At 45.4% G+C, this 57,671-nt stretch carries 52 protein-coding genes, 1 other RNA gene and 1 other annotated feature (2 of these 54 cut by a window edge); of the genes, 21 read left to right on the plus strand and 32 right to left on the minus strand.

Going from position 1 to position 57,671, the window contains the following annotated elements; genetic code table 11:
* The 4 genes from mtnN to APB76_RS21315 all read left to right on the plus strand — a co-directional run.
* On the plus strand, nucleotides 1–72 hold the final stretch of the coding sequence (gene mtnN, locus APB76_RS21300; RefSeq protein WP_054962031.1) for a 5'-methylthioadenosine/S-adenosylhomocysteine nucleosidase. The gene continues 624 nt to the left of window position 1, outside the view; 72 of the gene's 696 nt are visible here — the last part of the coding sequence; its start codon lies beyond the left edge, outside the window; it ends in the stop codon at nucleotides 70–72.
* Between the two features lie 14 nt (nucleotides 73–86).
* The gene (locus APB76_RS21305; RefSeq protein ID WP_054962032.1) at nucleotides 87–1,040 is read left to right on the plus strand and encodes a cobalamin biosynthesis family protein; all 954 of its coding nucleotides are present in this window, start codon (nucleotides 87–89) and stop codon (nucleotides 1,038–1,040) included.
* Nucleotides 1,041–1,862, plus strand: coding sequence for a vitamin B12 ABC transporter substrate-binding protein BtuF (gene btuF / locus APB76_RS21310; RefSeq protein ID WP_054962033.1), 822 nt, complete (start codon nucleotides 1,041–1,043; stop codon nucleotides 1,860–1,862).
* 74 nt (nucleotides 1,863–1,936) lie between these two features.
* Nucleotides 1,937–2,557: a TRIC cation channel family protein gene (locus tag APB76_RS21315; RefSeq protein WP_049845348.1), complete on the plus strand. Its 621-nt coding sequence runs from the start codon at nucleotides 1,937–1,939 to the stop codon at nucleotides 2,555–2,557.
* A 236-nt stretch (nucleotides 2,558–2,793) separates the two neighbouring features.
* On the opposite strand, the gene thrC is transcribed toward APB76_RS21315, so the two are convergent.
* Genes thrC through thrA form a run of 3 tightly spaced genes read right to left on the minus strand, consistent with a single transcriptional unit; the run spans nucleotide 2,794 to nucleotide 7,505 of the window.
* The gene (gene thrC, locus APB76_RS21320; protein WP_054962034.1) at nucleotides 2,794–4,077 is read right to left on the minus strand and encodes a threonine synthase; all 1,284 of its coding nucleotides are present in this window, start codon (nucleotides 4,075–4,077) and stop codon (nucleotides 2,794–2,796) included.
* Nucleotides 4,074–5,030: a homoserine kinase gene (gene thrB / locus APB76_RS21325; protein ID WP_049845402.1), complete on the minus strand. Its 957-nt coding sequence runs from the start codon at nucleotides 5,028–5,030 to the stop codon at nucleotides 4,074–4,076. Before thrB ends, thrC begins: the two co-directional genes overlap by 4 nt.
* Nucleotides 5,031–5,045: 15 nt before the next feature.
* On the minus strand, nucleotides 5,046–7,505 hold the full coding sequence (gene thrA / locus APB76_RS21330) for a bifunctional aspartate kinase/homoserine dehydrogenase I (protein WP_054962035.1): 2,460 nt from the start codon (nucleotides 7,503–7,505) through the stop codon (nucleotides 5,046–5,048).
* A 30-nt stretch (nucleotides 7,506–7,535) separates the two neighbouring features.
* Nucleotides 7,536–7,654, minus strand: a sequence feature (Thr leader region).
* A gap of 284 nt (nucleotides 7,655–7,938) precedes the next feature.
* Between thrA and APB76_RS21335 the strand changes: the two genes are divergently transcribed.
* Entirely contained in the window at nucleotides 7,939–8,400 is a 462-nt protein-coding gene (locus tag APB76_RS21335) for a porin family protein (RefSeq protein ID WP_049845351.1), read from the plus strand.
* Here APB76_RS21335 and APB76_RS21340 read toward each other — a convergent pair.
* Together APB76_RS21340 and APB76_RS21345 are read right to left on the minus strand one after the other, a co-directional pair.
* Nucleotides 8,397–8,882 (minus strand): putative 4-hydroxy-4-methyl-2-oxoglutarate aldolase, encoded by a 486-nt coding sequence (locus tag APB76_RS21340; protein WP_049845352.1) that lies wholly within the window; start codon nucleotides 8,880–8,882, stop codon nucleotides 8,397–8,399. The genes APB76_RS21335 and APB76_RS21340 overlap by 4 nt on opposite strands.
* A gap of 36 nt (nucleotides 8,883–8,918) precedes the next feature.
* The gene (locus APB76_RS21345; RefSeq protein ID WP_049845353.1) at nucleotides 8,919–9,308 is read right to left on the minus strand and encodes a DUF3293 domain-containing protein; all 390 of its coding nucleotides are present in this window, start codon (nucleotides 9,306–9,308) and stop codon (nucleotides 8,919–8,921) included.
* A gap of 327 nt (nucleotides 9,309–9,635) precedes the next feature.
* Here APB76_RS21345 and arcA point away from each other — a divergent pair, with 327 nt between their 5' ends.
* A complete protein-coding gene (gene arcA / locus APB76_RS21350) occupies nucleotides 9,636–10,352 on the plus strand; it encodes a two-component system response regulator ArcA (protein ID WP_038202903.1) in 717 nt (238 codons plus the stop codon).
* A gap of 137 nt (nucleotides 10,353–10,489) precedes the next feature.
* On the opposite strand, the gene hldE is transcribed toward arcA, so the two are convergent.
* From hldE to APB76_RS21365, 3 genes are all read right to left on the minus strand, one after another.
* Nucleotides 10,490–11,920, minus strand: a complete 1,431-nt coding sequence (hldE, locus tag APB76_RS21355) for a bifunctional D-glycero-beta-D-manno-heptose-7-phosphate kinase/D-glycero-beta-D-manno-heptose 1-phosphate adenylyltransferase HldE (RefSeq protein ID WP_049845354.1) — start codon at nucleotides 11,918–11,920, stop codon at nucleotides 10,490–10,492.
* A gap of 52 nt (nucleotides 11,921–11,972) precedes the next feature.
* Nucleotides 11,973–14,813 carry a bifunctional [glutamate--ammonia ligase]-adenylyl-L-tyrosine phosphorylase/[glutamate--ammonia-ligase] adenylyltransferase gene (gene glnE, locus APB76_RS21360; protein WP_054962036.1) on the minus strand — a complete coding sequence of 947 codons (2,841 nt, stop codon included), beginning with the start codon at nucleotides 14,811–14,813 and terminating at the stop codon, nucleotides 11,973–11,975.
* Between the two features lie 110 nt (nucleotides 14,814–14,923).
* Nucleotides 14,924–16,180, minus strand: a complete 1,257-nt coding sequence (locus APB76_RS21365) for a methyl-accepting chemotaxis protein (RefSeq protein ID WP_054962037.1) — start codon at nucleotides 16,178–16,180, stop codon at nucleotides 14,924–14,926.
* 111 nt (nucleotides 16,181–16,291) lie between these two features.
* Between APB76_RS21365 and APB76_RS21370 the strand changes: the two genes are divergently transcribed.
* The gene (locus APB76_RS21370) at nucleotides 16,292–17,059 is read left to right on the plus strand and encodes a potassium channel family protein (protein ID WP_054962038.1); all 768 of its coding nucleotides are present in this window, start codon (nucleotides 16,292–16,294) and stop codon (nucleotides 17,057–17,059) included.
* A gap of 28 nt (nucleotides 17,060–17,087) precedes the next feature.
* On the opposite strand, the gene APB76_RS21375 is transcribed toward APB76_RS21370, so the two are convergent.
* Nucleotides 17,088–18,605, minus strand: a complete 1,518-nt coding sequence (locus APB76_RS21375) for a CYTH and CHAD domain-containing protein (RefSeq protein WP_054962039.1) — start codon at nucleotides 18,603–18,605, stop codon at nucleotides 17,088–17,090.
* A gap of 206 nt (nucleotides 18,606–18,811) precedes the next feature.
* On the opposite strand from APB76_RS21375, the gene APB76_RS21380 reads away from it, so the two are divergent.
* The 3 genes from APB76_RS21380 to APB76_RS21390 all read left to right on the plus strand — a co-directional run bounded on the left by APB76_RS21380 (nucleotide 18,812) and on the right by APB76_RS21390 (nucleotide 21,670).
* Nucleotides 18,812–19,492 carry a TIGR00153 family protein gene (locus APB76_RS21380; protein WP_049845403.1) on the plus strand — a complete coding sequence of 227 codons (681 nt, stop codon included), beginning with the start codon at nucleotides 18,812–18,814 and terminating at the stop codon, nucleotides 19,490–19,492.
* 132 nt (nucleotides 19,493–19,624) lie between these two features.
* Nucleotides 19,625–20,884 carry an inorganic phosphate transporter gene (locus APB76_RS21385; RefSeq protein WP_054962040.1) on the plus strand — a complete coding sequence of 420 codons (1,260 nt, stop codon included), beginning with the start codon at nucleotides 19,625–19,627 and terminating at the stop codon, nucleotides 20,882–20,884.
* A gap of 174 nt (nucleotides 20,885–21,058) precedes the next feature.
* The gene (locus APB76_RS21390) at nucleotides 21,059–21,670 is read left to right on the plus strand and encodes a TIGR04211 family SH3 domain-containing protein (RefSeq protein WP_049845360.1); all 612 of its coding nucleotides are present in this window, start codon (nucleotides 21,059–21,061) and stop codon (nucleotides 21,668–21,670) included.
* Between the two features lie 74 nt (nucleotides 21,671–21,744).
* Here the strand turns inward: APB76_RS21390 and APB76_RS21395 are convergent, their stop codons facing one another.
* Both APB76_RS21395 and APB76_RS21400 read right to left on the minus strand, forming a co-directional pair.
* Nucleotides 21,745–22,524, minus strand: a complete 780-nt coding sequence (locus APB76_RS21395; RefSeq protein ID WP_054962041.1) for a general secretion pathway protein GspB — start codon at nucleotides 22,522–22,524, stop codon at nucleotides 21,745–21,747.
* Nucleotides 22,517–24,139, minus strand: coding sequence for an ExeA family protein (locus APB76_RS21400; RefSeq protein WP_054962042.1), 1,623 nt, complete (start codon nucleotides 24,137–24,139; stop codon nucleotides 22,517–22,519). The genes APB76_RS21395 and APB76_RS21400 overlap by 8 nt, the downstream gene beginning before the upstream one ends.
* Before the next feature lie 88 nt (nucleotides 24,140–24,227).
* Here APB76_RS21400 and APB76_RS21405 point away from each other — a divergent pair, with 88 nt between their 5' ends.
* Nucleotides 24,228–25,439 (plus strand): multifunctional CCA addition/repair protein, encoded by a 1,212-nt coding sequence (locus APB76_RS21405; protein ID WP_054962043.1) that lies wholly within the window; start codon nucleotides 24,228–24,230, stop codon nucleotides 25,437–25,439.
* Nucleotides 25,440–25,654: 215 nt separating this feature from the next.
* Here APB76_RS21405 and eno read toward each other — a convergent pair whose 3' ends face one another.
* The 5 genes from eno to rlmD form a co-directional block, all read right to left on the minus strand.
* Nucleotides 25,655–26,953, minus strand: a complete 1,299-nt coding sequence (eno, locus tag APB76_RS21410) for a phosphopyruvate hydratase (protein ID WP_054962044.1) — start codon at nucleotides 26,951–26,953, stop codon at nucleotides 25,655–25,657.
* Nucleotides 26,954–27,030: 77 nt separating this feature from the next.
* The gene (locus APB76_RS21415) at nucleotides 27,031–28,671 is read right to left on the minus strand and encodes a CTP synthase (RefSeq protein ID WP_049845365.1); all 1,641 of its coding nucleotides are present in this window, start codon (nucleotides 28,669–28,671) and stop codon (nucleotides 27,031–27,033) included.
* 161 nt (nucleotides 28,672–28,832) lie between these two features.
* Complete coding sequence (gene mazG, locus APB76_RS21420) at nucleotides 28,833–29,630, minus strand: nucleoside triphosphate pyrophosphohydrolase (RefSeq protein ID WP_054962045.1); 798 nt, start codon at nucleotides 29,628–29,630, stop codon at nucleotides 28,833–28,835.
* Between the two features lie 299 nt (nucleotides 29,631–29,929).
* Nucleotides 29,930–32,149: a GTP diphosphokinase gene (relA, locus tag APB76_RS21425; RefSeq protein WP_054962046.1), complete on the minus strand. Its 2,220-nt coding sequence runs from the start codon at nucleotides 32,147–32,149 to the stop codon at nucleotides 29,930–29,932.
* A 72-nt stretch (nucleotides 32,150–32,221) separates the two neighbouring features.
* A complete protein-coding gene (gene rlmD, locus APB76_RS21430) occupies nucleotides 32,222–33,541 on the minus strand; it encodes a 23S rRNA (uracil(1939)-C(5))-methyltransferase RlmD (protein WP_054962047.1) in 1,320 nt (439 codons plus the stop codon).
* Nucleotides 33,542–33,724: 183 nt separating this feature from the next.
* On the opposite strand from rlmD, the gene barA reads away from it, so the two are divergent.
* Entirely contained in the window at nucleotides 33,725–36,514 is a 2,790-nt protein-coding gene (gene barA / locus APB76_RS21435) for a two-component sensor histidine kinase BarA (RefSeq protein WP_054962048.1), read from the plus strand.
* A gap of 21 nt (nucleotides 36,515–36,535) precedes the next feature.
* Here the strand turns inward: barA and acpS are convergent, their stop codons facing one another.
* From acpS to rpoE, 11 genes are all read right to left on the minus strand, one after another.
* Nucleotides 36,536–36,916 carry a holo-ACP synthase gene (gene acpS / locus APB76_RS21440; RefSeq protein ID WP_054962049.1) on the minus strand — a complete coding sequence of 127 codons (381 nt, stop codon included), beginning with the start codon at nucleotides 36,914–36,916 and terminating at the stop codon, nucleotides 36,536–36,538.
* Nucleotides 36,917–36,918: 2 nt separating this feature from the next.
* On the minus strand, nucleotides 36,919–37,650 hold the full coding sequence (pdxJ, locus tag APB76_RS21445) for a pyridoxine 5'-phosphate synthase (protein ID WP_054962050.1): 732 nt from the start codon (nucleotides 37,648–37,650) through the stop codon (nucleotides 36,919–36,921).
* Nucleotides 37,647–38,369, minus strand: coding sequence for a DNA repair protein RecO (gene recO / locus APB76_RS21450; RefSeq protein ID WP_054962051.1), 723 nt, complete (start codon nucleotides 38,367–38,369; stop codon nucleotides 37,647–37,649). Before recO ends, pdxJ begins: the two co-directional genes overlap by 4 nt.
* A 102-nt stretch (nucleotides 38,370–38,471) precedes the next feature.
* A complete protein-coding gene (era, locus tag APB76_RS21455) occupies nucleotides 38,472–39,449 on the minus strand; it encodes a GTPase Era (protein ID WP_054962052.1) in 978 nt (325 codons plus the stop codon).
* Nucleotides 39,442–40,119, minus strand: coding sequence for a ribonuclease III (gene rnc, locus APB76_RS21460; RefSeq protein ID WP_049845374.1), 678 nt, complete (start codon nucleotides 40,117–40,119; stop codon nucleotides 39,442–39,444). The genes era and rnc overlap by 8 nt, the downstream gene beginning before the upstream one ends.
* A 148-nt stretch (nucleotides 40,120–40,267) precedes the next feature.
* The gene (gene lepB / locus APB76_RS21465; RefSeq protein WP_049845375.1) at nucleotides 40,268–41,164 is read right to left on the minus strand and encodes a signal peptidase I; all 897 of its coding nucleotides are present in this window, start codon (nucleotides 41,162–41,164) and stop codon (nucleotides 40,268–40,270) included.
* A 132-nt stretch (nucleotides 41,165–41,296) separates the two neighbouring features.
* Nucleotides 41,297–43,090: a translation elongation factor 4 gene (lepA, locus tag APB76_RS21470; protein WP_049845376.1), complete on the minus strand. Its 1,794-nt coding sequence runs from the start codon at nucleotides 43,088–43,090 to the stop codon at nucleotides 41,297–41,299.
* Between the two features lie 127 nt (nucleotides 43,091–43,217).
* The gene (locus tag APB76_RS21475) at nucleotides 43,218–43,688 is read right to left on the minus strand and encodes a SoxR reducing system RseC family protein (protein ID WP_054962053.1); all 471 of its coding nucleotides are present in this window, start codon (nucleotides 43,686–43,688) and stop codon (nucleotides 43,218–43,220) included.
* Complete coding sequence (rseB, locus tag APB76_RS21480; RefSeq protein WP_054962054.1) at nucleotides 43,685–44,650, minus strand: sigma-E factor regulatory protein RseB; 966 nt, start codon at nucleotides 44,648–44,650, stop codon at nucleotides 43,685–43,687. The genes APB76_RS21475 and rseB overlap by 4 nt, the downstream gene beginning before the upstream one ends.
* Nucleotides 44,647–45,261, minus strand: coding sequence for an RseA family anti-sigma factor (locus APB76_RS21485; RefSeq protein WP_054962055.1), 615 nt, complete (start codon nucleotides 45,259–45,261; stop codon nucleotides 44,647–44,649). Before APB76_RS21485 ends, rseB begins: the two co-directional genes overlap by 4 nt.
* Before the next feature lie 25 nt (nucleotides 45,262–45,286).
* The gene (rpoE, locus tag APB76_RS21490) at nucleotides 45,287–45,865 is read right to left on the minus strand and encodes an RNA polymerase sigma factor RpoE (protein WP_004415624.1); all 579 of its coding nucleotides are present in this window, start codon (nucleotides 45,863–45,865) and stop codon (nucleotides 45,287–45,289) included.
* A gap of 414 nt (nucleotides 45,866–46,279) precedes the next feature.
* Between rpoE and nadB the strand changes: the two genes are divergently transcribed.
* Nucleotides 46,280–47,893 carry an L-aspartate oxidase gene (gene nadB, locus APB76_RS21495; RefSeq protein ID WP_049845380.1) on the plus strand — a complete coding sequence of 538 codons (1,614 nt, stop codon included), beginning with the start codon at nucleotides 46,280–46,282 and terminating at the stop codon, nucleotides 47,891–47,893.
* A 10-nt stretch (nucleotides 47,894–47,903) separates the two neighbouring features.
* Here the strand turns inward: nadB and APB76_RS21500 are convergent, their stop codons facing one another.
* Nucleotides 47,904–48,227 (minus strand): hypothetical protein, encoded by a 324-nt coding sequence (locus tag APB76_RS21500; RefSeq protein WP_235431342.1) that lies wholly within the window; start codon nucleotides 48,225–48,227, stop codon nucleotides 47,904–47,906.
* Between the two features lie 43 nt (nucleotides 48,228–48,270).
* Nucleotides 48,271–48,531, minus strand: a complete 261-nt coding sequence (locus APB76_RS21505; protein WP_049845381.1) for an FAD assembly factor SdhE — start codon at nucleotides 48,529–48,531, stop codon at nucleotides 48,271–48,273.
* Nucleotides 48,532–48,731: 200 nt separating this feature from the next.
* Between APB76_RS21505 and ygfZ the strand changes: the two genes are divergently transcribed.
* The 3 genes from ygfZ to APB76_RS21520 all read left to right on the plus strand — a co-directional run bounded on the left by ygfZ (nucleotide 48,732) and on the right by APB76_RS21520 (nucleotide 51,019).
* Entirely contained in the window at nucleotides 48,732–49,700 is a 969-nt protein-coding gene (gene ygfZ, locus APB76_RS21510) for a tRNA-modifying protein YgfZ (protein WP_054962056.1), read from the plus strand.
* Nucleotides 49,693–50,190, plus strand: a complete 498-nt coding sequence (locus APB76_RS21515) for an aminoacyl-tRNA deacylase (RefSeq protein WP_049845383.1) — start codon at nucleotides 49,693–49,695, stop codon at nucleotides 50,188–50,190. The genes ygfZ and APB76_RS21515 overlap by 8 nt, the downstream gene beginning before the upstream one ends.
* A gap of 622 nt (nucleotides 50,191–50,812) precedes the next feature.
* Complete coding sequence (locus APB76_RS21520; RefSeq protein ID WP_049845384.1) at nucleotides 50,813–51,019, plus strand: DUF1107 domain-containing protein; 207 nt, start codon at nucleotides 50,813–50,815, stop codon at nucleotides 51,017–51,019.
* 42 nt (nucleotides 51,020–51,061) lie between these two features.
* On the opposite strand, the gene APB76_RS21525 is transcribed toward APB76_RS21520, so the two are convergent.
* The 3 genes from APB76_RS21525 to APB76_RS21535 are packed head-to-tail and all read right to left on the minus strand — an operon-like array spanning nucleotide 51,062 to nucleotide 54,084.
* Entirely contained in the window at nucleotides 51,062–52,294 is a 1,233-nt protein-coding gene (locus APB76_RS21525; protein WP_054962057.1) for an FAD-dependent 2-octaprenylphenol hydroxylase, read from the minus strand.
* A 24-nt stretch (nucleotides 52,295–52,318) separates the two neighbouring features.
* Entirely contained in the window at nucleotides 52,319–53,494 is a 1,176-nt protein-coding gene (ubiH, locus tag APB76_RS21530; RefSeq protein ID WP_054962058.1) for a 2-octaprenyl-6-methoxyphenyl hydroxylase, read from the minus strand.
* Nucleotides 53,495–53,505: 11 nt separating this feature from the next.
* Nucleotides 53,506–54,084, minus strand: coding sequence for a YecA/YgfB family protein (locus APB76_RS21535; protein ID WP_054962059.1), 579 nt, complete (start codon nucleotides 54,082–54,084; stop codon nucleotides 53,506–53,508).
* 236 nt (nucleotides 54,085–54,320) lie between these two features.
* Between APB76_RS21535 and zapA the strand changes: the two genes are divergently transcribed.
* The 5 genes from zapA to serA all read left to right on the plus strand — a co-directional run.
* Nucleotides 54,321–54,629, plus strand: a complete 309-nt coding sequence (gene zapA, locus APB76_RS21545) for a cell division protein ZapA (RefSeq protein WP_049845388.1) — start codon at nucleotides 54,321–54,323, stop codon at nucleotides 54,627–54,629.
* A 19-nt stretch (nucleotides 54,630–54,648) separates the two neighbouring features.
* Nucleotides 54,649–54,831: non-coding RNA, 6S RNA (gene ssrS, locus APB76_RS21550), on the plus strand.
* Between the two features lie 32 nt (nucleotides 54,832–54,863).
* Entirely contained in the window at nucleotides 54,864–55,451 is a 588-nt protein-coding gene (locus APB76_RS21555; protein ID WP_054962061.1) for a 5-formyltetrahydrofolate cyclo-ligase, read from the plus strand.
* Between the two features lie 99 nt (nucleotides 55,452–55,550).
* Nucleotides 55,551–56,207 carry a ribose-5-phosphate isomerase RpiA gene (rpiA, locus tag APB76_RS21560; RefSeq protein ID WP_049845390.1) on the plus strand — a complete coding sequence of 219 codons (657 nt, stop codon included), beginning with the start codon at nucleotides 55,551–55,553 and terminating at the stop codon, nucleotides 56,205–56,207.
* 251 nt (nucleotides 56,208–56,458) lie between these two features.
* Nucleotides 56,459–57,671, plus strand: partial view of a phosphoglycerate dehydrogenase gene (gene serA, locus APB76_RS21565; protein ID WP_054962062.1) — the 5' portion only. 17 nt of this gene lie beyond the right edge of the window; only the first 1,213 of its 1,230 coding nucleotides appear in the window; it begins with the start codon at nucleotides 56,459–56,461; its stop codon lies beyond the right edge, outside the window.

Consider the following 57,671-nt stretch of genomic DNA (forward strand, 5'->3'; position numbering starts at 1 on the left):
GATGAATTCCTGCCATTAGCCGCAAAGAGTTCTTCAGAAATGGTGGTTAAAATGGTTGAACTGCTGAAATAAGAATAAGCGGAATCATGGAAGATAGTTTCAATCAATTTTACTCGAATGGCGCGCTCCTAGTCTTATGGGGCGCGTTACTAATTCACCTAATTCTCCCTTTTCCACGCGAAGCCCACCCAGCGATTCTGTGGCATAAATTTGCTGAGCAGTTGGCTGACAAAGTCAACGTCAACAGTAACTACTCACAGAGTATTATCTCTGGCACTCTTGCTTGGCTGTTGATGCTGTTCCCCATGTTTGCGGTATTAATTGCACTAAAGCCTTTAGTTTGGCAACCAGAGTTGTTTGAGTTAGCGCTATTACTGCTCGCTATCGACTGGCGTAATACTGATAAGTTCACGGCTCAGTTTGTTGCCGCGATAGCACGTGAAGACAAAGAGCAGGCAAAAATGCTCATCAAACCGATCATAAACCGCTCTACCGCACCATTGTCATTGTTAGGTTTAGGTAAAGCGGGAGCCGAAACTCTGATTATGTCTTACGGTCGTAACGTCATAGGTGTGCTGTTTTGGTATGCGCTTGGTGGTGGCATTGCAGCCTTTATGTATCGTATGAGCGTAGAACTGGCAAGAGCCTGGTCACCTAGTCGGCAGCGCTTTTCACCATTTGGCATTCCCGCGATTCGCGCGGTAGCAGTACTGGACTTTATCCCGCTAAGAGTGTTTGCCATTTTTATCACTATTGGTCATCGGGCCCAAGCCACGGCTCAACTACTTAGACAGCAAACCCAGTCATGGCCTTTACCCGGCCCTGCATGGTTATTGGTTTCTGTTGGATCAAAACTCGAACTCTCACTAGGTGGGCCCGCCATTTATGAGGGTCATAAAGCGGTACGTGCCAAATTGGGTGGTCGTATTGCGCCATCTGCCATCCATATTGCGCAGGTACAAAAAACACTGGCGTGGAGAATGTTTGCCTGGATTGTCATTCAAAGCCTAGTTATGGGCTTTATCTACCAAGGAATCTAAATGCGTCTCGCTCTGCTACTTGCTACAGCCATTATTTCTTCTATTGCTGGAGCCTCCCCTGCTGAGCGCGTGATCAGCTTGGCTCCGCACGCCACTGAGCTCGCCTTCGCTGCGGGCCTTGGTGATAAACTCATTGCAGTCAGTGAGCGTAGTGATTACCCAAAACAAGCTCAGAAGATAGAAAAAGTCGCTAACTATCAGGGAATAAAAATAGAGCGCATCATCGCTCTTCAACCCGATCTGATCATAGCTTGGCCTTCAGGCAATCCAAATGGAGAACTAGACAAGCTAAAACAATTTGGCCTCAATATTTACTACTCTCAAACCCATTCACTTGAAGATATTGCCGCTAACATAGAGCAGCTAGGCGAATATGCTGAAAATCCGAATATCGGAAAAAACAACGCGCAAGACTTTAGGAATCAGTTAATAGAACTTAAAAGCCGCTACGACACGGAGTCTAAAGTTCGTTACTTCTATCAATTGAGTGAGCAGCCTATTATCACTTTGGCGCAAGGAAAGTGGCCAAGCGAAGTCTTTTCATTCTGTGGTGGTGAAAATATTTTTGAGAGCAGTGCTGCGCCTTACCCTCAAGTGGGCAAAGAACAAGTCATCTTGCAAAACCCAGACGTAATGTTTACTTCAGAGCACGCCATCGCCAATGGCAATATTTGGGCGCAGTGGAGTGAGCAACTTTCAGCCGTAAAGAACAACTATATTTGGTCCTTAAACTCAGACTGGATTAATCGCCCAACGCCGAGAACGCTCAAGGCTATTGAGCAAGTTTGTGAGCATTTCGAAACAGTTAGGCGAAAACGCTAACGGTTAAACGATGAGATCTCGTACAATCCCACTTCGTTTTCTGTTCCCACTTTTTAGTAAGAGATTTTAGTATCATGGATTCCATGCTGCTTTATGTAGTCGACCTGTTCGGCACTGCGGTTTTCGCCATTTCAGGTGTTTTATTAGCGGGTCGATTAAAAATGGACCCATTTGGCGTTACTGTCCTCGGCAGTGTGACTGCGATAGGTGGTGGCACAATACGTGATATGGCATTGGGTGCAACACCTGTATTTTGGATCACCGATACCAACTATCTGTGGACCATCCTTATCACTTGCTTACTGACCATGCTTATCGTCAGAAGACCAAAGCGACTAGCTTGGTGGATTTTACCGGTCTGTGACGCTATTGGACTTGCGGTATTTGTTGGCATTGGTGTTGAGAAGACAATGGCTTACCAAGACTCTGCTCTGGTCGCAATCATTATGGGAGTGATTACCGGATGTGGCGGCGGCATTATCCGTGATGTATTGGCCCGCGAAGTTCCAATGGTTTTAAGAAGCGAAGTGTACGCCACAGCTTGTATTATTGGCGGCGCATTCCACACAACTGCGCTCGCGATGGGTCATAGTAGTGACAGCGCATTTCTCGCAGGTGTGGCCTCGACTCTGCTCATTAGACTCGGCGCCATTCGCTGGCACTTGTCACTGCCGACGTTTGCGCTGAATCGATAGCGAGAAGCGAGAAGCGAGAAGCGAGAAGCGAGAAGCGAGAAAAGATCGAGGATTGGCACTAAGTGTCAATCCTTTTTATTTAGGAACACTTCGCTATGGATTCGGGATATGGGAACGAAAAACTCTCGAAGGACGAAGTCCGTTCCCGATTCTCGCGGGCGTAGCCCGATCTCAAAGCGAAGCGTTCAAAAAGAAAGGTCGCCTAAGCGACCTTTCTAATCTTCCATTCTTTTGAATTACTTCTGCACTCGGCGCAGTACTTCTTTCAGTAAATCAAAGTCGTTAGCTAGATCTTCCGATAGAAGATCCATTGCTGCGTGTTTCGCTAGCGGGCCCGGAAGATCGATGTCAGAACCAAGAATGTCATCCACCACTTCCTTGAACTTAGCTGGGTGAGCGGTACATAGGAATAGACCGGTTTCACCCTCTTGAAGTTGTTCGTTTAACACACGATAAGCGATGGCACCGTGTGGCTCACATAGGTAACCTTGTTCGTGTAGCTCTTTAACTGATGCTGCACTTTCTGCATCCGTAACAGCGCCTTTACCGAGTGTCTCTAGGCCCCACTCTTTTACGCGGCACAGTTCTTCGATACGTGGCCAGTTGTTAGGCTGACTAACATCCATGGCATTCGAAGTTGTCGCCACTGTTGGCTTAGGATCCCACTTACCTGTTTCTAGGTAGCGCGGCACTGTATCGTTAGCGTTCGTTGCCGCGATAAAGCGTTTAATAGGTAGGCCAAGTGCTTTAGCAAGTAGACCCGCCGTTAGGTTGCCGAAGTTGCCACTTGGTACAGAAATCACAAGATTTTCACGCTGCTCTTTGCTTAACTGAGAAGCGGCTTCGAAGTAGTAACAGATCTGCGCCATTAGGCGTGAAATATTGATAGAGTTGGCTGAATTCAAGCCTATTTCTTTGCGCAGCTCAGCGTCATCGAACGCTTGCTTAACCAAAGCCTGACAAGCGTCAAAGTCGCCATCAATAGCCACCGTGTGAATGTTCTTACCTAAAGTACAGAACAGTTTCTCTTGTAGTGGACTGATCTTCCCTTTCGGGTAAAGGATCACGACATTGATGTCTTCCATTCCATAGAAGGCATGAGCAACTGCGGCGCCTGTATCACCTGACGTTGCGGTTAAGATAGTAATTTTACCGCCGTCAGAAACAGCCGCTAAAGACTGAGCCATAAAGCGGCCACCAAAGTCTTTAAACGCAAGCGTTGGGCCGTGGAACAGCTCAAGCGCATATACGCCATCTTTTACTTGCTTGATTGGTGCAGGGAATTGAAACGCTGCATCGACTAGAGAGTTTACTTTCTCTTCCGTCAGTTCATCACCAATTAATGCAGAAAGGATTTTGGTACTACGCGAAACAAAATCTTCAGCTAATAACGCATCAATATCATCGAACTTAGGCAACTCTTGCGGGAAGAAAAGGCCTTGGTTACGACCTAACCCTTGGCGAACGGCTTGGCCAAAGGATACTTGTTCATCATTTTCTTTTATGTTGTACAGCTTCATAGCTCACTTCCTGTTACGTTCGAACCCTGTTTGTTCAAGCGACAAACATGGACGAATCCTTCTTCATTTTGTACGTAGTTTTGTTCAAGCCAGCGAGCAACTCGCTCAGCGACATCTTTATCTTTACAAATACTAAATAGTGTTGGGCCACTACCAGAAATACCAGTAGCTAATGCGCCTGCTGTTGCCGCATATTTACGTGCATCAGCAAAGCCTGGCAGCAGTTTCTCACGATACGGTTCAGCGATCACGTCTTTGATCATCTTCGCTGCCAATTCAGGTTGATTTGAATGACACGCGTGGATAAAACCTGCAAGGTGACGACCATGAGCGATGATGTCTTGACGGCGATATTGAGAAGGTAAGATCTCACGCGCTTCAGCGGTCGAAACTTTGATCCCCGGGTAAGCCATTACCCAGTACCAATCATCAAAGCATGGGACTTCTTGGCTAATAATGCCAAGCTCTTCTAGCATCAACTGAACACCACCTAAATAGCAAGGTGCAACATTGTCATAGTGAATACCACCAGAGATTTGACCTTCCATTTCGCCCATTAGCGCTAACAGTTCAGTCTCATTCAACGGCTCTCCATGAAAACGGTTTAGCGCATCAAGCGCCGCCACAATAGAACAAGCACTAGAACCGAGCCCAGAGCCGATAGGCATATTCTTTTCTAGGGTCATTTCAAGCGGCAAAAGCGATTCACCTTTCTTGTCTAACTCTCGAGCGAATACTCTCCAGCAGTCATAAACAATATTCTCTTTAGGATCGGCAGGTAGCTTAGAGACAAAGTTGCCTGCTGTTTTTAAGCTATATGGTTCACTACCAGACTTCACTAACACTCGATCACCAAGTAGAGTGCCATCAATTGGGGACACCGCTGCCCCCAACACATCAAAACCAACGCTTACGTTACCAATTGATGCTGGAGCATAAACTGCTACATCCATACCACGGCTCATACTCTAAACTCCTAACTTCCAACCTAACGTGCGCATCACGTCTGAGAAAACACCTGCTGCTGTTACTTCAGTACCCGCGCCATAACCACGCAGAACCAGAGGAATCGGTTGGTAGTAACGGCTGTAGAATGCTAGTGCGTTCTCACCATCTTTAATCTTGTACATAGGATCGTTCTCGTCCACGGCCGCAATGCTTACTCGACATTGGCCATCTACGATCTCACCAACATAACGTAGCACTTTCCCTTCTTCTGCCGCTTTTGCAGACTGCTCTTTAAAGTAAGCATCAGCTTCAGGTAGACGAGCCATAAATTCTTCAATGCTGCCTGAATCATCAAAGCCTGGTGGTAGCGCTTGATCAACGATCACATCTTCAAGCTCAAGGTTCATTCCTGCTTCACGAGCAAGGATAAGTAGCTTACGCGCAACGTCCATACCTGACAGATCATCACGAGGATCTGGCTCAGTAAAGCCGTTATCTTTCGCGATATTGGTTGCTTGGCTTAGCGTCATGCCTTCATCAAGCTTTCCGAAAATATAAGATAATGAGCCAGACAAGATACCAGTAAAGCGCTCTAGCTCATCACCAGCAGAGATAAGGTTCTGCAAGTTCTCAATTACTGGCAGACCAGCACCTACAGTTGTTTCGTACATTAACTTGCGACGTGAACTACGCGCTACATCACGCAATTGGTGGTAGTACGCCATGCTAGAAGTATTTGCTTTCTTGTTAGGGGTAACCACGTGGAAACCCGCAGCCAAGAAATCAGCATATTGATTAGCAATCACCTCACTTGAAGTACAATCAACCAGCACAGGGTTAATGATATGGTTACGCTGAACAAGCGAGATTAGACGAGCCAAAGTAAACTCTTCAGAAGCATCTTTCATACGGTCACGCCAATGCTCTAACGGTAGACCTTCGCTATCAAGCAGCAAGCCTTTACTGTTGGCTAATCCACAGACACGTAAAACAATACCTTTTTCGGCCAACTTAGCTTGTTGACGCTGAATCTGATCAACCAGCTCACCACCAACACCACCGACACCAACAACAAACACATCAAGGAAGTGCTTCGAGTTAAATAGATTCTCATGACACGCTTTGATTGCTTCAGAGATCTTGTCCTCCGGGATCACGGCAGAGATCGCACGCTCTGATGAACCTTGTGCGATAGCGACTATGTTGACATTTACTTCAGCCAACGATGAAAAGAACTGCGAGGCTACACCGCGTGATGTGCGCATTCCGTCGCCAACTAACGTCACGATAGCGACATCACTGATAAACTCGACTGGCTCTAGTAATCCATCTTTTAGCTCAAGCTCAAAAGTATCACTCAGTGCCTGTGCAGCAATCTCTTTGTCTTGTGCTTCGATACAGAAACTGATGCTGTACTCCGACGATGATTGAGTAATAAGTACAATCGAAACACCAGCAGAAGACATAGCACCAAATACTCGACTCGCCATGCCGACCATTCCCTTCATACCCGGACCAGAAACGTTGACCATAGTCAGATCGCTAAGCGTCGTAATACCTTTAATTGCTAAGTTATCTTCACCAGTATCTTGACCAATTAAAGTCCCTGCACCCTGCGGATTAAAGCTGTTCTTAATCAAACACGGGATATGGAATTGAGCGATTGGAGCGATTGTTTTAGGGTGAAGAACAGAAGCACCAAAGTAAGATAGCTCCATAGCTTCTTGGTAGCTTAGAGATTTAAGTAGGCGCGCATCGTCAACTAAGCGTGGGTCACAGTTATAAACGCCATCAACATCAGTCCAGATTTCACAGCAATCCGCACGCAGACAAGCAGCAAGTACCGCAGCAGAGTAGTCAGAGCCGTTACGACCTAGTGTCACCAACTCGCCTTCTTCGTTGCCTGCGGTAAAGCCAGGCATTATATTAACGTGTCCTTGAGGAAGAGGATTTTGGCGGAAGTTTTGCGTCGAGACCTCAACATCAACCATAGCTTCTAGGTGATCACCACGAGCAAATAGATACTGAACTGGGTCAATTAAGCTGGCTGCTTGACCTTTCGCTTCGAGTACCGCCTTCATTAGCTGAATAGAAACTCTTTCGCCTTTGCTGATAATACGTGCATTAACATGGTCTGGGCACATACCCAAAAGGTTGATACCGTGAACAAACTGACGCAGTTGAGTCAGTGACGTTTTTACTTGATTGTCATAACCACTACCATCAATGTTTGGTAGCACCTGCTTAATATCTTGGTACAAGTCGCGGAAAGAGTCTTCTAGCTCAGCAATCTGTAGCTCAGCCTCTCCATTTTTCAATGCGCCTTCAACCACAGACACTAATTTATTCGTGGTTTTACCTGGAGCCGAAAGCACCACCGCCACTTCTTCTTGCTGGGCATTATTAGCAATGATATCTGCTGCTCTTAAAAAACGATCAGCATCTGCTAATGATGAACCTCCAAACTTTAAAACTCGCATCCCTTCCTCCAAATAGGTCATAAATTGGCATAAAAAAAGGCCTGTATCTGGTGGGATACAGGCCTTTTTTTTAATTTCTTTCGCTTAGCAGCCTGCCCCAACAATAGCGATGTCGGTAATAATAATGGTTGTGGTCATTACTAGGCTGCGGTTCTGCATATTCTTAATTATCTATACGATGTGTGTTTGCTTACCCATACGTTTACCTTATTTTTCCTGTTCACGTCAACGAAAAGTTACTATTTTTTGTTCGCGCTCCGCATCACTCACATTCACAACATCTCATCATGTTGCCTAACAATTGCCACAACAAATGAAACTATTAGCACATATCATAATAACTAATTGCTATATAAAAGTTGCAACTAGTTCGTTCATTTTATGCTTTAATTAGTCTTGCAGTGGAAAGCAGACAATAGCAAAGGAGTGGCATATGAAAATAACACTAAGCCTATCAGCGCTACTTTGCGCGTGTCCGTTATTTGCAACCGAACTCCCCACGCTGCCTTCACATCAATCTGTCTCACCACACAAGATCTTTTTATCGACTGAAAATGATCAATACGATTTTGATTCTTGGAAGATCGATGGTGGCTACTCATACAACCTATTCGACAAGGTTGATCTTTACGTCGGTGCCCGACTCAACAATAGCGCGAAGATCAATGAAACTGGTTTCTTAAGTGGTGTAAGCTATCAGCTAACGCCTAGAGTTTCGGTGCAGAGTACCGTGCATTCTTACAATGATGAAAGTTTGACAGAAGGGAAGGAGTCAAGCTTAGCAGCAGAAGTATCGAGCCGAATGAAACTCACAGAAAATCTCGATGTGCATGCCACTCTCGACTATCAAGAGTGGCAGAAGGGAGTTGAAATTGGATTAGGCTTTAGATTTTAGCTCCAATCTAGTAACTCGGTAGACATCAAAACCCCGTTCCAATCCGCATAAATATAATCACCCGGTTGAATCATTTGGTTATGAATGGTCAATGTGACATTGACTTCCCCTGCTCCACGTTTTTCGGTCTTAAATGGGCAAGTACCCAAGGCTTTGATCCCTAGCTCCATTTCCGCCATCATTCCCACATCTCGAACCGCACCATTGACAATTACGCCTTCCCAATTGTTATCGATCGCTAAGATCGCCAATTGATCACCCATCAGCGCTTTTTGGCACGAACCATGCCCATCGACCACGAGTACTTTTCCCGTACCATCTTGGCTAAGTATTTCTCTAACTTTAGAATTATCATGGTAACAACGCACGGTAACAATCTCACCATAGAAGGCAAATTTCTGACCAAAGCTATGCAGTGGTAATTCTAGCAACGTGACCTTGTCTTCATGCTTATCACAAATATCTGGGGTTATATCTTTCATTTTTCCTCCATGAACTTCCAAATTTAAAATCGAATCCTATCGACATCGACTGCGCCAGTTGCCCAGCGAAACCTTGCTCTGTTCTTCTAAACAGGAGAGGAGAAATAGCGTCTCTCCTTCGACATAATAAATCGCATTTTGCCCATACTTGCGGCCCAACTCTAGTGCCCTACTCGGGCTAATTTGAACGGCAAAGCTTTGTTCCATCCAAGAAAAATCCACGTTGCCCACCTGGACACCACACCAGCAAGTATGGCTCATTTCTCGAGCTAAGCGCTGGTTATTTATGTCATTATCTATTTTTGACAGCCAAACGCTTCCTGGGTTCCAAGCAGTAATAATAGCAAACTGGCTGCATACTACCTGTTGTTCAAAACGAAAATAGGGATCGCAATAAGCTTGCCAAAGCTGGGCATCAATTGTCATAACATCTGAGTTTATACATTTAATGGATACTATTAATATTTGTTACATTCTAACTCTTGATATAAATCAACAAAGTGATTGGAATTAACATTTCTACGTTGTTAGCATGCTGTTAACATTATAGAATCCGCGTCAAAGACTAATAGAATGCAGAGGATAAAGGACCTCTTAAGCATAGAAAAAGCAACACCAAGGATGGCGGGCAATCAAAGAGAGTGTATTTTTACAGTCTTTGGTTTATTATCAACATCACATTACCTGTATGTTATGTTTTTGCCTAGAATTTATTCTATTAGCACAAATTTTTCACAAGTTTAGGTACCGCCAATGCAAACCCCGCACATTCTTATTGTTGAAGATGAGCAAGTAACTCGTAACACTCTAAAGAGTATTTTTGAAGCAGAGGGATACGCTGTTTTTGAGGCCAGTGACGGTGAAGAGATGCACCAGGTGCTGTCTGATAACCAAGTTAACTTGGTCATTATGGACATCAACCTACCAGGCAAGAATGGTCTACTGCTAGCCCGCGAACTGCGCGAGCAAGCTAACGTTGCGCTGATGTTTTTAACAGGCCGTGACAATGAAGTTGATAAGATTCTTGGTCTAGAAATCGGTGCTGACGATTACATCACTAAACCGTTCAACCCACGCGAGCTAACTATCCGTGCGCGCAACCTACTGAACCGTTCGATGAATTCGAGCGCAGTAAGCGAAGAGAAGCGCAGCGTAGAAAAATACGAGTTCAACGGTTGGGTTCTTGATATCAACAGTCGTTCACTAGTTAGCCCAAGCGGTGATGGCTACAAGCTACCTCGTTCTGAGTTTCGTGCCCTACTTCACTTCTGTGAAAACCCTGGCAAGATCCAGACGCGTGCAGACCTACTGAAGAAAATGACAGGTCGCGAGCTTAAGCCACACGATCGTACTGTTGACGTAACAATTCGCCGTATTCGTAAGCACTTTGAATCAGTTTCTGGCACACCAGAAATCATCGCAACGATTCACGGTGAAGGCTACCGCTTCTGTGGCGATCTAGAAGAATAAGTGACCTAGAAGAGTAAGTACACTTCAATGAAAAATGGAGCCAATTGGCTCCATTTTTGTTTGTGACACTTAAGCTGCTGTAAGCAAATAAACATACTCACCACTTTGGCGAGTATGTTTTACAATCAGTGAGAGCGTTAACCTCGACCACCTTTGATAGCATCGATAATTTCTGTGGTTGAACAACCATCTTCAAAGTTAAGAACTTTAACTTCACCTCCGTTAGCGATCACTTCTTTACCACCAGCAATCTCTTCTGGTTTGTAGTCTCCACCTTTTACTAGTAAATCAGGCAGAACTTCAGAAATTAGCCGTTGTGGCGTGTCTTCAGCGAAAGGAACCACCCAATCAACCGCACCAAGAGCTGCCAATACCGCCATACGTCGATCGGTCGGATTCACCGGACGGCCAGGGCCTTTTAGGCGCTTCACTGATTCGTCTGTATTTACAGCAACAATCAAGCGATCACCAAGCTCGGCTGCATGGTTAAGGTAAGAAACATGACCAGCATGAAGAATATCGAAACAACCATTGGTCATTACGACCTTTTCACCTTTTGATTGAGCTTTCTTAACCGCTTCGATTAGTGCTTGCTCAGCAATCATACCAAAATCGGTATCTTGGCTACCATGCACAGCTTCAGCTAGCTCAATGGTTGAAACGGTCGATGTTCCAAGTTTACCGACAACCACACCTGCCGCTGCGTTTGCTAGTGCACATGCTTCATCTAGTGGTTTACCCGCTGCAACAGAAGCCGCTAATACAGAAATCACCGTATCACCCGCCCCCGTAACGTCGTACACTTCTTTCGCTTGGGTAGGTAAGTGGAAAGGCTCTTGTCCACGGCGTAGTAGCGTCATACCATGCTCGCTACGCGTCACTAACAGTGCTTCAAAGTCATACTTTTCAAGTAGTGCTAGACCTTTCTCAACTAACTCTTGGTCAGTTTTTACTTTGCCGACAACAAGCTCAAATTCTGCCATGTTTGGGGTTAATAGCGTTGCACCACGGTAACGCTCGAAATCAGCACCTTTAGGATCGATAAATACAGGCACTTTGGCTTCACGCGCTTTCTGTATAAACTGCTGTACGTGCTCTAACGCGCCTTTTGCGTAGTCTGACAATACAACGGACTTCACTTTAGGTAGCGCTTGTTCCATGCGATCCAGAATCAGTTCTGCATCGACATTTTCAAATTTGTCTTCAAAGTCTAAACGAATCAGTTGCTGACCACGGCTCAATACTCGTAGCTTAGTAATCGTTGGGTAGTTTGGTAGCCCAACAAAATCACATTTCACTTTCAGCGCCGAAAGTGTCTCGTTGAGGACTTTGGCAGGCTCGTCGATCCCTGTTAAACCCACAATATGAGCGTGACCGCCAAGAGAGGCAATATTCATTGCTACGTTAGCAGCACCGCCAGGACGCTCTTCATTGTTTTCTACTTTTACTACAGGTACTGGCGCTTCTGGTGAAATGCGACCTGTTGGGCCATACCAATAGCGATCTAACATCACGTCGCCGATGATAAGCACTCCAGAATCACTGTAGTTAGGTAGGATTGGCTTCATTGTGGTTCTCCAAATTCTAATTCGGGCAAGAGTTTACCATAAAGGTTCGACGTTATTCTAACCACTCATGCCATAGTTTCGTTACGAGCCCTCGCTCATTGACCAGTTTTGCATCTGCCACATCGGCATCTTGGTTAAGTAGGTTACGGTGGTGGATCTGATCTCGCATTGTCGTGTAAGCATGGGTCAGCGCCAGAGCGGCTCCTTCATCCATAATACCTTGCGCCATCATGCTTTCAAATATACGTACATTGTCACTCCAGCGTGTAAGCTTAGGCTCTTGATGACTGTAGCGTAAGACAAGGTACTGAGCTAAAAATTCCACGTCAGTAATTCCACCAGGGTCTTGTTTGAGCATAAAGCGCCCTGCTTTCTTACCACCCAAGTGGTCACGCATTTTGACTCGCATCTCTGACACCTCTTTTGCTAACTTAGACTCATCTCGTTCTAGGCATAGAATGTCGTGGCGTGTTTGTGAAAATGCCTGTTGCAAAGGAGCATCGCCATAGATCATACGGGCGCGTACTAAAGCCTGATGCTCCCATGTCCACGCTTCTTGGCGCTGATACTCATCAAATGCGTCAGTCGGGCTAACCAACAAACCTGAAGCACCAGACGGGCGTAAGCGAGTATCCACTTCATACAAAATCCCTGAAGCCGTTCGAGTAGAAAAAATATGAATAACTCGCTGCGCCAAGCGCAAATAGAACTGACGACCGTCGATCTCTTTCTTACCATCTGTATACACATGCACTGGGCAATCATGCATAAAGACGATATCTAAATCCGAGTTATAGCCTAATTCCCAACCGCCGACTTTTCCGTAACCAACCACAGCAAAGCCTTTTCCTTCGCGATCTTTCAGATGGGTCGGCTCACCATATTTTTCTGTCATCTGCAGCCAAGCTTGACTCACCACTGACTCTACGATGGCTTCAGCAAGATAGGTTAAGTGGTCACTTACTTTCATCACTGGTAACACACCAGCAATGTCTGCCGCTGCAATTCTCAAAATACAGATCTGCTTGAATTGGCGCAGTGCTTCCATTTGCTGCTCCATATCGTCTTCTGGGATACGAGCAAGAAAGTCGCGTAATTCAGTGCGGTAGCTATCAAGTGGAATCGGATTGTATAGCTGCTGTGGGTCGATCAGTTCATCAAGCAGAATCGGATAGCGACCTAACTGCTCTGAGATCATTGGGCTAGCAGTACATAAACGAACTAACTGCACCAGAGCGGCTTGATGTTCATCTAGCAACTCTAGATAGGTGGTGCGGGTAACTATTTTGTGCAACAAGTGTAAAACACGCGGTAACCCGAACTTGGCATCTTGGTGGCTGTATATGGCAGAGAAGATCTTCGGCATCAACTTGTTAAGCACTTCGCGCCCGCGTGGGCCGAGGGTTTTCTTGGCTAAATCTTGCTTAAACTGAATAATTGTCTGCGCCATTTGGGGCGGGTCATCGGCTTGAATATCGTGCTCTAGGATGTGCTCAATCACATCCTGCTTAGCCGCCATATCCCACAGTTCAGTAAAGTGCTGAGCAATATCCTTCTGCTCTTCTTCTTCAGCACCAATTAATGTCACAAATACCGCATGAACATTGGCCATATACTGCTGAACCTCTGCTTGTAGCTCCTCCCACTGGCTGTATCCCATCGCAACCGCTAGCTGCAACTGTTCCGTATCGGTTTCGGGTAAGGTTTGCGTTTGCTTATCTGCCATCGCCTGAAGTAAGTTTTCCAATCGACGTAAGAACTTATAAGCACTACGTAAGTGCTCAGTTTCTTCAGCGTTAAGCTGCTCTAGCTCTTCGATTGCATCGAGAGTGTGCAACAAACCTCGTTGGCGTAAACTTGGCTCGCGTCCGCCTCGAATAAGCTGAAACACTTGAGCGATAAATTCAATTTCACGTATACCACCAGCGCCAAGCTTAATATTGTTACTCAATCCTCGGCGACGAACTTCACTACTGATCATTGACTTCATTCGGCGTAAAGATTGAATCGCACTAAAGTCAATGTAGCGACGGAACACAAACGGACGCAGCATCTGGCGAAGCTCTTGATATTCTGGGTACATTTCACGTCCCATGACACGCGCTTTAATCATCGCGTAGCGCTCCCAGTCACGCCCCTGCTCTTGGTAGTAATCTTCAAGCGCAGCGTAACTCATAACGAGTGGCCCGCTATCACCAAACGGGCGTAGGCGCATATCAACGCGATAACAAAAACCATCAAAGGTTTGCTGATCGAGCGCTTTGATAATTCGCTGGCCGAGTCGAGTAAAGAACTGAGCATTGGCAATACTACGGCGCGTCCCTTGCGTTTCACCATTCTCAGGATAGGTAAAGATCAAATCGATGTCCGAGGAGAAGTTGAGCTCACCACCACCCAGCTTACCCATACCAATAATCAACATTGGCTGCGCTTCACCTTGAGCATTGGTCGGCGTTCCCCATAGTTCACAACAAGCTTTGTACTGCCATTGGTAAGTTTCAAAAATCATTGCTTCTGCCAGCTGGGACAAGTGTTCTAGACTATGCTCTAATGTCCATGAAGCAGTAAAGTCACGCCAAGCAATGTAGACCATCTCTCGATTGCGAAACTGCCTTAACACTCGGTGCCCTTGCATTTCATCACTGCACTCCGCAAGCAAACCCGACAACCGCTCTCGGTAGTCTTCGTAGCGAGACTCTTTGGCAAGCATACTAGGCAACACTTGTACCAGAGTATCATCACTGCATAGTGCCTCAGTAATAAATTGGCTCAATCCCACGACGTAGCCCAACTGATCTTTCAGCGGTTGCGGCCAATTTGTCAAAGCTTCAGATTGAGAGAATGATTCAAGTGCAGAATGAGAGATTACATTAAGAGTTTCGGGTAGTTGCATGATTCTTCCTTGTAGGCAAATACCAATCGAGAGAAGGGTACCCCCTATTTATACCAATAAAAAACGCCCACTAGTAGCGAGTGAGCGTTTGTAGGGGTTAAGTTGAGAGGCTAAACCTTAAATGAGGTGATCTTCTTATCTAGTTCTTCAGCGTTTTGTTGCATGATTTCCGAAGTTTCAAGCAGCTCTGAAACTACCGTAACCGACGCTTCAACTAACTCTCGAACATTGGTCAGATTTTGGTTCATCTCTTCTGCAACGCTACTTTGTTGACCTGCCGCGGTCGCAATTTGGAAATTCATGTCGTTAATTTGGTTTACCTGACCAACAATACCATTCAATTCGCTTCCCGCATTGGTCACTAACTCGACACCTTCAGCGGCTTCAACCACACTTTTCTCCATTAGCTCAACCGCAGAGCTTGCGCTTGATTGAAGCTGGGTGATCATCTCTTGAATTTCGACTGTCGCTTGCTGTGTACGCTGGGCAAGATTACGTACTTCGTCGGCAACTACCGCAAAGCCACGCCCAGCCTCACCCGCACGCGCCGCTTCAATCGCAGCATTTAGCGCCAGTAGGTTAGTCTGCTCCGATATACCTTGGATTGTTCCAACAACACTTCCAATAGAATCGACGCTCTCTTCTACTTGATTAACGGCTTGAGCTGATGCAGAAATATCTTGTGATAGCTCACTAATCTTAACCACTGTATCTTGAACAAAGCGCTGACCTGTTGCCGCCTGACCAGAAGCGTTTTCAGTTAACGAGGAGGCATTTTGCGCGTGATCGGCAACAGTCTGAACGGTCGAGGTCATTTCGCTCATTGCTGTGGCGAGCTGGTCAATTTCATTGAACTCTTCCTGAGCCGACTCTTTGGTTTCTGACATGCTTAACGTCATCACTTCAGTCAACCCAGAAAGCTCTTGCGAGGCATCAACTTGCAGCTTGATCATTTCTTGCAGTTGTACACGTGTTTTTTCTAGCTCGCGAGCTACATCACCGTACTCATCTTTACATGCCATTTCGATTGGTACAGAAAGATCTTTTTCCGCCATCGTTTTGATTGAATCGTTTAAATATTGGGTTTGACGTAACATCACTCTTGCGGCAAATAGCAAGAGAGTAACAAACACCGCAATCATGATTACGGTTTGCCACACAACTTGAACCAAATAGGCTTCATAGTGCTCTTGTGCGACTTGCGCATTTTGCGTCACCACAAGCAGAGAATCATAAAAGGTACTCGCATCCCATAACTGCTTGCCGATGATCAATACGGTACTGAACACCATCAACATCACCATTTTGGGAACAAGTCGAACATCCGTTATTACTCGTTCCCATGGCTTAAACGCCATTTTGGTCATTGTCCATTCTCCATTTCGTCAATTTTATCTTTGCAGCACTTTGTAATAGAGTGAGCGTATCTGAGACCCAATCCTCTGGTTTCACTGCATTTCATTTATTTCGAGCCTCGTATGAATAGAGATAATATCAAAGACGATACTAAACCGATGAGCTTGCTATCACTAATCCTGTCTTTTATGGCGCTAATTGTGATCTCTGGCTTGTTGTTTTTTCCATTGCACCCTGACACTCGACAAGTACTTATCGGCCTCGACTTCATTATCTGTAGCATATTTCTGCTGCAACTCAGTGTTGATTTGATCCGTGCGACAAATCGTATGCAATTTTTGAAAAATCACTGGATAGACTTTGTTGCCAGTATTCCCATGATTGAACCACTTCGTTATGCACGGCTATTTTCAATTTTGCGCGTAATTTTGGTTATTCGTTCTAGTCGCAGCGTGATCAAACAATTGCTTAAAAACAAACACGAAACCACCTTGGCGTCGATTTTGCTCCTAATGGTGATCCTGTTAACCGCAGGTTCGAGCATAATGTTATTTATTGAAGGCCATGCGCCAAATGCCAATATACGTGATGGCGGCGATGCGATGTGGTGGGCATTAGTGACTATCTCAACGGTTGGCTATGGGGATCATTATCCCGTAACGAATGCAGGACGCATATTAGCCGCAGGTTTAATCATATGTGGTGTCGGTTTATTCGGTATGATTTCTGGATTGGTCACCTCAATGATCACCACCCCCTCCAAAATACAAACCACACGTTCAGAGAATAAAGAGCGGCTACTTCTAGAATTAGTAGATAAGCAAAATGAGATTATTGAACGCTTAGATAGACTCGAACAGCAGCAAGTAAACACAAAACGGGAGCCCTAAGGCTCCCGTTGATATCAATCACTTTTATCTAGTCTTGCCAGTATGGCTCAGCCTCTATACAGATAACGCGAGTTTGCTCCATCGCGTGGAGAATCGAGCTTTCTTGACGCGCCAACCAACGCTCTAGCTGTTCGCGTTCATCGCCTTCTAGCTTTTCAACCAACTGCTCTAAGGTTTTCAATTTGAGTAGGTCATCAGTACCATGCAATAAATCACTCCATGGAAGACGGAAGCTATCACGTTCATCAAAGTCAAACAGGCTGGCAAAACTCACCCCTGTATAAAGGTTACGCATCAAGCGATACTGCTGTTCAATATAATCGGCACTGCTGAGGTTCCTTTCCGGCGGGAAAGCTTCCATCAACTCTGCCCAGGTACGATCCAATTGCTGCACCGAAAAGTGCTCAATATTGAGCGACATTTTCTCGCGAGACTTGTCGTCTAAGAAAGGTTGCCAACCGCGGGTTAGAATCCAGCGACTAAGGTCGAGTAAAAGACCTGTGTAACGCGCGGAGTTGAGCAGCTCTAGAATCTGATCTCGACTTGGTAGCTGCTCTTGTAACAGTTTGAGCTCTCCAATAAGGAATTTACGCGCATCCAATTTACGCAACGCATGGCCTTTGTCATCAAGAAGATCTTCTAAATAGTCATAATCATGTAGCCATTCAAGATCTTGCTCGAGCCATTTCAGCTCTTGGCGTAGGATAGCGCTAGCGCGACGCGGAACGACACCACCATAAACGGTCAGGATCTGACGAATAAAGCTGATCGAGTTTTTGATTTCATGAACCGATTCAATAGAATCACGCTCTGAAAAAATCTGCTCATGATAATGCCAATGAGAAAGCGCATGCTCTAGCGAGTTGATAAAACAAGATTCAACTGTATCGTTCTTGTCAGTTTTGACTAACGGCAACGGCTTAACTTCATCACCTGCGTAATCCATTGCCAAGCGATAGCCTTTTGCAGCTTTGCTCAAGTTGCCTAAGCGCATACCACCATCTTCAGAAAAGCTTCTAGCTAAGGTGAACAGCGCATCAGTCTGGCCTGACTTCAATTCAAGCTCAACTTCACAGATAGGGTCTAGTTTACCATTGGCTTCTACATTGCCTTGATCAAAGGCCACTTCAACTTGGCTACCATCGGCCATGCCAATCAGCCACTGCTCACGGCGAAAGTTAGTAGAAAAAAGTGGCTCTAGTTCAGCTTGTAACGTCGCAACGTCTTTACCAGTTGGCCAAATATCTTGCGGATGGAGAGTAAGCTCAGGATCGTTGCTGTCATGCTCAGCATTAAATTCAGGTCTTTGATGCAGACCTGCGACTACGCGTCCGGCTGTTTTTACAGTTTGGATATAGACGTCATCAAAGCGACGAATACGAAGACCAATATCGTGTTGGCGTAACCACTGGTCAGGCGTATCAAAGTAGGTGTTACCTAACTCTCGACAACTGTGCTGAAGTACTTTGGTTTCAGCGATCTTCTGACGCAAAGTCTCTGAAAATTCAGGAGAAACAAAAAACTTCAGTTCTATCTCGGTTTCCATAGTGTTACCTTTCAAAGCAGATAAAGACAGGATATTGCCTATTTTCTTACTCGGCAAGAAAGAAATATCGCGCTAATGATGATCTAAAACAGTTTTAATGAGTGATTTAATGGGTTAACATGCGCGCCTTTATAGCCATCGTTCAACATTTCGCCATGAAATGGTGTATGTTAGTTTTTAGGTTATATTAATTGGGTTGAATGACCATGCCAGTAAATACAATTATGGGGTTATTTGCAAAGTCCCCTATTAAACCTTTGCAGCGCCACGTTGTGTGTGTAAACGAATGTTGCTCGCATCTAGTTAACTTCTTTGAAGTCAGTTCAAAGGGTGACTGGGAAAAAGCATCTGAAATCCGTGCACAGATTTCTCATCTAGAGAAAGAAGCCGACGTACTCAAGCGCGAAATTCGTCTCAAACTTCCCCGTGGTTTGTTTATGCCCGTTGATCGTAGCGACATGCTAGAGCTACTGACTCAACAAGACAAACTCGCAAACCTTGCAAAAGACATTGCTGGCCGTGTTTATGGCCGTCAATTGACTATTCCTGCACCTCTTCAAGAAAACTTCATTGCGTACGTAAAACGTTGCTTAGACGCAGCAGAGCAAGCGCAAAAAGTTATCAATGAGCTTGATGAGTTATTGGAAACTGGATTTAAAGGCCGTGAAGTAACACTTGTGGCTGAAATGATCCACCAACTGGATGTGATTGAGGACGACACTGATGCAATGCAGATTCAACTTCGCCAAGGCCTAATGGCAATCGAAGCAGATCTGAATCCGATTGATGTGATGTTCCTTTACAAAATTCTAGAGTGGGTAGGTGGTATTGCTGATCAGGCGCAACGTGTTGGTGCGCGTCTGGAAGTAATGTTGTCTCGCTCATAAACATAAGTTAACCAAATAACGAAGAGCATCTAACTCGTTCACACCCCTGTTAGGCGATAAATACTGAAGCGCTGAAGGGGTTTTGTCGTGCTTAATTTTTGCTCCGCTTGTTATCAACAACTAGGTATTACGATGGATATCCTTGCGAACTACGGCACTGTCCTGATTATTATTGCAGCAGCTTTCGGTTTTCTGATGGCTATCGGTATTGGCGCAAACGATGTTGCTAATGCGATGGGTACATCAGTAGGCTCAAAGGCTCTAACGGTTAAACAAGCGATCATTATCGCAATGATCTTTGAATTTGCCGGTGCATATTTAGCAGGTGGTGAAGTAACCGACACTATCCGTAAAGGCGTAATTGAAACGTCCCTATTTGCTCACCAGCCAGATGTATTAGTCTACGGTATGATGTCTGCACTTCTTGCCGCTGGTACATGGTTACTGCTGGCTTCCTACATGGGCTGGCCTGTATCAACCACTCACTCAATTATCGGTGCCATCATCGGTTTTGCCTGTGTTTCTGTTGGTACAGAAGCTGTAGATTGGGGCTCAGTTCAAGGTATCGTTGGTAGCTGGATCATCACTCCGGTCATCTCTGGTTTCTTTGCCTATGTTATCTTTGTCAGTGCACAGCGCCTGATCTTTGATACTGAGAAACCACTATTTAATGCAAAGCGCTTTGTTCCTGTGTACATGTTTATCACTACGATGGTGATCGCACTAGTTACAATTAAGAAAGGTCTTAAGCACGTTGGTCTACACCTTTCAAATGGCGAAGCGTGGATGTGGGCGGCTGTCGTTTCTGCACTTGTTATGGCAGGTGGTTACTTTTATATTCAAAAGAAATTCGCTAGCCGCGAAGACGACCACGGTTTTGCAGGTGTAGAAGGTATCTTCAGCGTACTGATGGTTATCACTGCGTGTGCGATGGCATTTGCTCACGGCTCGAACGACGTAGCAAACGCTATTGGTCCTCTATCTGCTGTCGTATCAACCGTTGAACACATGGGTGAAATCACCGGTAAGAGCACAATCGCTTGGTGGATTCTGCCATTAGGTGGTTTCGGTATCGTGGTTGGTCTAGCAACACTTGGCCATAAAGTAATGGCGACTGTTGGTACAGGTATCACTGAACTGACGCCAAGCCGTGGTTTCGCTGCTCAGCTAGCAACTGCATGTACTGTTGTACTTGCTTCGGGCACAGGCCTTCCTATCTCGACGACACAAACACTGGTTGGAGCGGTCTTAGGTGTTGGTTTTGCTCGCGGTATCGCAGCTCTTAACCTGGGCGTTGTACGTAACATCGTGGCTTCGTGGATTGTTACGCTACCAGCTGGTGCACTACTTGCAGTGGTGTTCTTCTACGCGATTCAGGCAATGTTCGTTTAATCAATAAGGTCAGTGATGTGTTAACACACTGTCATTATTGACTCAAAACCGCATAAAGGGAGGCTCAGCCTCCCTTCTTTGTTGCAGTCAACCTCGAAACTACTTACTATTTGGCGTTAGTAAAGAAATAGATTATGGGTTTGCAGACCCTCTTAGACTGTTAAAGGATTTACCGTGAAAAAACTGGTTTGCTTCGTTCTAGCATCAATGCTCGCTGTTCCAGCAGCAATGGCTCAAGACCGTTACATTTCTGATAAACTATTTACCTATATGCATTCAGGCCCTAGCAATGAGTTCCGAATTATTGGCAGCGTAGATGCTGGGGATAAAGTAAAGCTTCTCTCCGTAAATCGTGATAGTGGCTACACTCAAGTTCAAGATGGAAAAGGACGCAAAGGTTGGGTAGAGAGCCGTTTCGTCACCAGACAAGAAAGCATGGCGCTGCGTCTACCTAAGCTAGAAAAAGAACTGGCTGATGTTAAAGAGAAACTAGCCAATGCGCGTTCGAACGCAGACCAAGAGAAAGCAGGTCTGATTGACTCATTAGAAACACGTAATACCCAGATTAGCGAACTAGAGCAAGGCTACAGCGATATGAGCAAACAGCTGTCAGCGTCACAGGAAGAAGCTCGTAAGCTACGTGCTAAGCTAGACACACAAAAAGATGATCTCCTGCTTAAGTACTTTATGTACGGTGGCGGTGTAGCTGGCCTAGGTCTGCTATTTGGTTTGATTCTTCCTCATATCATTCCACGTAGAAAGCGCTCGCCTTCAGGTTGGGCATAAGCTCTTAGCAAAACAGTTCAATACCAAAAAAGGTCACATTGGTGACCTTTTCATTACCTCAGTTCAACCAGTGGCTAGCCTTGCCAATCATACAGTGCTGGTACTTCTATCAACTCACCTTTGAAGCGAATCAGGCAAGATTGCTGCTCAATAGAGACTAGCTCAATATCATCGCTCACCCAGTCACCTTGGTTATACTCAACACCATTGATCTTAACCCAACGCTTATTTGGTCTACTCGAATAGACATGAGTCTGGAAATTCATAGCAGGTAGTTTTCCAAACCAACGTTCTGCTTGCTGAGAAAGATGAGAAGCTTCACTGCTGCGAGCCCGTGACTCTCGCTTCGCTTTCGCATTGAGGGCTGATTCAAAACGTTGCGCCAACTCCGGTGAAAGTTGCGATAAGTCGACCCCAGACAAAAGATCATCCTTACTGGTTGAGGCAATATTATCAAGCGGCTCCACTTGCTCAAACACCTCTTCAGGTAGCGGGCTAACATTCTTTTCAGCTTGGCTTAACCAATCACTTTGATCTGTAATCGTCTCATCACGATAAGTTGCTGCTAATTGACCAAAATCTGGCGCTTGCTCTACCTGGTATTCAAAAGGCACCTCAACGATTACCGTCTGAGAAACATTCTGCTCCAACCACTGTTGTTTCTCAGATTTGTAGGTGTCATACACCATAAATGCAGCTACCAGCAGTGGTGGAATCACGGCAAAAGCGATATTTCGTTTATTAGATGGTTCATTCTGCTGTTGCATCAATGAATGGGCAAGGGGCTGATTTTGCGTAGTAAGGGTTTGATGACTACGCTCTGAACGTTCCAAGGCTTGCATCACTTTAGACATTAGAACTGACCTCTCGAGACGTTAATGAAGGCGCTTGTGGCTGAGAAAGCCTTTCCAGCAAGCGCAATGTTTTTTTGCCAGCAATGCCATCCACTGTTAGCCCCTGCCAACGCTGAAACAACTCGACTTTCTGTTTAAGCTGTAGATTGAACTGAGTTTGCCCTGATGCCTTTTCCCCTAACACTTGAGATAGATGTTGATCGAGCGCAGCAATCGCCTCACCTCTCATTCCAGGCTTCAACGTTTCATTCCAGTAGCTCTGCCAAATCTCTCGATATTCTCCTTGCCATATACGACTTAACCATTGACGTTCAAACTCGATAACTTGATCGTTCACTAACAGAGACACTTTGCTTTCAGAAAGTCCGTACAAGACAACAAAACGCGGTTGCTGCTCAATATGAAGTGTCAGCACAACAGGCACGTTTTTTTCGGCAAGCTGTTCAAGAGAGCCATTTTCAAGTACACAACGAAATACCCCTTCACCATTATCCAAACACAGTTGATCCAACACAGAAGCCCGATAGCCCCAGACTTTATACAATGAAGTAATCGCCGCTTCCTGGTTGTTAGCTTGATTGAGCAAGGTTTTCAGTTCCTGTGGAAACACTTGCTTGTTGTGCTGAGTATTCTCAACCGCAGGGTACTGCTGTTGTAGCTGGTGAGTTATTGTCGGAGTGACCAACATCGGCGTTGCGTAATAGGTGCCAACAGATAACACACCTGCCAATAATAGTGAGAGTAAACTGGGTGACAAGATTTTCTTTGTTACTGAGGCTTTCGCTGTCACTGGCAGCACCGATCCGGTTTGAAAGCTCATCACCTCATCACATGTAGCCGTAACCGTTGCATGAGAGGGTTGCGACTCACCAATGCTGTAGGCTTGCTTAAGGCAGGCATCACAGACTAAATTAATTAGACGTGGAATCCCTTGTGTATGACGGGCAATATACCGAATCGACTGAGCTGAAAACAAGCTCGGAGAGCCACCAGCCAAAGTAAGACGAAACTTGATGTAGTCTCTGGTCTCATCTTGATTAAGCGGCAATAGATGGTAGCGGCCTGTAATACGCTGCGCTAGCTGCCTTAACTGGGGCATTTGCAGTTTTTGCTGTAACTCAGGCTGACCAATCAGCAACACCTTAAGCAGCTTTTGGCTTTCCGTCTCTAGGTTGGTCAGTAAGCGTAACTGTTCTAGTACATCCGCAGACAGGTGCTGAGCCTCATCAATAACCAGCAGGGTTTGAACCCTGTTAGAATGATTATCCAACAAAAAGTGATGAATCTGTTGGTTAAGCTGCTTTAGCGAAGAGTTCGGTTCATAGCGAATACCAAACTCATCGCATACTGCCTCTAATAGCTCAATATTCGAGAAAGTAGGATTTAAGATCAACCCTGCACGCGTGTTATCTGCTAGAGTTTTAAGTATCGATTTTGCAATGGTCGTTTTACCCGTTCCTACTTCCCCCGTCAGCATAGCGAAGCCACCACCTTCACCTAGTCCAGCTTGGATTTGAAAGATCGCTTCTTTATGGCGCCGACTTTGATAGAGGAAACGAGAGTTTGGCACAATAGAAAAAGGCAACTCTGTCAGTGCAAAATGTTGTTGATACATAACTCTCTTCTCTGGGAATTTAGTGCTAAGAAAAGTACCATTGCTGACACGATTAGCCAATGGCAAACTGATGAAAAGGGAGAACTAGGTGCAAAGATACCTTGTTGGTGGAGCAGTTCGAGATCAACTGCTAGATATTGACGTCTATGACAGAGACTGGGTTGTTGTCGGCTCCACGCCTGAAGAGCTACTGAGAAAAGGTTATACAGCGGTAGGTAAAGACTTTCCTGTATTTCTTCACCCAGACAGTAAAGAAGAGCATGCTCTTGCGAGAACAGAGCGCAAAGTGGGCTCGGGCTATACTGGCTTTGAATGCTATTTTGCCATTGATGTCACCCTTGAAGAAGACTTACTCAGGCGCGACCTGACTATCAATGCCATAGCGCAAGATCCTAACGGCAATATCATCGATCCCTTTAACGGTCGACGAGATCTCGAAGATCGGATCTTACGCCACGTTTCTGATGCTTTTACCGAAGATCCCTTGCGAGTCCTGCGAGTCGCCCGTTTCGCAGCTAAGCTTCACCACTTAGGTTTTTGTGTTGCCGATGAAACCATCGAGCTTATGCGAAAAATCTCACATTCAGGTGAACTCGAGCACCTGACAGCCGAAAGAGTCTGGCAAGAATGGCATAAGTCCCTATCGACACAAAATCCGCAAATATTCCTATCGGTATTACGCGAGTGTGGTGCCTTAAAAGTGGTTTTGCCTGAACTAGATGTTCTGTTTGGCGTACCTCAGCCAGAAAAGTGGCACCCTGAAATTGATACTGGTATTCATACCCTACTCGTTGCCGAGCAAGCCGCTAAATTAAGTGACTCTTTAACTGTCCGTTTTGCCGCTCAAGTGCATGACTTGGGTAAAGGCATTACACCAAAATCAGAGTGGCCAAGCCATAAAATGCACTGCCACACTGGTGTTAAACTGATCAAAACACTGTGTGAGCGAGTGCGTGTTCCAAACGAGTTTCGTGATTTAGCTTTGATGGTGTGTGAACAACACTTCAACATCCATAGAGCCGCTGAGCTTCGACCTGAGACCAAACTCAAAGTCCTGAATAAGTTCGATGTGTGGCGTAAACCTGAACGCTTACAAGATATTCTGCTTTGTTGTATGGCCGATAGCCGAGGGCGAACAGGTCATGAAGAGATTGATTACCCACAAAAAGTTATCTTTGAGCAAGCCTATCAGGCTGCCCTTTCCATCAACGTACAAGACATCATTAAGGATGGCTTTAAAGGCGCAGATATTCGCACTGAGATGGAAAAGCGCAGAGTTGAGGCCATTCGACAAGCTTAAGCAGATTCCCTACTCTCTCCTTCGTAGCTCTATGGAATGACGGAAATAAAAAATGCCTCACTAAAAAGTGAGGCATTCAAAAGCATTAGTGCATAATTCTAACTAGTTGGTGCTGTAGCAAGGCAACAAAGAAGATTCAGCTATGGAGCATAGTTTCCTATGTGACTTAGTGAATCTTCTGCAGTTAACGCCGCTACAGTGCCAAATAGGACGAATTATTGACCTTTAACTTCTTTAAGACCGTTGAAAGGAGCTTTAGAACCTAGAGCTTCTTCGATACGGATAAGTTGGTTGTACTTAGCAACACGGTCAGAACGGCTCATAGAACCAGTCTTGATTTGACCTGCAGCTGTACCTACCGCTAGGTCAGCGATAGTTGCATCTTCAGTTTCGCCAGAACGGTGAGAGATTACTGCTGTGTAACCTGCTTCTTTAGCCATCTTGATTGCAGCTAGAGTCTCAGTTAGAGAACCGATTTGGTTGAACTTGATAAGGATAGAGTTAGCTACGCCTTTCTCGATACCTTCAGCAAGAATCTTAGTGTTAGTAACGAATAGATCGTCACCTACTAGTTGAAGCTTGTCACCTAGTAGTTCAGTTTGGTGCTTGAAGCCATCCCAATCAGACTCGTCTAGACCATCTTCGATAGAAACGATTGGGAATTGGTTAGCTAGCTCAGCTAGGTAGTGGTTGAACTCTTCAGAAGAGAAAGTCTTACCTTCGCCTTTCATGTTGTAAATGCCAGCTTCTTTGTCGAAGAACTCAGATGCTGCACAGTCCATAGCTAGAGTAACGTCTTTACCTAGTTCGTAACCAGCAGCAGCAACAGCTTCTGCGATAACTTCTAGAGCTTCAGCGTTAGACTTAAGGTTAGGAGCGAAACCACCTTCATCACCAACTGCAGTGCTGTAGCCTTTAGACTTAAGAACTTTAGCTAGGTTGTGGAATACTTCTGCACCGATACGTAGACCTTCTTTAAGAGTCTTAGCACCAACTGGTTGGATCATGAACTCTTGGATGTCAACGTTGTTATCAGCGTGCTCACCACCGTTGATGATGTTCATCATTGGTAGAGGCATAGAGAACTGACCAGCAGTACCGTTTAGCTCAGCGATGTGCTCGTATAAAGGCATGCCTTTAGCCGCTGCAGCAGCTTTAGCGTTTGCTAGAGAAACCGCTAGGATTGCGTTTGCGCCGAACTTAGACTTGTTTTCAGTGCCGTCTAGGTCGATCATTACTGCGTCGATTGCAGCTTGGTCTTTAGCGTCTTTACCAACTAGAGCTTCAGCGATTTCGCCGTTAACAGCTTCAACAGCTTTAAGAACACCTTTACCTAGGAAACGAGCTTTGTCGCCGTCACGTAGCTCAAGAGCTTCACGTGAACCAGTTGATGCGCCAGATGGAGCAGCAGCCATACCTACGAAACCGCCTTCTAGGTGTACTTCAGCTTCTACAGTTGGGTTACCACGTGAATCGATGATTTCACGACCTAGAACTTTAACGATCTTAGACATTGAATGTTTCCTTCTCGTTGAATATATAATGTCAAAATTAAGGGCAGCAGCACTACTAACGCTGCTGCCCGTATCCTTTACTTCTCTAATTCGCCGCGTTGGTATTCACCAGCCGCTTTCACGAAACCTGCAAATAGTGGGTGACCATCGCGAGGCGTTGAAGTGAACTCTGGGTGGAACTGAGCCGCTACAAACCAAGGGTGAGCTGGGTTCTCAATCACTTCTACCAGTTTCTTGTCTGCAGATAGACCTGACACTTTCAGACCTGCTTTTTCGATCTTAGGACGAAGAATATTGTTCACTTCATAACGGTGGCGGTGACGCTCATGGATTGTCGCGCTACCGTATAGTTCACGAGCCTTAGTCCCTTTTTCTAGGTGACACAGTTGTGAACCAAGACGCATAGTACCACCTAAGTCGGAGGTTTCAGTACGTTCTTCAACTTTACCTTCACCATCAACCCACTCAGTGATTAGACCAACAACTGGGTACTTCGTCTCTTTGTTAAATTCTGTTGAGTGTGCACCTTCCATACCCGCTACGTTACGCGCGTATTCAATCAGTGCGACTTGCATACCTAGACAGATACCTAAGTAAGGTACGTTGTTTTCACGAGCGTATTTTGCAGCAAGGATCTTACCTTCTACACCACGGTCGCCAAAACCACCAGGAACAAGGATTGCGTCAAGGTCAGCAAGTGCTTCATCACCTTTTGACTCAACATCTTGTGAATCTACGTATTTAATTTTTACGCTTAGACGGTTCTTAAGGCCTGCGTGTTTCAGTGCTTCGTTGACTGATTTGTAAGCGTCTGGCAGTTCAATGTACTTACCAACCATACCGATAGTGACTTCACCAGTTGGGTTCGCTTCTTCGTAGATTACTTGTTCCCATTCAGACAGGTTAGCTTCAGGAGCTGTAATGCCAAAGCGTGAACATACTAGGTCATCTAGACCTTGAGCTTTAATTAGTTGAGGGATCTTGTAGATAGAATCTACATCCTTCATTGAGATTACTGCTTTCTCTTGAACGTTACAGAACAGAGCAATCTTCTTACGCTCGTTCGCAGGGATCATGCGATCGCTACGACAAACCAGAATGTCTGGTTGGATACCGATAGAAAGTAGTTCTTTAACTGAGTGCTGAGTCGGCTTAGTTTTCACTTCACCTGCTGCTGCTAGGTAAGGAACTAGAGTAAGGTGCATGAACATTGCTCGTTCACGGCCCAGTTCTACAGCAAGCTGACGAATCGCTTCCATAAATGGTAGAGATTCGATGTCACCAACCGTACCACCGACTTCAACGATCGCAACATCATGACCTTCAGCGCCAGAAATTACACGATCTTTGATTGCGTTAGTGATGTGAGGGATAACCTGAATTGTTGCACCTAGGTAATCACCACGACGCTCTTTAGCGAGAACGTCTGAGTAAACACGACCTGCAGTGAAGTTGTTGCGCTTAGACATCTTGGTGCGAATGAAACGCTCATAGTGACCAAGGTCAAGGTCAGTTTCAGCGCCATCTTCCGTGACGAACACCTCACCATGTTGAGTTGGGCTCATAGTGCCTGGGTCAACGTTAATGTAAGGGTCAAGCTTCATCATAGTCACTTTAAGACCACGAGCTTCTAGAATAGCCGCAAGAGATGCTGCTGCAATACCTTTACCTAGAGAGGATACAACCCCGCCAGTAACAAAAATGTAATTTGTCGTCATGTTTAACCTGAAATTGGTTGAATGAGGGAAAATGGATTTCTTCTGGACGGGATATAAATATACCAGAAGCCCTTTTCCGCTACAACGTGAAATCTATCACACTGCAATTTTTTATTTTTTGCTTCAAATCAAATTCAAGTGGTGGATTAGTTGCCACTACCTTACTTAGCTTCTAGCGTTTTTACTCTGTCCCAAAACGCATCTAACTGTTCCAAATCGTAATCAGATAGCTGCTTGCCCTGCTCTGCGACCAGTGCCTCGACACCTTTGAAACGTTTAGCAAACTTAAGATTGGCTTTGCTTAAAGCGACTTCAGGGTCTTTACCCAGATGACGCGCAAAATTCACCGTTGCAAACAGTAAATCACCTAATTCCAACTCAATTTTTTCTTCGTCACGAGAGACTTGCAGCGCCTCTTCCATCACTTCATCTATCTCTTCTTGAACCTTACCCACAACCGGGCCAATCGAGTCCCAGTCAAAGCCATACTTAGCGCATTTTTTTTGCATCTTTGTGGCACGTAATAACGCAGGAAGAGAATTTGGTATTGAGTCTAGAATACTTTGCTCTGTTTTGCCTACTTGTGCTTTTTCTTTGGCTTTTTCCGCTTCCCAATTTGCATTGATCTGCTCATCAGTTTCAAATTCAACATCTGAAAAAACATGAGGATGACGACGAGTCAGCTTTTCATTAACATTTTCCACCACTTCGGAAAAATCAAACAGTTGCTGCTCTCTAGCCAATTGGCTATAGAAGATAACTTGAAAAAGTAGGTCACCTAATTCTTCTTTTAAATTCGGCCAGTCTCGATTCTGAATCGCATCAACGACTTCATAGGTCTCTTCAATGGTGTGCGGCACAATAGTGTCAAAGCTCTGCTTGAGATCCCAAGGGCAGCCGCTCTCTGGGTCACGAAGCTGCGCCATAATCTGTTCTAACTGTTCAATCGGGTGACTCATTTTCTCTATTCCTTTAAACCTTTCTATCTAAAGAAAAAAGGTGAGCGGCCAAAACCACTCACCTTTAATTGTTATCTGTTGCACTCAAGAGTGATTTATAAACGAACTGGGAGCTCTAATTACTTTAAGAGATTCCCTATCGAGTTCGTCCCTTACTGTAAGTGACCACTCTTTTTACTAAGTAGTTGGTTCTTCTAACAAGGCAACGAACTTACGAGACTCCTGAGCATAGCTCGCCTATGTGATGGAGCGAGTATAGTGAAGTTAACGCAGTTAGAAAGCCAAATACGACGTAAAAACTAGCCGAGGCGTTTAACGCTCATCACATCTTTGATCTGCTCAACTCGCTTAGACACACGCGTTAGGATCTCAACGTTGGTCACTTCCAAATCAAAGTCCATGATCGACATTTGAGTGCGGTAATCAACACGACTTTTCATGCTGGTAACCTTGATCTTCTCATTAGCAAACAAGCTAGTGATGTCTTTAAGCAAGCCACCACGTTCCATCGCTTCAACGCGAACAGTTAAGATGTAAGAGCCGACAAAGCCGCTGCCCCAAACCGTTTCGATAATACGTTCAGGTGCATGGTGACGTAGCTCTTCTAGCTGTTCACAGTCTGCTCTGTGTACTGAAATGCCGCGCCCTTGTGTAATATAACCTGCAATTTCATCACCAGGGATAGGCTGACAACAACGTGCAAGGTGGGTCATCAGGTTATCAACCCCTTCAACCACGACCGCATCTTTCTTAGGACGACTTTGCGCTGGTGCTTTATTCTCTGCCTCTTGCAGCTTCTCAAGAGCTTGTTGGTCTTCTTCCTCTGCCGTTGGTTTATTTACCAACGCGTTGATGTGATTAATCACTTGGTTGATACGTAAATCACCGCTTCCGATGCCAACATACAGTTCATCAGTGCTGTTGACGTTAAAGCGTTTCAACGCATACTGTTCTGCGTCTTTTAACGTCGCACCAATTTTTTGCAGCTCGACTTCAAGGATATCGCGCCCTGCTTCAACATTTTTCTCACGACTTTGCTTGCGGAACCAAGCATTAATTTTTGCGCGCGCTCGACCTGAAGTGACAAAGCCCATTGATGGGTTTAGCCAGTCACGTGATGGATTAGGCTCTTTCGAGGTGATAATCTCAACCTGATCACCCATTGCCAGTTTATGAGTAAACGGCACAATACGGCCTGCGACTTTAGCACCAATACAGCGGTGGCCCACTTCGGAGTGAATGTGGTATGCAAAATCGAGCGGTGTCGCGCCCATTGGTAGGTCGACTACGTCACCACGTGGAGTAAACGCATACACTCGGTCATCAAACACTTGGCTACGAAGTTCATCGAGCATTTCACCCGAATCAGACATCTCTTCTTGCCAGTCAAGTAGCTTACGCAGCCAAGTAATCTTCTCATCGTAACCACTACGGCCACCGCCACCTTCTTTGTATTTCCAGTGTGCCGCGACGCCGAGTTCAGAATCTTCGTGCATGTCTTTAGTACGAATCTGAATCTCAATCGTCTTGCCTTCAGGGCCGAGAATAACGGTGTGAATCGACTGGTAACCGTTAGGTTTAGGGTTTGCTACATAATCATCAAACTCACTTGGCAAGTGCTTATACTTGGTATGCACCGTACCTAGTGCCGCATAGCAATCTTGCAGTTTGTCAGCGATAATACGTACCGCTCGAACATCGAATAGCTCGTCAAAAGCGAGCCCTTTCTTCTGCATTTTTCGCCAGATGCTGTAGATATGTTTTGGACGCCCACTCACCTCAGCATTAATAGAAGAGGTCTTCATTTCAGATGTCAAGTCATCAACAAAATCTTTGATGTACTGCTCGCGCACAATACGGCGCTCAGAGAGCTGCTTAGCTATCTGCTTGTAGGTATCGGGCTGTTGGTAGCGAAATGCGTAATCTTCGATTTCCCACTTTAACTGACCTATGCCCAGGCGGTTAGCCAGTGGAGCATAGATGTTGACACACTCTTGCGCTGCTGCTCGGCGCACTTCATCCGGTGCTTTCTTAACTTCAATCAGGTTACAGATGCGTTCCGCGAGTTTAATCACCACACAACGGAAATCATCGACCATCGCCAACAACATACGGCGTACATTGTCGACCTGAGAAGAAGCTGCGCTACCTTCAAGTGTCACATTTAGCTGACCTAGCGCGGCCATCTCTTCTACACCGTCGATCAACTTAATGGTTTCTTTACCAAAATCTTCTTCGAACTGCTCTCGGCCGTATGCATCACTTGAAACCAGTGGGAATAATAACGCCGCGACTAGGGTCGCTTTATCCATTGATAACGTAATAAGGATCTCGACCATTTCGCGCCCACGCCACAAGAGTAGCGGGCCTTGCTCCTTATCTTGCAAAACAGCCTCACCACGGAGGTATACTTCTTTTAAGCGCTTAGATATTTTAGGGTCTTGCCTTAAGCTAGAAATCCACTTATCTAGCTCAAACTGTTCGTCTTGATTTAAATGTGCGCTTCTGACCGCAACCATTATTTTCGTCCTGTTCTTTTTCTATTATCGAACTGCCCATGTTCAGACTACTGACGACCAAGGAAGTTCGTTTTAATCCTTTGCAAAGAGCGCCATAGATTCTAAATGGCTTGTATGCGGAAACATATCGAGCATAGCTAATTTTTCCAATTTATAGCCCTGATCTAGCAAACTTTGTGAGTCTCTGGCGAGGGTGGCTGGGTTGCATGAGACATACACAACTCGACTGGCACCCAATGCCGACAACTGCTCGACAATACCGCTGGCTCCCGCCCTTGCAGGATCAAGCAGTATTTTATCAAATTTTTCGACTGCCCAGGGCTGACCAGACATATCTTGTTCCAAATTAGCCTGATAAAAAGCAATATTGCTAATACCATTAATTTGGGCATTATTTGTCGCTTTTTCAACCATGGCCTCAACGCCTTCGACCCCGACAACACTCGCCACCTGCTTTGCCATTGGCAAACTAAAGTTGCCCAAACCACAAAATAGGTCTAATACCCTGTCTTTCTCACTCAGCTCAAGCCAAGACAACGCTTGCTCAACCATTGCCTGATTCACTTTTTGGTTAACTTGGATGAAATTATTAGGTTCAAACGGAATCGTCACACCAGCTTCTAAATAGTGGGCAGACTCACCAAGCACATGATTAAGTTGATCAGTTTCCGGCATCAGATACAGACTTGCCTGATTCTGACAAGCAAACTCTTCAAGCGCTTGCTGCTCACTCTCTTTAAGTGCTTTTAAGTGGCGTAGCACAATCACCTTGGCATTGTCCCCCTTAACCAATTCGATATGACCAATATCTTCTTGGTTTGAGAAGCCTTTCAGTAGCTGATAAAGAGGGGCTAACAAGCTATCTAGCTCGGTATCAAGCACAGGGCAATGAGTGACGTTCACGATATCTTTGCTCTGTTTTTTGCGAAACCCAAACTCTAGCTCACGGGTTTTCTTGTTCAGCTTGATACTAACGCGGGCACGGCGACGATAGCTACGCTCATCTCCCACCACTGGTGCGTCTAAAGCGACACTTTGCCCAGCAAACTTACTCATCAGTTGGCTCAAAGTCTGCTGTTTGTACTCTTGCTGTGCTTCAATAGACAAATGCTGCATATTGCAGCCGCCACACTCAGCATAGTGTTTGCAAAATGGCTCTATACGTTGCTCGCTTATTTTTTGAATCTTAATTAACCTTGCACGAGCGAACTTGCTCTTACTTTCTGTCAGTTGAGCGAGAACTTGTTCACCTGGCAGAGCACCTTCTATAAAAATGGGCTTTTTATTCTGGTAGGCCATACCTGCGCCGTGATGATCCAACTTTTCAATCGTCAGCGATTGATGTTTGGTATTCAGTTGAGTTTTCTTCTTTGGTTGGAAAAAACGCGCCATGCTTTGTGCCTACTATTTATGACCTTACGGCCTATTGCTCGAATTGCTGCTTGTGTCCCAAGCTTTTACGCTTGAATCATTGTCTGAGCCGACTGAGTTGATTATGCTTAGGTGATTACTTCGACGGCTTCTTTTATTTTGGAAGTTATTTTCCCATATCCACACCACGATGTTTAGACAATAATGACAAGATATGGCTTACGCGCCCGCGTTATTACTCTTACCTTAGCGCCGACGCTAATTATCGGACTACTTCTGAGTGCTTTTTTCTCTTTCAACCGCTATCACGACTTAGAAAAGCAGGTTATTAATTCAGGATTAAGTATTATCGAACCGCTGGCGATCGCCAGTGAAGATGGATTAAAGAATAACAGCCGTGAATCAGTGCGCCGTATCATCAGCTACGCCCATCGTAAGAATTCTAAATTTGTTCGCAGTATCGCTGTGTTCGATTACAACCACGAACTGTTTGTTACTTCGAACTTCCACCCAAACTTTGAGCTGTTGACCTTTCCGCGCAATAAACCGATTCCACTTCTGGTCAGTTCAGACTTACAAGAAAATACCTTAATTCTGCGTGCACCTGTCATTGCCGAATCTGGGCTTGTCGCCACCATGAAAGGACCAAACTCAAATCCGGCTCTTGGCTATGTTGCTATCGAACTCGATCTTTCTTCATTGCGCTTGCAACAGTATCAAGAAATTTTCTCTGCGTTTTTAGTCTTGCTAATCGGTTTAGGTTTATCCGCCGTCTTTGCGTACCGCTTGATGTACGATGTGACTCGACCAATCTCGCACATGAAAAACATGGTCGACCGAATTCGCCGTGGTCATTTAGATGTGCGTATCGAAGGTAAGATGCATGGTGAGTTGGACTCACTGAAAAACGGTATTAATGCGATGGCTGTATCTCTGTCTGAGTACCATGTAGAAATGCAGCACAGTATCGACCAAGCCACCTCTGACTTACGAGAAACCTTAGAACAGCTAGAAATTCAAAACGTCGAACTCGATATCGCGAAAAAACGTGCACAAGAAGCTGCCCGCGTGAAGTCGGAATTCCTAGCTAATATGTCTCATGAGCTACGTACTCCTCTCAATGGAGTGATTGGTTTTACCCGCCAAATGCTTAAGACAACCCTGACCAACAGCCAAACAGATTACCTACAAACCATCGAAAAATCAGCTAACAACCTACTCAATATTATCAATGACATTCTTGATTTCTCGAAACTGGAGGCTGGCAAACTGGCACTGGAAAATATCCCATTTGATTTCCAAGGCTCGCTTGAAGAAGTGGTTAGCTTACAAGCCACCAGCGCCCACGAAAAAGGACTAGAGCTGACGCTAAAAGTTGATCCTAAGATACCAACCGGTCTTGTCGGTGACCCCTTACGTATTCAGCAGGTTCTGACCAATTTGGTCGGCAACTCGATTAAGTTCACTGAGCGAGGTAACATTGATATCAGCGTTGAACTCCGCTCACAAAGAGACGATTCGGTTGAGCTGCAGTTTATGGTACGCGACACAGGCATCGGTATTTCCGAGCGCCAGCAATCACAACTCTTCCAGGCCTTTAGCCAAGCTGACGCCAGTATATCAAGACGCTATGGCGGTACAGGACTAGGTCTTGTTATCACCCAAAAACTGGTTAGCCAGATGGGTGGTGAAATAAGTCTCACCAGCCGCCTCCACCAAGGCTCCACATTCTGGTTTACCTTACGCCTATCATCAACAGATATGCCTGTTAGCGATCTTGTTGAAACCCAAACACTACGACAGCGTACCTTGTTACTGGTCGAGCCAAATATGCAAGCTGCCTCAGTCATCCAGCAAACCTTAGTTCAAGAAGGCTTGATAGTTACCTATCGTTCTTTTCTACCTGAAGAAGCCGAAAGCTTTGATTATGTGCTTCTCAACCTTTCTCCAAGTAAAGACAACGATACCAACTCAGTGCAGCTAATGGTCGAACAAGCAATGCGCTGTGCTCCGCACGTGGTGGTGGGTACGCCAAGCACGGCATTGGCGCTGTCTGATCACTTGATTCAGCAATACCATATTCACTGTATCACTAAGCCACTCTCGCGTAGGAAGCTGCTGCAGACCTTAGCCGCCAATCAAGAAAGTATTCTACTGCTTGAAAGCCCTGAAGAAAGTAACGAGACCTTACCGCTTAGAGTCATGGCAGTTGACGACAATCCTGCGAACTTGAAACTGATCAGTGCTCTACTTCAAGAACGCGTTGAAAGCGTGATTACCTGTACTAACGGTGTCGATGCGGTTAAGCAAGCCGAAGTACAGCACTTTGATATCATCCTCATGGATATTCAAATGCCACATATGGATGGTGTGACCGCCTGTAATAAGATTAAACAAACTGAGTTAAACGCTAATACACCAATTATCGCCGTTACCGCTCATGCGATGAGCGGTGAACGAGATCGACTGCTTCAAGCTGGCATGGATGACTACCTCACCAAACCTATCGAAGAGCATGTACTGCAACAAGTCTTGATGCATTGGAACCCACACACCAATGAGCAAGAGTTAGAAAAACTAGAGATCACTACTGGTGCGCTTTCTATCGATAGCCAAATCGAGGAGTCTCCTCCAACTGAGCACAACAATATGATCATTGACTGGCAAGCCGCGCTTAAACAGTCTGCCAATAAAGAGGATCTAGCACGTGATATGCTCAAGATGTTGGTCGACTATATTCCAGAGGTCAGCTCCATCGTTGACGCCGCGCTCGAAGATGACCATTTTGATATTGAGCAGTTGATTCATCATGTGCATAAACTGCATGGCAGCAGCTCATACTGCGGCGTACCGAGGCTAAAAAATGTCTGTGCGGCAATAGAGAAAGCGTTACGTTCAGGTTCTGCTATTGAGGATATCGAGCCTGAGTTATTCGAGCTACAAGATGAGATGGAGAAAGTGGTCGCGAGCGCTAGGCCTTATTTGGAAACCTAAAAATGGAAGAGAGCTAAACAGTTAGCTCTCTAAAATAACGGTGGCGACAGCATAGTGCCGTTCATCAGAAATAGACAGGTGGATATGCTCCACCTGTTTTTGTTTGGCTAGTTCCAAGGCTGTACCTGACAGACTTAGCACTGGTTTACCTAACTCATCGTTGGTGATTTCAAAGTCATGAAAACTGACGCCAAGTGCGATACCACTACCTAATGCTTTTGATGCAGCCTCTTTCGCTGCAAAGCGCTTAGCCAGAAAGCGTCCTTGCTGTTTGAGAGTAGCAAATTTTTCTAACTCTGTTTGAGTCAGTATTCGCTTAGCAAATGGCTCACCACTTCGACCAAGCGCTTTTTCAACACGTTCGATCTCTGCGATATCTGTGCCTAAACCAACAATTGCCATGCTTAACGACGCGCTTCAACCATAATCGCTTTCATGTCAGCAACCGCTTTGTGCAAGCCATCAAATACCGCACGACCAATAATCGAGTGGCCAATGTTAAGCTCAAAAATCTCTGGGATTGCTGCGATCGGTGCCACGTTGTGGTAAGTCAGACCGTGCCCTGCGTTTACGGTAATACCGAGATCAGCTGCATAGCTTGCACCAGCAGCAATTTTCTTCAGCTCATCTTGCTGATCTTCTTCAGTTTCCGCGTCTGCATAATGACCAGTGTGCAATTCAATAAATGGTGCGCCACACGTTTTTGCTGCATCAATTTGCTCACGGTCTGCATCAATAAACAGAGACACTTTAATACCTGCCTCGGTTAGCGTTTGGGTTGCTGCTTTTACTTTCTCGAGGTGTCCTGCGACATCCAAGCCACCTTCCGTTGTTAGTTCTTCACGTTTCTCTGGTACAAGACAGACGTATTCAGGTTTAGTGTTAAGTGCAATCTCAACCATCTCGTCAGTGACGGCCATTTCTAGGTTCATACGCGTTTGCAGTGTTTCACGCAGAATACGCACATCACGATCAACAATATGGCGTCGATCTTCACGTAGGTGGATCGTAATACCATCAGCACCCGCACGCTCTGCAATTTCAGCAGCATGAACCGGATCTGGGTACTTAGTACCGCGCGCGTTACGTAGCGTTGCAATGTGGTCGATATTGACACCTAGGTAAATTGAGCTCATTTTCCAATACTCCGTTTGGGAACCATGCTAAGAAAGAGTTCCCTGCTTTTTAATGGTTTGCCGCCAAGATACGGCTTTAATGCTATACGTGTAAAGCGTTTTGCCGCTTTAAGTTGTTCTTTTGTGGTAAATCTACGTTCACTAATGGCGATCAGTTCACTGCCATGGAAAGTGAGATTGTCTTTACGTACTGAAGCAATAAACCCTTTTTGTTCTCGGTAGCAATATGTCATGCTGGGGTCAACAGGTTCACCCGTACCAGCACAATGCAGAAAATCAACGCCGTAGCCCATCGAAGAAAGCAGTGCGAGTTCAAATCGTCTCAGGGCGGGTTCAGGATTGTCACACTGAGCCAATTCCGTCAGTGCATGTAAGTAATCGTGAAATAACGCTGGCATAGCTACTTCTGCCATGAGCACTCGCCCCACTAATTCGTTGACGTACATCCCCGAATAGAGGTTGACTCCCGTCAGAGGCAAACCAAGGCTGATCGGCTCGGCTTGACGCAAAGTTTTCATTGAGCCATTACCCGACCATTTAAGTAGCAGCGGGGTAAAAGGTTGCAACGCGCCCTTGAGGTTCGAACGTTTGCTTCGAGCCCCTTTTGACATTAACGTCACACGGCCATACTCCTCACTAAACACATCGAGAATCAAACTCGACTCGCTGTAAGGGCGGCGGTGTAAAACAAAGCAGCGTTGTAAACCTTCAGAGGACATAAAATCTGCCACAGAATTATTAAATAATTATGATAAAAAATAAGGAGCCATCTGGCTCCTTATTTCGTCTTGCACGGAGCGAAGCATTTAGCCTCGCGCAGCTTATAGATCGTCAATATAGCCAAGAGAGCGCAGTGCTCGCTCGTCATCCGCCCAACCAGATTTTACTTTTACCCAAGTTTCTAGGTAAACCTTGCGGCCGAACAGCTCTTCCATATCTAGTCGCGCTTCACGACCAATCGTTTTGATCTTCTCACCCCCTTTACCAATTACCATCTTCTTCTGGCCATTACGCTCAACCAAAATAAGGGCATTGATGTGGAAACCATCCGTTTCCGGGTTGTAATCAAAACGCTCAATCTCAACCGTTACCGAGTAAGGTAATTCCTCACCGGTAAAACGCATAAGCTTTTCACGCACAATCTCTGACGCCATAAAGCGCTGAGATCGGTCAGTCACATATTCTTCAGGAAAGTGGTGCGTCGCTTTAGGTAAATGGTCGCGAACATGTTTACGCAGTACGTCGATGTTTTTGCCTTGTTTTGCCGAGATAGGCACTACGTCAACAAACTCCATTTTCTTCGACATATCCATCATGTGTTGCATGACGTCATTGCGATCTTGGACGTTGTCTACCTTGTTGACACACAAAACCACAGGGAAGTTAGACTTCTGCAGCTTAGTCAGAACCATTTCATCGTCGTTAGTCCAGTGCGTACCATCAACGAGGAAAAACACTAGGTTTACATCACTTAACGAAGAGTTCGCTGCGCGGTTCATCAAGCGGTTGATTGCGCGCTTCTCTTCGATATGTAGTCCCGGTGTATCAACGTAAATTGCTTGATAATCACCTTCAGTATCAACACCCATAATACGGTGACGAGTCGTCTGCGGTTTACGTGATGTAATCGAAATTTTCTGCCCAAGGATGCGGTTGAGCAGTGTCGACTTACCTACATTAGGGCGACCTACGATCGCAATAAAACCACAGTGTTGGTTCTCTGGTGAACTCTCTTTCTCACTGTTCGATGAGAAAAACGTGTCGATATCAAATTCGTTGTTGTCAGTTGAATCAGTCATTGGTCAATTGCTCTAGTGCTAATTCAGCAGCCGCTTGTTCTGCCTTGCGGCGGCTGGTGCCTTTACCAATAACAGGCTGTCCAATACCTGCCACTTCACACGAAACCGTAAACTCTTGGTTATGTGCTTCACCTTTAATATTAGTCACTGTATAAGCGGGTAGCGGCTTTCTTCGCCCTTGAAGAAATTCCTGAAGGCGCGTTTTCGGGTCTTTTTGCGAAACTCCCGGCTTGATTGCATCAAGACGCGTTTTATACCAGCTCAGAATAATGCCACGTACGACTTCGATATCGCTATCAAGGTAGATGGCACCAATAATGGCTTCTACAGCATCGGCAAGAATTGAGTCACGACGGAAACCGCCACTTTTTAATTCACCTGGACCTAATTTTAAGTGATCTCCTAGTTCGAATTCACGACCTAGCTCCGCCAGCGTGTTTCCACGTACTAGTGTGGCACGCATACGGCTCATGTCCCCTTCATTGACCTTCGGGAAACGGTGATAAAGATCATCAGCAATGACAAAACTTAAAATTGAATCGCCCAGAAACTCAAGACGCTCATTATGTTTTCCATTAGCACTGCGGTGTGTCAGCGCCAAACTGATTAACTCAGCATCATTAAATTGATAACCGAGCTTTTTCTCTAGTTTTGCAATAGGAGAATTCATGCTCTCTCATTCATAATTTCGAATTTTCTAAATAGTTGATTTCACAGCTAGGCGACAAATAAATCCAGCCCTATGAACATAGAGGCTCTATGTGATTAGGGTGGATTTATGCAGTCAACAACGCTGTGGTACCAACTATAACGAAAATTTAGTTAATACCACCGATGCGGTTAAACCTAACACCAGTTGGAATCCAAGAAGGTAAAACACTATCTGCATCACGCTCAAACTCGAAGCTGATCCAAATACCGACCGCTTTACCGACTAGGTTGCCCTCTGGAACAAAACCCCAGTAGCGGCTATCTGCACTGTTGTCGCGGTTATCACCCATAACAAAGTACTGACCTTCAGGTACGACCCATTCGTTGACGCCATTACGTGGTTGATACAACTCAACACGGTCGCGACGCAGTGGGTTAACCAAAATTTGATGACCAACTTCACCTAGTTTTTCATCCAACTGAATCAGTGGAATGCCATTTTGAATGAATTGGCTCTCTTCAACGTTAGACAGTCTCACTGGCTGACAGCTTGTGTCGCCTTGAGACTGAATGCAGACTTCTTTTTTGCTGTTGTAACGCACGGTATCACCCGGAAGGCCTACAACACGCTTAATATAATCGATGCTTGGCTGTGGTGGGTACTTAAATACCACGATATCACCGCGTTGTGGTTTACCTGTCTCTACTAACTGAGTACGCCAAACCGGATCTTTCAATCCGTATGCGTATTTTTCAACCAAAATAAAGTCACCAACCAAAAGCGTTGGCATCATAGACCCCGATGGGATCTGAAATGGTTCATAAATAAATGAGCGTAGTACCAGAACAACAGCAATGACAGGGAAAATAGACACACTATTTTCAATCCACCAAGGTTGCGTTTTCACTTTTTCAACAATGGCAGCATCTAAACCGTTAGTTTGAGCTTCGACCTCGGCCACTTTCGCTTGACGTTTCTTGGCAAAAACCAATTTTTCTAAGACCCAGACAACACCGGTCACCAAAGTAACAAGTACTAGGATGAGTGAAAATGTATTCGCCATTGACTTCCCTTATCTCAAAAATACGAAAGTGAAAGAGCCGAAACCCTTCCACTTACCAATTAAATTTGTTTCAAGCAATCCCATAAATAGTTTGCACAGACAGTAACGCTGCGATGGCAAATATGACAGGGATTAGTCTTTACCTACGTGCAGAATGGCAAGGAAGGCCTCTTGAGGCAGCTCTACGTTACCGATCTGCTTCATACGTTTCTTACCTTCTTTCTGCTTCTTCAGGAGCTTTTTCTTACGGCTCACGTCACCACCGTAACATTTGGCAATTACGTTTTTACGTAACTGTTTAACCGTTGAACGGGCGATGATGTGATTACCAATTGCAGCCTGAATCGCGATATCAAACATCTGACGAGGAATAAATTCTTTCATCTTCTCGACTAGCTGACGACCACGTGTTTGTGAGTGATCTTTATGAGTTATCATCGCAAGCGCATCTACTGTATCGCCGTTTAGTAGCACATCGACACGAACCATATTCGAAGCTTCAAAGCGTTGGAAGTTGTAATCCAGCGAAGCGTAACCACGAGAGGTTGATTTCAGACGGTCGAAGAAATCAAGTACCACTTCTGCCATCGGGATATCGTAAGTCACTGCTACTTGGTTTCCGTGATAAACCATATCAACCTGAACACCACGCTTTTCAACACAAAGTGTAATGACATTACCCAAGTAATCCGACGGTACAAGAATATTACAGCGAGCAATCGGTTCACGAATTTCTTCAATGTCATTAACCGCTGGAAGCTTCGCTGGGCTATCTACGTAAAGTAGATTACCGTTGGTTTCTTCAACTTCATACACTACAGTCGGCGCAGTGGTGATCAGATCTAAGTCGTACTCACGCTCTAGACGCTCTTGGATAATTTCCATGTGCAGCATACCAAGGAAGCCACAACGGAAACCAAAACCCAGTGCCGCAGAATTTTCTGGTTCGTAGAACAACGATGCATCGTTAAGGCTTAGCTTACCTAGCGCATCACGGAAGTTTTCGTAATCGTCAGACGACACAGGGAATAGGCCAGCGTAGACCTGAGGTTTTACTTTCTTAAAACCAGGTAGCGCAGCTTCACAGCCATGTTTTGCTAGCGTTAGCGTATCACCGACAGGGGCGCCTAGGATGTCTTTGATACCACAAACCACCCAACCAACTTCACCAGTACGTAAAATATCAGTATCGACTTGTTTAGGTGTGAAGATACCAAGACGGTCAACTCCCCAAACTTGACCTGTGCTCATTACCTTAATCTTATCGTTCTTCTTCAGTTCGCCATTTTTAATACGCACCAGAGAAACGACACCAAGGTAGTTGTCGAACCAAGAGTCTATAATTAGTGCTTGTAGTGGTGCTTCCGGATCACCTTCTGGCGCTGGGATCGCTGATACGATATTTTCAAGAACATCATCAACACCAATACCCGTTTTCGCACTACAGCGAGTCGCCTCCATCGCGTCGATACCAACGATTTCTTCGATCTCTTCTGCGACACGCTCTGGGTCTGCGGCTGGAAGATCAATCTTGTTCAAGATTGGCACCACCTCTAGATCCATTTCGATCGCGGTATAACAGTTAGCAAGAGTTTGAGCCTCTACACCTTGACCCGCATCCACAACCAGCAGCGCACCTTCACAGGCAGCAAGCGAACGCGAAACTTCGTACGCGAAGTCAACGTGCCCTGGTGTATCGATGAAGTTAAGTTGGTATGTTTCACCATCTTTCGCTGTGTAGTTTAGAGTCACACTCTGAGATTTAATGGTGATACCACGCTCACGCTCTAGATCCATGGAGTCCAGAACCTGTGAGGCCATTTCACGGTCGCTTAATCCACCACATACTTGGATCAAACGGTCTGATAGGGTCGACTTACCATGGTCGATGTGGGCGATAATCGAAAAATTACGAATGTGCTTCATGATTTGGTGTGACTAAACTCTTTTAAATAGGGACAAGAAAGCCGCTCTGAACCTTGCATTTTCTCAAGGTGAACGACGGCATTTCAATCAAGTTGGCAGATTCTACCCAATTTCTAGTCACTTCGCACTAGCTAATTGGTTCGCCCAACACCCTTAATAGTATGACTTGTTGCGAAGATTGCTGCTCTAATTTAGCCGATAGTCGTTTTGCGAGGAAAATACCACCGACCGTTGCGGCAGCAGAAGTGAAAATAACCAGCCCTTCCCCAACGGAAAACAATGGCGCCAGCCACCACTGGGCAACGAATGCACCCAAGATCAAAGCAAACAAGGGCACTAAATAAACCACTGCCGCCGATTGGAGCAAACTTTTCTCTGGCAGACCAATTTCAACCACTTGACCAGTTTTCACCGACTTTTGCGTCACTAGGTGCCAGTGTAAAGATTTGTTACCGACAGCTTTAGATACAATGCCCGTACCACAGCTCTTTTGTGAGGAGCAGCTACTACAGCTAGTTTGTTGCTCGCAGCTTAGCTCTACGTCAAAACCAGTGGAAACAGGCTTAACGGCAGAGACAGTAGCCAATGCAGTCATCATTGCGTGGCACTCTCATTGGCAGTAAACGTTACCGATTGAGCAATGCGCTTGGCCGTTGCTGGCGGTATATCGCCAATCACAGAGATCTCGCGATCACCACGGACAAAGCTATGTAAGGTGCGACGACCTTGGCGGACAAGCTGCCCTTTTAGTGACAAATTATCACTATCTGACACGTAAACCGAAAAGCTAAACAGCCCATCGCTGTACATCTGGCTTTCAACCATACGCTCAGTATTGGTCATACGATAGCGATTAAGTTCTTTTGGCTCGAACCCATTTGGGATCCAACCCACTGTCCAAAATGGGTTCGTGATTTGGCCTTTTGGTAGAGAAAGTACCTGTGGCAATTTAACTTGATTCAGACCACCAAGAATCTGACTAATTCGATCATTGACGCTGTATGAGATGGTGCGGTATTGCTCTAAAATCTCACCGTCACGATCGACAAGATCGGCACGCAAAGGTAGTTTGCTCTTCTCATCAACCCAAAGAACGTAAGAGTAACGCTGGCCATCTTTCGGCACAACGCGCAAGACCTGACAGGCAGCACCAGCTTCGCGAGCACGACCAACCTGAATAAAATCATAGAAGTTGCTCAACTCACTAACATCCGAATTTAGCAACGGAATCGTCGGCGCAACCATATTGCCAGACTCAATGGTGAAAGGTTCTACACCTGGTTCAATATAGCTCACTTCGTCGCCACGACGAATCACCTCACGGACAGGCCCGCTAAGATAAACGAGATGGGCGAGTTGTTGTTCCTCTGCTTTAGCGTGACGATAAAGCAGTGGCTCAATACTATTTTTCTTTATCAGGACATAAGACAACTCGTAACTAAGGTGCTGACTAGCCTCGTTCATTTGATGCAACAAAGCCTCTGCAGCGTTATTTTCTGCAAAGGCTATTGGTGTATTCAAACTGAACAGTGTCAGCGCACTGATCAGAAATTTTTTCATTCAACTACCGTTTCAGGATTATCACTATGCTCAATGGTATTGTCACTGTTTAAGCGTAGTTGTAATTCGTAATCTTGTAACATCGCATTGATGCGGCGGCGCTGCTCCTGAATATTCACTTCATTCGCTGGTTGCTCAACGGAAGAGCGCGTCAAGCTTACAGGCTCTGCACTACCAGAAAATGGAATAGTCTGAAGAACAGGCAATGTTTCCGTCTCAGGTGCAGTCGCAGCATCCGTTCCACCATACTGCTGGACACCCAATATAACTGCCAAAGATACACAAGCGGCCATGGCTACCTGACCGAATTGAGTTAACCAAGCAGGTAACTGGCGACGCGCTTGTGACGGCGTCGGTTGCGACTCGACCAAGCGATGTTCTTCTAACTGAGTAACCTTAGAGTGCGCGGGTTCACTCTCTAACGCTAACGCTACGCTTTCAGCTATATTCCACTCCGGCTGTTCCGGTGCTTCACCTCGCATCACATCACCAATTAAATGGTAACTTTGCCAAGTCTGTAGGCTATCTTGGTCTTTCTCTAATTCAGTAATTAGAGATTTATCAACCAACTCTCCATCCATGAGTGCTGAAAGTTTCTCTTTGTCAGCCATTATTTTCACCATTAATGTTACTGGTCTAGCGTTGTAAAAGGGGTTGAATTTTCTTTTCAACCGCTTCACGAGCACGGAAGATACGCGAACGTACCGTTCCTACAGGGCAATCCATAACCGCTGCTATTTCTTCGTAGCTTAAGCCATCAAGCTCACGCAACGTCATCGCGGTTTTTAAATCATCAGGCAGTGCTTCGATTGCACTGAAAACAACACGTTTCAATTCATTGGACAACGTTAAATTCTCAGGGTTCGAAATTTCTTTTAAAGCACTTCCTGTTTCGTAATATTCAGCATCTTCAGTATCCACATCTTGTGCAGGCGGTCTGCGCCCTTGGGCAACAAGGTGGTTTTTTGCAGTATTAACGGCAATCCGATATAACCAAGTATAGAAGGCACTTTCACCACGAAAGCTTGGTATCGCTCGGTACGCCTTTATAAATGCTTCTTGCGCTACATCGGGAACATCACCAGGATTATTCACATAGCGAGAAATAAGGTTGCAGACTTTATTTTGGTACTTAGTCACCAACAAGTTGAATGCTTGCTTATCCCCATTCTGAACTCGCTCAATTAATACTTGATCGGTCAGCTGCTCGTTCATTCGAGCGGGTACTCCTATCGTTATTCACTCTAATCTTCTCAGACATGAGCATTAATTATGCAAAATGTAGTCTTGACACCACTGCCTACTTGAGCACTATTGTGACCTAGCAAATAAATATAAGTTCAAAAATTCTTCAAACTATTTTTACGCAATGACACTTCAATCTACTTCTTGTTGCAGATTGTGAGGATCAAGGTAAAGAAAAGCAATGCTATTTACGAACAATTGCATTTATGCAAAGCCACTCTCACAGTGGTACTATAGTGAGTTGACTCTTTAGATTTCAGAGTCGACGTTGCAATTCATTGAATTATTTTAGAGCGGGATCGCTCTGTTACCTTGCCAAGCCGCAACGGTTTTTCGGGATGAATATGGCACAGGTACAAATTAACTCGGGAATTTAAAAGTTTTATGAACGCAAACCGTGAACATCAATGTGATGTGTTAGTGGTGGGTAGTGGCGCAGCAGGACTGTCTTTGGCGTTACGTGTCGCAGAGTACGGTAAGGTAATCGTACTGAGTAAAGGGCCGCGTAGCGAAGGTGCGACCTATTATGCGCAAGGTGGCATTGCCGCCGTATTTGACGAATCAGACAGTATCGAGTCTCATGTCCAAGATACTTTAGTGGCTGGTGCCGGTATCTGCGAGCAAGAGACGGTTGAGTTCATTGCCAAGAATGCCAAAGAGTGCGTGCAGTGGCTGATCGATGGTGGTGTACCTTTTGATCGTGAAGAGAACGACAGTGATGAAGCTCCACGCTATCACTTGACTCGTGAAGGTGGTCATAGCCATCGACGAATTTTGCATGCTGCTGATGCTACCGGTATGGCAATGCAAACCTCGCTGCAGGACAATGTTCATAATCATCCAAATATTACTGTTCTAGAGCGTCATAACGCACTAGACCTTATCACCGAAGACAAAGTCGGTGGTGACGAGAAGAAAATAGTTGGAGCGTACATCTGGAACCGCAACCAAGAGCATGTGGAAACCGTCAGAGCGAAATTTGTCGTTCTTGCAACTGGTGGCGCTTCTAAAGTGTATCAGTACACGTCAAATCCGGATGTATCTTCTGGAGACGGCATTGCCATGGCATGGCGTGCGGGATGCCGAGTTGCTAACCTTGAGTTCAACCAATTCCATCCAACCTGCTTATACCATCCAGAGGCACGTAACTTTCTACTCACAGAAGCTCTACGTGGTGAAGGGGCTTATTTACGCCGTCCAGATGGCTCTCGTTTTATGCCCGATTTTGATGAGCGAGAAGAGCTTGCTCCGCGTGATGTCGTCGCGCGAGCCATTGACTTTGAGATGAAGCGATTGGGTGCAGATTGCATGTACCTTGATATCAGCCACAAGCCAGCTGATTTTATTGAGAAACACTTCCCAACGATTAATATGCGTTTACTCGACCTTGGCATCGATATGACCAAAGAGCCAATTCCAGTGGTTCCAGCCGCCCACTATACGTGTGGTGGTGTTATGGTCGAGCAAACGGGGCAAACCGATCTTTCTCAGCTCTATGCGATTGGTGAAGTGAGCTACACAGGATTGCATGGAGCGAACCGTATGGCATCAAATTCTCTTCTTGAGTGCGTCGTGTATGCATGGGCTGCCGCCAATGACATCATTGCGAATATTGCCAAAGCAACATTGCCACCAACGCTTCCTGCTTGGGATGAAAGCCAAGTGAGTTGTTCAGATGAAGAAGTGGTTATCCAACATAACTGGCACGAATTACGCCTGTTTATGTGGGATTACATGGGGATTGTCAGAACCGACAAACGCCTAGAACGTGCGCTGCGTCGTATACAGTTGCTGCAACAAGAAACTCACGAGTATTACAGCAACTTTAAAGTCTCCAATAATTTGCTTGAGTTGCGTAACCTACTGCAAGTTGCTGAACTAATGGTGCGCTGTGCAATGGAACGAAAAGAAAGTCGTGGTCTTCACTACACTCTCGATTACCCAGAGCTAGCTAAAGATAGCGGCCCGACCATACTACTACCAGAGAAGCAAAAATAACCCAGGGAGCTTAGTGCTCCCTTTTTAACATCACCACTATATGCCGATAGCTTGCTTCTGGCAGGCTATCACGCCATAAAATTTCCCGCTTATTGTCGGAGCGTGTAATTAACAAGCCAAAAGCCATAGCCACATAATTAACCGTTCGAATATGGTTAACTCCTTGAGCGGTTTTATAACGAGTCGGAGAGATAAACTCCACCTCACCTTGCATTGTAGGCAACAGATCCACTTTGGTAGCGGCCAATTTACCCAGTAAGTAAATCAGCATGAGCGAAGCCGGAAGTGGAATCGATGATAGGGTAATAATCAAAAAGACCAGCATCAAAAGCATGACACTGGCCATTATAGATATATAAGAGGGGCTAAGATTAAGCCTAACGCACTTTACTGAGGTTATGGGCGACAATCTTATCTACCATAGAAGCATGACCAAGGTTCTCACTGCGGCCATGACCCATAATCCATGTAAACAGATCAGGGTCATCACACTCTAATAGAGACACGAAATCTTTCTGCTCATTGTCTTGTAGGGCGTCAAAACATTCTTCAAAGAACGGCATAATCACAACATCGAGCTCTAGCATTCCACGACGACATGCCCATTTGATACGCGCTTTTTGTTCTGCGGTATACATTCTAATTCCTCACCTATCCGGTTGTTTGCGCCGAGTGTAACAAGCAATTTCGCTGACAACTAGTACGTCAGTCACACTCCCGAGCAAGGTCATGATTTTCGACCTTCAGATGGTAAATAAACGCCTACAACTCTAAAGGTTGTTTATCACTAGGAATCAGCGCTAACATACGCCTATAAAGTTTCTATTAGGAATCAATCATGGACTGGCAGAAAGCGTTTGCTCCCCTACAACTTGCGTCAAACGATGCACTTCCTCAACTTTCAGTAGCAGTGCTTCCCTCTTGGAGTGCCATCACTATAACTGGAGATGACAAAAAATCTTACCTTCAAGGTCAGGTGACGTGTGATGTGGTTACGTTAGATGAGCATGACTCAACTTTCGGCGCTCATTGCGATGCAAAAGGTAAAATGTGGAGCGTATTTCGACTGTTTCACCACAACGGCGGCTATGCCATGTTCCAACCAACATCCATTATAGAAAAAGAGCTGATTGAGCTAAAGAAATATGCGATTTTCTCAAAAGTAGAGATTACGCAAACAGAAGATATCGCGCTGGGCTTAATGGGGACATCTGCAACAACGTTTGTCGACTCGCTGTCATCGCAGACTGGCAATGTACGCTCAATCCAAGGCGGTACTGCGGTTAAAATTGACCAGCAGCGTTGGCTACTGCTCGTTGAACAAACCGCCGCAGAGAAAATCGTTGCCGCGAGCCAAGCAGAGCAAGTAACAGATGAACTCTGGACCTTGCTAGATATTCAATCGGGCTTGCCACTACTCAATGCACAACAACAGAATGAACACATACCGCAAGCATTAAATATTCAAGCACTTGGGGGAATTAGCTTTACCAAGGGCTGCTATACCGGACAAGAAACGGTCGCGCGAGCCAAGTACCGTGGTATCAATAAACGCGCACTGTTTATCGTTCAAGGTAAGGCTGACACTAGCATTGATGTCAATGCAGAATTAGAGCGCGCAGTAGGTGAAAACTGGCGTAGCGCAGGTAAGCTGATTGCGCAATACCGCTACAGTGATGGCAAAGCGCTGGCGCTTATCGTACTGCCTAACAATCTTGATGCAGACACTAAGCTGCGCTTAAAAGATCAGCCAGAGAGCGAATGGACTTTTGTTAATCTGCCCTACTCACTCGAAGACAATGACTGATCTTTCCTCAACTCATATTACGCAATATCTTGAGTCGCAGCGGGTTCACTTTCGCCTGCTGCCACACCAAACACCAGCAACAACGATAGAAGATGCGGCAAAGCAACGAGGCATTCGCCCGCAACAAATGGTTAAATCTATCGTTCTGCGCGATATGAGTAACCGCTATGCCATTGCCTGCGCCCCTGGGGATAAATCGGTAGATCCCAAAAAGGTTCGTGCATTACTCGGCTGGCGGCGAATGACTTGTGTGTCTATGGATGAAGTTATCAGTCTCACCGGATACCAAATCGGTACAGTCGTTCCATTATTGCTGCGCACACCAATGACAATTGTTTTCGACCAACAACTTTTGGCAGAACCGGAAGTCACTATCAGCAGCGGCTCTAATATGGCAGGCCTCGCATTAAGCTGCGAAGATCTTATTCAACTAACCCAACCTCTCATTGGCGATATCTGCCGCAATCAAACACCTTCTACCCATAACTAGGTAGAAGGTGTACAAGCTTGTTGCAATCGATTTCATCAAACCTTGAGCACTATCGCATCATTAGCTTTTTCTTAACTAAATTATTATTCACCAAACAAGCATAAGTAGTCATGGTGATTTTTTTGAAGTATGCTGTCTCCGTTGGTTAAAGTTCGTTCAGCTATACGTTTTGGCCTGAATGACACAGCTTTTCTTAGAGTTGGTATGTGGCTCGAAAGGTATGTGAATCCTTCTCCAACTAAAAAGTGAATCCACTGATTGTTTCAGGACATCCACTTTTTGTGTAATGCATCTGTGACTATTCGCCCGCATCAAAGCGGGCTTTTTTTTGACGAAAAATCACAATTCCTTTACACCCAATCCAAAAAGTTAAACTATTCTTAAATGTGTCATATAACTGAGGTTTAATGTTTCGCGATTGAACTCTGACGCGAGTTCCGCTGTCAGAAGATAAGTGAGGTAATTATCACAATAAATTGGATATTTATCCGTGTTTTTGTCTACAGCAACACAAATATCCAAACAAACCAGTTTTATCTGCATTTTCCACCATCACAATCACAATTTTCAGGGTGGGAAACACATATAATTTGCAGTGCTTGCTAAAGATAAGGATAACTGTATGAGACTGTTTAAGCGCTATACACCAAGTATGATTGCTAAACACATTAGTCGGCTATTTAAGGGAAGAATTTACATTTACGGGGTTGGTAAGTTTGAATTTGATAACGGTAAGTTGATCTTGCCAGAAAAAGCAGAGCGTAAGCATTTCCAAACGGTAAAAGAGATTAACCAAGAAATCATGAAGCTTCGCTGCGCATACGCATAACAGAATTAAAAAAAGGGTTGGCAGTGCCAACCCTTTTTGCATTCATATCGCTTGTGATTTGTGGCGTGATTGCTGCGCTAACAGAGGAAGGTTCCCTTTTAAGCCTAATGCTCGTTTCATGATTTCATCTTTCGCTCCCGGCAGTTGACCGGCGAGTTTCATACCAATACCACGAATAAGCTTTTTCGCTGGATTACTTCCTTCAAAAAGGTCTTTAAACCCTTGCATTGCAGCAATCATCTTGGCGGCTTCCGATTTACGCCACCGCTCATATCCGCGTAAATTACGCTTAGAACCAATATCTTCTCCACTTTGCCAGAGCTGAATAATTTCCTCAGCTAAACTCGCAGCATCTAACAGGCCAAGATTCACTCCCTGCCCCGCTAATGGATGAATGGTATGTGCAGCATCACCAACCAAGGCAACACGCTCAGTAACAAAGTCACGCGCATAACGCATCTTCAGTGGAAATGCGAAACGTTCACCTTCAACTTTACACAACCCTAAACGGTTATCAAACTCAGCCGTTAAGGTTCTATTAAACTCACCTGAAGACATATTGATAAGGCGTTCTGCACGACTCGGATCCGTTGACCAGACAATCGAGCTCAAGTTGTCTTCACCTAAAGGAAGAAATGCCAAAGGACCTTGCGGAGTAAAGATCTGTCTTGCGACTCGAAGATGATTCTCTTTAGTGCGGATATTAGCAACGATTGCGCTGTGGCCGTAATCCCAATGTGTCAGTGGGATATCTTGCTGCTTGCGAACCCAAGAGTTTGCCCCATCAGCCCCGACTACCAGTTTAGCCGTTAACGCTTGACCGCTATCTAAAGTCAGCCAAGCTTCACTTTCTCCGATTGCCATTGAAGCGCACTTCTCTGGCATGTACAACGTCACATTGCTTTGCAGCTTAACCTGTTCAAGAAGTGCAAGCTGAATCACTCGATTTTCGACAATATGACCAAGATCCGGTTGCGCTAATTGTTGAGCTTCAAACTCAATTCGAGCAAAACTGTCTTGCTCCCAGACTTCCATCGCTTGATATGGAGCAGCCCTGCGTTGAGTAATACCCTCCCATGCACCTAAATTTTTAAGCACAGTTTCACTTGAGCGGCTGAGTGCTGAAACTCGCACATCTGGTAAGTCATTCAGCTCACTCTCTGGCGCGCGACTTTCAATAACTGCGATACGCAATTCAGTGTCCTTGAATGCAGCGGCAAGCGCCAAGCCAACCATTCCACCACCGACGATGGCGATATCTACACTTTTCATCATAGTTTTGTATCCTTTTTCGCGTATCTAGCGAGCCACTAAACCTAGTGTTCTTCTTAATAAGGGGGTTTTAAGCACGGGGAAATTGTCCATACTAAATAGCCCGAGGTTACGCGCAATACGTAATGACAAGTAATCGTTGGAGAAGATATGCACTAAAGCTGAAGTCATGGCGATGGTTGCACTGCGGTCTTCACTGCGCGAGTTTTTAAACTGTGCTAAAGCGCTATAGCTACCTGGATCTTCACTCGAATCGGCAATGAGCTCTGCCAACGTCGCTACATCCCGTATACCCAAATTGAATCCTTGTCCAGCAATGGGATGCAAGGTTTGCGCGGCATTACCCACAATGGCAAAACGATGGGAAACATTTTGTTTTCTGTAACGTAACAGTAATGGATAGTTGGCTCGCTGGCCGACTTTCTGTATTTTCCCGAGTCGCCAGCCAAAAGCATCTTGCAACTCTGAGAGGAACTGTTCATCGTCATAGTTAATGATCTCTTGCGCTTTATCAGGTCGTACGCACCAAACTAATGACATTCGTCCTCGCGACATCGGCAGCAAGGCTACTGGCCCTGATTGAGTAAAACGTTCAAATGCACGCCCATTGTGTGGCGATTGAGCAGTGATGTTGGCGATCACCGCCACTTGCTCGAAATCATACTCAGAAAGCTCTATGCCTATTTGCTGGCAACAAGTAGAGATGGCGCCATCGGCCGCTACCAATAACTTCCCTTCGATATGGCTGCCATCACTTAACTCAAGTGTGACCTTTTCTTCATTACGCTGCACCTGTTCAACCGCAGCATGCAGCACAGCGACTTGGGTATCTTGCTGGACTTGTTGATGATAAATACGTCCAACATCCTCCAGTTCAACGACATAGCCCAATGCATCAACGCCTACTTCTTCAGTGGTAATCTGCGTCATTCCTGCATGGGAGCGATCTGAAACATGAATATGTTCAATGGGGGTTGCAACTTTCGCAATCTCTTGCCACAAACCAAGCTGCTTTAAGACTGAAACTGTACCGTATGATAAAGCTATTGAGCGAGAATCAAACCCGGGGTGCGATTTATGATCAACCTGAAACGGCTCAATCACAGCCACAGACAGAGGCTGCGATGCAAGCTTATTTATCGCAAGTGCAAGCGTCATTCCTGCCATCGCACCACCAGCAATCACCACATCAAACTGCTTCATGAAAACCTCTTTTAATGAATCGTTGGCGCTTGCTGCGGTCCAGCTTTTCTTTGGCCAAATTCCGCATGAATAGTTAAGACACACGCTTTGACGTGTTCAATAACCTGTTCAAGTAGTTGCGCCTGCTCTTGTAAGTCATCATCTTCATCGATGCCTAACTTGGCGATCTCTTCTAAGTCAGCAAGTGCTTCTTTAACATCGTTAGAAGCCTTTTTAAGCTCAGCGTTGACTAACCCCAATCCAGAGATAAAGTGGTTTACCCAGTCAGCTAAACCATCTGCAATATCAAACAGCGAGGCACTTGCGTCTTCATCTGGCAGTAACATTTTAATGTCCATTCCAGAGCCTGTAAGTTCAGCAATACTCGCGTCTAAGGTTGCTTCAGCCAGTTTCAGCGCTTTGCTTGGCCACCCCATTCCCTCACTCACATAGTCAAAAACCATTGGTTGCCAGCTTTTATCCGTCAGGCTCAAGCCACCGCTTAGCATGCCTATCAATAACCCATGCAACTCAGCAGGATTAACCGCTAATCCTGCCGACTGCAGTTCACTGGCAAATGCTAGGTAATCAGGTAGTTTTGTTTCGCTCATTGGAATGGCCTAAATTTATCTAAATATCTCCAATCGTATCACTTACCACAGCGAGCGAAAACGAGCGATTAGCGATTGTGGGCAGCTTTTGAACAAATTGCCCAAATACTGTGTTATTACGCTCTGATTTACCTATCACTGCTCTGAAAAGCTTGAATCTTAATTGGCGTTTTTCTATAGTTTCCTCCTCGGTGATTATCTGCGTCATCACCTTAGGCAACCGATATAGAGTCGATATGAGTAATCAAGCGGTAGAAGTTGAAATCTTAGGCAAACTCACTCTCGTAAATTGTCCAGCAGGACAAGAAGAGTCGTTAATTAAAGCCGCAGAACGCCTTGAAGAGCGTCTACAAGATATGTCAGCGAAAACCAAGATTACCAATGAAGTTCAACTTTTGACCTTTGTTGCGTTAAACTTTTGTCATGAGCTAGAAGCGCGTGACAGTAATTCTAAGCAGGAACAAGATGCCATATATGAGCGAATGGAACTCCTTTCGGCATCGTTAGACAACGCAATTAGTAAAGTTAAGCCAGGACAGCAATAAACCTTTACACCGTCAAGAATTTACCCTGGAGTGTTCGTGAGGGGATTAAGTCCCTGAGCCGATAAGCAATACCTAAGGGTTAGTACTTGGTAGCTATTGAGCAGGCTCGGCTTGTACCGAGAAGCCTACGGTTATCTCTGCTGATCCGCCTTGAACCAGCTGGTTCAAGGGTCCATTTCTCCAACGGCACTCTGGGGTATCCTTACCTGAACCCCATTAACCATGGGTACAGTCATGACACTATCCCGACAAGACTTTCGTACAAGAATTCGTCACAAGCGCAATCAACTGAATAGTGATGTTCAGCATCTCGCAGGGCTGGATTTAATTAAACAATTCTCACGTCTACCTGAACTGTCTCAAGCCCATCATATCGCCTTGTATCTCACGACCGATGGCGAACTTGAAACCATGCCTCTGATTGAGTGGCTATGGCAGCAAGGTAAAAAAACTTACCTGCCCGTCATTCATCCCTTTTCCAAAGGCCACCTGCTGTTTCTGCATTATGATCGAACGACCCCAATGGTGCTAAATCGCTATTCAATACCTGAACCCAAACTCGCTCAAAGCCAAATCCTGCCGGCCAAGTCACTCGATCTTATCTGCACGCCACTGGTCGGTTTTGACTCTAGAGGTCATCGATTAGGTATGGGAGGAGGCTACTATGATCGAACCTTAGAACCTTGGTTTAAGACAGGAAAAGGACCGATACCAATTGGACTTGCCCACGATTGTCAGCATGTGGAACAGTTGCCGATAGCATCTTGGGATGTACCACTGCCGAAAGTTGTGACTCCAACCAAGATTTGGCAATGGGATTGACCCTCTTGCTTAGATTCTTTTCGCTTAACTTCAAGTATCGGTAGGATAAGGCTATAATCGCGCCGCAATCGTTAATACTACCGCCTTTAGGAGATGAGCATGACTCAAGATGAAATGAAAAAAGAAGCTGGTTGGGCAGCACTGAAGTATGTTGAAAAAGACAGCATTGTTGGTGTAGGCACTGGCTCGACAGTAAATCACTTCATCGATGCACTAGCAACAATGAAAGATGACATTAAAGGTGCTGTATCAAGCTCTGAAGCTTCAACTGAAAAACTAAAAAGCCTAGGCATTGAGGTTTTTGACTGTAACGAAGTGGCTAAGCTAGACATTTATGTTGACGGCGCAGACGAAATCAACGCTGCTCGCGATATGATCAAGGGTGGTGGTGCAGCGCTAACTCGCGAAAAAATCGTCGCTGCTATTTCTGATAAGTTTGTATGTATTGTTGACAACACTAAAGCTGTCGACGTTCTTGGCGAGTTCCCACTACCTGTGGAAGTAATCCCAATGGCACGCTCATACGTTGCGCGAGAATTAGTAAAACTAGGTGGTGATCCGGCTTACCGCGAAGGTGTGAAGACTGATAATGGTAACGTGATTCTTGATGTTCACAATATGCAGATCGCTGACCCGAAAACGCTTGAGGATAAAATCAATGCCATCGCTGGCGTCGTCACCGTTGGCCTATTTGCCCATCGCGGTGCTGATGTTGTGATTACAGGTACTCCTGAAGGAGCAAAAATCGAAGCATAAGCCCTTCATTTTGTTATTTCATTACAAACGGTGCTCATTAGCGCCGTTTTTTTCATTTTAGTCTATAAAAATTATGCCTTATTCCGTAATTTTCTTACCCAAAGTGTATTTTTTTTGTTAACTTAATGGTCAGAAGACGCACAAGGGAAACGTTTGCGTTCTGTGTTATGTCTACAAAAACGTTTGCTTTACCTGATTTAGCCTAATGTGCGCCCGTTAAGCCCATATTTCCCACTTTAAGGAAGAAGACAATGGCCAAAGTTTCACTGGAAAAAGACAAAATTAAAATCCTCTTACTTGAAGGTCTACATCCATCATCTGTAGAAGTACTTCAGGCTGCTGGCTACACCAACATCGAGTACCACAAAGGTTCGCTACCAGAAGAAGAACTGCTAGAAGCCGTGAAAGATGTTCACTTCATTGGTATTCGCTCACGTACAAATCTATCTCAAGAAGTCATTGACGCCGCTGAGAAATTAGTTGCGATTGGTTGTTTCTGTATTGGTACTAATCAGGTTGATCTTAAAGCAGCGGCAACTCGCGGTATTCCAGTGTTCAACGCGCCATTCTCAAATACACGTAGTGTTGCAGAGCTGGTTCTGGGACAAGTACTGTTACTGCTGCGTGGCATTCCAGAGAAAAATGCCTTAGCCCATCGTGGGATTTGGAAAAAAAGCGCAGAAAACTCTAATGAAGCCCGTGGTAAACGCCTAGGTATTATCGGCTATGGTCATATCGGTACTCAGCTCGGTATTATTGCTGAAAACTTAGGGATGCGTGTTTATTTCTACGACATCGAAAACAAGTTATCGCTCGGGAATGCCACTCAGGTCCATACCATGAGTGAACTACTCAACAAATGTGACGTTATTTCGCTGCATGTTCCAGAAACGCCTGAGACGAAGAATATGATGGGTGCAGAAGAGTTTGCACGTATGAAGCCAGGTTCTATTTTTATTAACGCCGCTCGCGGTACTGTGGTGGATATTGAAGCGCTATGCCATAGCCTTGAAGCCGGTCACCTTGCCGGGGCTGCAATCGACGTATTCCCAACCGAGCCAAAGACCAACGCCGACCCATTTGAGTCACCACTACAGAAATTTGATAACGTAATCCTAACTCCTCACGTCGGTGGCTCCACCCAAGAAGCACAAGAAAATATTGGTGTTGAAGTGGCAGGTAAGTTGGCTAAGTACTCAGATAACGGTTCAACACTTTCAAGTGTTAACTTCCCTGAAGTTTCACTCCCTGAGCACCGAGACTGCTCGCGTCTACTGCACATACACCAAAACCGCCCAGGTATTATGACTCAGATTAATACCATCTTTGCGGAAGAAGGGATCAACATCGCTGGTCAGTACCTACAAACGGCAGCAGACTTTGGTTATGTCGTGATCGATGTTGAAACAGAGCGTTCGGAAGAAGCACTCAAAAAGCTCAAGAGTATCGAAGGTACTATCCGCG

The organism is Vibrio bivalvicida (assembly GCF_001399455.2).
In the GTDB taxonomy this organism is placed as follows: Bacteria; Pseudomonadota; Gammaproteobacteria; order Enterobacterales; family Vibrionaceae; genus Vibrio; species Vibrio bivalvicida.

Excerpts from the sequence above, each read along its gene's own strand:
- APB76_RS21305 (WP_054962032.1), top strand. The coding sequence starts at position 87 with ATGGAAGATAGTTTCAATCAATTTTACTCGAATGGCGCGCTCCTAGTC.
- btuF (WP_054962033.1), top strand. The coding sequence starts at position 1,041 with ATGCGTCTCGCTCTGCTACTTGCTACAGCCATTATTTCTTCTATTGCT.
- APB76_RS21315 (WP_049845348.1), top strand. The coding sequence starts at position 1,937 with ATGGATTCCATGCTGCTTTATGTAGTCGACCTGTTCGGCACTGCGGTT.
- thrC (WP_054962034.1), bottom strand. The coding sequence starts at position 4,077 with ATGAAGCTGTACAACATAAAAGAAAATGATGAACAAGTATCCTTTGGC.
- thrB (WP_049845402.1), bottom strand. The coding sequence starts at position 5,030 with ATGGATGTAGCAGTTTATGCTCCAGCATCAATTGGTAACGTAAGCGTT.
- thrA (WP_054962035.1), bottom strand. The coding sequence starts at position 7,505 with ATGCGAGTTTTAAAGTTTGGAGGTTCATCATTAGCAGATGCTGATCGT.
- APB76_RS21335 (WP_049845351.1), top strand. The coding sequence starts at position 7,939 with ATGAAAATAACACTAAGCCTATCAGCGCTACTTTGCGCGTGTCCGTTA.
- APB76_RS21340 (WP_049845352.1), bottom strand. The coding sequence starts at position 8,882 with ATGAAAGATATAACCCCAGATATTTGTGATAAGCATGAAGACAAGGTC.
- APB76_RS21345 (WP_049845353.1), bottom strand. The coding sequence starts at position 9,308 with ATGACAATTGATGCCCAGCTTTGGCAAGCTTATTGCGATCCCTATTTT.
- arcA (WP_038202903.1), top strand. The coding sequence starts at position 9,636 with ATGCAAACCCCGCACATTCTTATTGTTGAAGATGAGCAAGTAACTCGT.
- hldE (WP_049845354.1), bottom strand. The coding sequence starts at position 11,920 with ATGAAGCCAATCCTACCTAACTACAGTGATTCTGGAGTGCTTATCATC.
- glnE (WP_054962036.1), bottom strand. The coding sequence starts at position 14,813 with ATGCAACTACCCGAAACTCTTAATGTAATCTCTCATTCTGCACTTGAA.
- APB76_RS21365 (WP_054962037.1), bottom strand. The coding sequence starts at position 16,180 with ATGACCAAAATGGCGTTTAAGCCATGGGAACGAGTAATAACGGATGTT.
- APB76_RS21370 (WP_054962038.1), top strand. The coding sequence starts at position 16,292 with ATGAATAGAGATAATATCAAAGACGATACTAAACCGATGAGCTTGCTA.
- APB76_RS21375 (WP_054962039.1), bottom strand. The coding sequence starts at position 18,605 with ATGGAAACCGAGATAGAACTGAAGTTTTTTGTTTCTCCTGAATTTTCA.
- APB76_RS21380 (WP_049845403.1), top strand. The coding sequence starts at position 18,812 with ATGCCAGTAAATACAATTATGGGGTTATTTGCAAAGTCCCCTATTAAA.
- APB76_RS21385 (WP_054962040.1), top strand. The coding sequence starts at position 19,625 with ATGGATATCCTTGCGAACTACGGCACTGTCCTGATTATTATTGCAGCA.
- APB76_RS21395 (WP_054962041.1), bottom strand. The coding sequence starts at position 22,524 with ATGTCTAAAGTGATGCAAGCCTTGGAACGTTCAGAGCGTAGTCATCAA.
- APB76_RS21400 (WP_054962042.1), bottom strand. The coding sequence starts at position 24,139 with ATGTATCAACAACATTTTGCACTGACAGAGTTGCCTTTTTCTATTGTG.
- eno (WP_054962044.1), bottom strand. The coding sequence starts at position 26,953 with ATGTCTAAGATCGTTAAAGTTCTAGGTCGTGAAATCATCGATTCACGT.
- APB76_RS21415 (WP_049845365.1), bottom strand. The coding sequence starts at position 28,671 with ATGACGACAAATTACATTTTTGTTACTGGCGGGGTTGTATCCTCTCTA.
- mazG (WP_054962045.1), bottom strand. The coding sequence starts at position 29,630 with ATGAGTCACCCGATTGAACAGTTAGAACAGATTATGGCGCAGCTTCGT.
- relA (WP_054962046.1), bottom strand. The coding sequence starts at position 32,149 with ATGGTTGCGGTCAGAAGCGCACATTTAAATCAAGACGAACAGTTTGAG.
- rlmD (WP_054962047.1), bottom strand. The coding sequence starts at position 33,541 with ATGGCGCGTTTTTTCCAACCAAAGAAGAAAACTCAACTGAATACCAAA.
- barA (WP_054962048.1), top strand. The coding sequence starts at position 33,725 with ATGACAAGATATGGCTTACGCGCCCGCGTTATTACTCTTACCTTAGCG.
- acpS (WP_054962049.1), bottom strand. The coding sequence starts at position 36,916 with ATGGCAATTGTTGGTTTAGGCACAGATATCGCAGAGATCGAACGTGTT.
- pdxJ (WP_054962050.1), bottom strand. The coding sequence starts at position 37,650 with ATGAGCTCAATTTACCTAGGTGTCAATATCGACCACATTGCAACGCTA.
- recO (WP_054962051.1), bottom strand. The coding sequence starts at position 38,369 with ATGTCCTCTGAAGGTTTACAACGCTGCTTTGTTTTACACCGCCGCCCT.
- era (WP_054962052.1), bottom strand. The coding sequence starts at position 39,449 with ATGACTGATTCAACTGACAACAACGAATTTGATATCGACACGTTTTTC.
- rnc (WP_049845374.1), bottom strand. The coding sequence starts at position 40,119 with ATGAATTCTCCTATTGCAAAACTAGAGAAAAAGCTCGGTTATCAATTT.
- lepB (WP_049845375.1), bottom strand. The coding sequence starts at position 41,164 with ATGGCGAATACATTTTCACTCATCCTAGTACTTGTTACTTTGGTGACC.
- lepA (WP_049845376.1), bottom strand. The coding sequence starts at position 43,090 with ATGAAGCACATTCGTAATTTTTCGATTATCGCCCACATCGACCATGGT.
- APB76_RS21475 (WP_054962053.1), bottom strand. The coding sequence starts at position 43,688 with ATGATGACTGCATTGGCTACTGTCTCTGCCGTTAAGCCTGTTTCCACT.
- rseB (WP_054962054.1), bottom strand. The coding sequence starts at position 44,650 with ATGAAAAAATTTCTGATCAGTGCGCTGACACTGTTCAGTTTGAATACA.
- APB76_RS21485 (WP_054962055.1), bottom strand. The coding sequence starts at position 45,261 with ATGGCTGACAAAGAGAAACTTTCAGCACTCATGGATGGAGAGTTGGTT.
- rpoE (WP_004415624.1), bottom strand. The coding sequence starts at position 45,865 with ATGAACGAGCAGCTGACCGATCAAGTATTAATTGAGCGAGTTCAGAAT.
- nadB (WP_049845380.1), top strand. The coding sequence starts at position 46,280 with ATGAACGCAAACCGTGAACATCAATGTGATGTGTTAGTGGTGGGTAGT.
- APB76_RS21500 (WP_235431342.1), bottom strand. The coding sequence starts at position 48,227 with ATGCTTTTGATGCTGGTCTTTTTGATTATTACCCTATCATCGATTCCA.
- APB76_RS21505 (WP_049845381.1), bottom strand. The coding sequence starts at position 48,531 with ATGTATACCGCAGAACAAAAAGCGCGTATCAAATGGGCATGTCGTCGT.
- ygfZ (WP_054962056.1), top strand. The coding sequence starts at position 48,732 with ATGGACTGGCAGAAAGCGTTTGCTCCCCTACAACTTGCGTCAAACGAT.
- APB76_RS21515 (WP_049845383.1), top strand. The coding sequence starts at position 49,693 with ATGACTGATCTTTCCTCAACTCATATTACGCAATATCTTGAGTCGCAG.
- APB76_RS21520 (WP_049845384.1), top strand. The coding sequence starts at position 50,813 with ATGAGACTGTTTAAGCGCTATACACCAAGTATGATTGCTAAACACATT.
- APB76_RS21525 (WP_054962057.1), bottom strand. The coding sequence starts at position 52,294 with ATGATGAAAAGTGTAGATATCGCCATCGTCGGTGGTGGAATGGTTGGC.
- ubiH (WP_054962058.1), bottom strand. The coding sequence starts at position 53,494 with ATGAAGCAGTTTGATGTGGTGATTGCTGGTGGTGCGATGGCAGGAATG.
- APB76_RS21535 (WP_054962059.1), bottom strand. The coding sequence starts at position 54,084 with ATGAGCGAAACAAAACTACCTGATTACCTAGCATTTGCCAGTGAACTG.
- zapA (WP_049845388.1), top strand. The coding sequence starts at position 54,321 with ATGAGTAATCAAGCGGTAGAAGTTGAAATCTTAGGCAAACTCACTCTC.
- APB76_RS21555 (WP_054962061.1), top strand. The coding sequence starts at position 54,864 with ATGACACTATCCCGACAAGACTTTCGTACAAGAATTCGTCACAAGCGC.
- rpiA (WP_049845390.1), top strand. The coding sequence starts at position 55,551 with ATGACTCAAGATGAAATGAAAAAAGAAGCTGGTTGGGCAGCACTGAAG.